We start from the raw sequence: 56596 nt of genomic DNA on the forward strand, positions 1-56596 counted from the left end.
TTCCCTGCCCGGCCGCCGCCGGTCAATGCCAGCCGGATCGAGTCCGGCAACTTCGTCAGCTTCATATCTCCTCCTGTTGCTTTTCTGCAGTGCCGTTCTTTAAGGGAAGAATAGCACCGACTCACTAATATGTGAGTGATTTAATCACTACGATATTAGTAAGTCAACAGGAAAACATTCCCTCCCGGATGAAAAAAATCCGGCCGCACGCAGCGGCCGGAAAACTCCACAGAGCAGAGAGATGAACGCAGGGAAAACTTGGTATCCAGGACTTAGGACTTCATGATCTTCAGCGTCTGGATCGACGTGTATTCCGCCAGGCCATGCTGGCCGAACTCGACGCCGATGCCCGACTGCTTGACGCCGCCGAACGGTGCGTCGGGCTGGATGGCGCCGTGCTCGTTGACCCAGGCCGTACCGCATTCGAGGCGCAGGGCCAGCGCGGCGGCCTTGGCCGGATCGCTCGACCATACCGAACCGCCCAGACCGTTCGGGCTGTTGTTGGCGCGGGCGATGACCTCGTCGATGTCCGAATACTTGATGACCGGCAGAATGGGCCCGAAGGGTTCCTCGTCAACCAGACGCACGCCGTCAGCGATATCGGCGACGATGGTCGGCTCGTAGAAATAACCGGGGCCGGCCTTGCGCTGGCCGCCGCACAGGAAGCGGGCGCCGTGGGCGCGGGCGTCCGCGGCCAGCTCCTCGACCTTGGCCAGCTGCATGACATTCTGGATCGGGCCGAGCTGGGTTTCCGGGTTCATGCCGTCGCCGACCACCGCGTTACGGGCCAGATTGGCCAGTTCGCCGCAAAGCTCGTCATAGATGCTTTCATGCACGTAGAGGCGCTTCAAGCAGGCGCAGGTCTGGCCGTTGTTGTGGAAGCTGACGCCGAACAGCTTGGGCGCGATGGCCTTCACATCGACATCGGGCAGCACGATGCCGGCGTCGTTGCCGCCGAGTTCCAGGGTCAGGCGCTTCAGGTTGCACGAGGCGTTGGCCATGATGCGCTTGCCGGTCGCCGTCGAGCCGGTAAACACGATCTTGGCGATGCCCGGATGGCCGGTCATGACCGGGCCGACGTTGGAACCGGCGGCGCCGGTGATGAAATTGAGCACGCCCGGCGGCAGGATGGCATTGGCCAGTTCGGCGAAGCGGGCAGTCGCCACCGGCGTCATTTCGGACGGCTTGAGCACCACGGTATTGCCGGCGCGCAGGGCGGGAATGACGTGCCAGATGGCGATCATCAGCGGCCAATTCCACGGCGTGATCGAACCGACCACGCCGAGCGGCTTGCGATGCACCTCGACACGCGCCTCAGCGTTGTCCTGAATGACTTCGACCGGCAGTTCCAGATCGGCCGTGACATGCGTCCAGGCAATCGAACCGCCGACTTCCATGCCCGCCCCGACGCCGTTCAGGCCACCCTGCGGCTTGCCGGTTTCCAGCGTGACCAGGCGCATCAATTCCGGCATGTGGGCTTCAAGTGCCGCCCCCAACGCGTGCATCAACGCCTTGCGCTCGGCATCCGGCTTGGCGCTCCAGGCCGGGAAAGCAGCCTGGGCGGCCTTGACCGCCGCATCGACGTGGCTGGCATCGCCGGCCGGGGCGCGAGCGAAAATCTCGCCGCTCGCCGGGTTGATGACCGGGAAGGTAGTGGCTGCGTGGACGGCTTGGCCGCCGATCAGCATGGAAATGGTTTGCATGTCGTCTCCTGTTTGATTGTTCGTTGCGTCGGCCTACAGGCCCTGCCCGTCGGCGATCACGCCGTGCCGCGAGAAGCGGACCAGCCCGTTGCCGGCCCACAGCGCGGCGGTCAGTGAAAGGCGGTCGTCGCGCTGCTTCCAGGTGAAGCTGGCGCCGCCGTCGGTGCTGTCGAGCAGCACGCCATCCAGGCTGGTGCCGAAAACGTGGCCGCCGCCCTCGACCAGATCGGTGACCGAGCTCTTGCTGCCGCTGACCACCGGCTGCCAACTGCGGCCGTCGTCCTGACTGCGGTAGATCGTGCCGCGCAGGCCGCCGACCAGCAGCGTGCCGTCCTTGAGCGCGACGCCGGTCCACAGCGAGCCCTTGTAGCCGGTATTCAGGTATTGCCAGCTCTGGCCGTGATCGGCGCTGCGCAAGACCATGCCGCGCTCGGCGGCGACGAACAGTTCGCCCTTGGCGGAGGCGAAAATGCGGAACAGGTTGCGGTCGGCCTTGCCGCCATCCGGCGGCGCCGGCAGATCGATCGGCGTCCAACTCTTGCCGCCATCCTGCGTACGCAGAACCAGCGACCACAGGCCGACGGCCAGGCCCTCGCGGGCATTGGTGAAATGGACCGAAAACAGCGGCCGGTCCTCCTGGGTTTCCAGGCGCTGGATGCTCCAGTTCTCGCCGCCATCGGCGGTGTGGATGATGGCGCCCCACTGGCCGACAGCCCAGCCGTTCTTGTCATCGGCGAAATGCACGGCGGTCAGCGTCGAGGACACCGGCACGGAGGCGGCCTGGCGGAAGGTCTTGCCCTCGTCGTCGGAGAGCAGGATGGTGCCGTAGTCGCCGACCGTAACCAGGCGCTTGCCGGCGTAGGCGGCGCCCTGGATGGGGGCCAGCGTGGCGGCGGCGCTCTTCTTGGCCGGCTGGGCCTGGAGCGGCGCTGGAGCAGCCGGTGCCTGGGCCATGGCCGGGACAGCAATCAGGCCACCGAGCAGCGCGGCGATCAGGGTGGTGGCGCGGAGCGTCATGGGTTGCTTGTTCATGGTCGGCTCCCGATCAGTGGTTGAGGATGCCCGGCGCGCGGACAGGCGTCTTGCGCGGGAACAGTTTTTCCAGCCACACGGCGAAGGCCGGCAGCGCTGTCATGGCCATCACCATATTGACCATGAACATGAAGGCGAGCAGCTTGCCCATGTCGGCCTGGAACTTGAGGTCCGAGAACGCCCAGGTGGCGACGCCGATGGCCAGCGTGATGGCGGTGAAGATGGTCGCCGTACCGACTTCGAGGATGGAATGCTCGAGCGCCTTGACGATGTTCTCGCCCTGCGACAGGTGCAGTTGCAGGCGGTTGTAGATGTAGAAGGCGTAATCGACGCCGATGCCGACGGCGAGCACCATGACCGGCAGCGTGGCGACGGTGAGGCCGATCTCCAGCTCCTTCATGAACCAGTAGCCGATGAAGGTGCCGACGGTGAGCGGCAGGCAGCAGGCGAGCACGGCACGGAAATCGCGATAGACCATGGCGACCAGGAAGACGATGGCGGCATAGACGTACATCATCATCGGCATTTCGCTCTTCTCGACCTCGTCGTTCACCGCGGCCAGCACGCCGGCATTGCCGGAAGCGAGTCGGATGGTGACGCCGTCGAGCTTGTGCTCGGCGCGGAAGGCCTTGACCTTGTCGATGACACGATTGATGGTCGTCGCCTTGTGGTCGTTGAGGAACAGGTGCACCGCCGTCATGCTGCAATCCTTGCGCATGTAGCCGCGCATCCGGCCGATTTCGGTGGCCAGCGCCGCGTAATTGCCCGGATCGATGGGGATGGCGTTCATCTTCGGGTTGCCTTCGTTGTAGCCCTCGTTATAGGTCCGCAACTGGCCGGAGAAGGAAATGGCCGATAGCACGCCCTCGGTGTTCTGCATGTGCCAGACGAACTGGTCCTGGTAGAGGCCGAGCGCGACGTTCTCGCAGGACTCCGGCGCCGTCTCGAAGACCACGGTCAGCCAGTCGAGGCCAGTGTCGTAGGCTTCCGAAATGGCCACCGCATCGCGGTTGAAGCGGGCTTCCGGGCGCAGTTCCGGGGCGCCGGGCTGCAGCGTGCCGATGACACGGTCGCTGCTCTGCCACACGGAAACCGCGAACACGCCGAGCGTCAGCGCGATGACGATGGCCGCATTGCGCGGTTCGGCGACGCGGGCCAAGGCACGCAACCAGCGGGCCCGCTTGTCGCGCTTCATCATCGCCTTGTCGGCGTATTCCTTGGTGAAGGTGAAGAAGGACGCGGCGATGGGCAGCATCGCCAGGTTGGTGGTGATCTTGAAGAAGACGCCGAGCGAGGCGGTGATCGCCAGTTCGCGCACCATCGGGATGGGAATCAGGATCAGCGTGATGAAGGAAACGAAGGCGGTGACCAGGGCCAGCACACCGGGAATCAGCAGGCCGGAGAAGCTGGCGCGGGCCGCCTGTTCGGTGGTCTTGCCGTGCGCCAGTTCGCGCACGATGAAGTTGATCTGCTGCACGCCGTGCGACACGCCGATGGCGAAGACCAGGAAGGGCACCAGCACGGCCAGCGGATCGAGGCCGAAGCCGAGCAGGCGCAGGGCGCCGAACTGCCAGACCAGCGAGGTGAAGGAGCAGACGATGGGCAGGATGGTGAAACGCAGCGAATGGCAGTACCAATACACCGCCCCCGCCGTCAGCAGCAGGGCCACGGCACAGAATTCGAGCACTGACGAGGCGCCGTCGGCGATGTCGCCGATCTGTTTGGCGAAGCCGATGATCTGGATTTCGAAATCGGCGTCCTCGAACTGCTTGCGCAGGCCTTCCAGCTTGTCGTTGTAGGCGACGTAGTCGATCTTGTTGCCGTCCTTGTCCACCTCGGCCAGTTCGGCGACGATCATCGCGCTGGTCTGGTCGCGCGACACCAGCGTGCCGACGAAGCCGCCCTGGCTGGCCGAGCGCTGGATGCCGGCGATGATTTCGGAATTGAGCTGGTCCGGCGTCACGGTGCCGGAAATCAGCGGATCGGCGCGGAAGCCCTCTTCGGTGATTTCATTGACGAAGCTGTTCGGCGTCCATAGCGACTGCACGCCGAGGCGGTCGACGCCCGGCAGGTAGATCACCGCCTGGGTCACGTCGTACAGGCGCTTCAGGCCGGCCTGCGTCCAGATGGTGTCCTTCTTGGCCTTGACCACGACGTTCAGGCGGTTGGCGCCGAGCACGTCGTTGCGGTACTTGTGGAAAGTCTCGATGTATTCGTGGCCGGTCGGCATCTGCTTCTCGAAACCGGCTTCCATGCGCAGCTGCAGCGCGAAATAGCCCATCACGGCGGTAAAGATGGCCAGCCAGATCAGGAAGGGCGTCCGGAACTTGAAGCAGAAATTCTCCAACCCGCCGAGGGCATGAGTCAGGTACTTGTCGACATCGTCGACGCTGAAAAGGTTGAGCATGATGAGCTGTCCTGCGGGAGATGATTTGTTCTTATGGTTTGGGCCAGGCGGCGGGCGAGCGCCCCCTGGCCTTGAGTCGCTTTAGAAGTTGCGCGACACGTAGACACCGAAGAAATCGCGGTCCTTGTACGGCTGGTCATAGACGCGCGAGCCGCCCCAGAACTTGGCGTAGTTCACGCCGGCCTGCCACTTGGCCGGGTTCTGCGTGAAGCTGACGATGAAGTTGGTCGACTTCGCCCCTTCCATGAACAGCGCCGAGGCGTTCGGCGTGCGGCCGCTCACCGCCTGGAAGTAGTAGATCTCCGGCGTGACCTGCCAACCCGGTATCAGGTTGCCGTCGTAGGTCCAGCTGAAGTCCAGGTTGTAGCCCCAGGACAGCTTGTCGCCCACGGCTTCCGCGCTGTTGCCCAGGTTGAATTCCTGGCCCCAGGCCCAGACGCCGGCGCCGATCGGCTCGGCACCGTAGTACTTCTTCAGCTTCGGATAGTAGGTAGCCACGGCTTCGATCATGAAAGTCGCCGTCGAGGCATTGCCCAGCGCCTTCAGGATGCCGCCGTAGTCGCCCGGCGTCATGCTCAGCAGGCCGGTCAGGTGCCACTGGAACTTCTTCTCGTCCACCCAGCACTTGCCGCCATTCGAGGCGCACAGGTCGAAACCCGGGTTAAGCGAAACGGCATCCTTCGGCCGGTAGGACAATTCCGTGCCGATAGCCCAGTCGCCGACCGGCAGGTTGGCCGAAACCCCGTACATGCGGCGGTCTTCGGCGTACTGCCATTCGAAGGCCATGGAATTGGGATCGATGGCCAGGTTCGGCGCCTTGTCGTGGTAGGCCATGGCGTAGAAACCGAGGTTCAACTGGGTGCCCGACGGCTGCCAGCGCACGGCGGCGCCGTACTGGCCGGAGTCCTTGGCCTTGACGCGATTGATGCCGTAGGTGCTGTCGCCGACGCCCAGGCCGTTCACCTGCGACCAGTAGCTGCCGGTCGGCGGGAAGTAGTTGGCGTTCCACGCCGCCTGGTAGTAGGCCTCGACGTTCACGCCGTGACCCAGGCCGGTGGCGAAGCTGACGATTGGCGCCGGCAGGAACACCTCTTTCAGCTGCGTGCCAGGCTGCGACAAGCGCATGATGTCCATGGCGTTCACCTGGTTGATGCCGCCGGGCAGGAACAGGCTCTCGCCCCAGCTGATCACCTGGTTGCCGGCACGGACCCGGGCGCGTTGCTCGCCGACCGAGAATTCCTTGCTCACCCACAAATCGAGCAGGCGGGTCTTGAACTCCAGATCGTCGCGCGCGTCGTCGGACAGCGAAGCGGTGTAGCCGTTGGGGCCGGTCGCCGCGCTGACGAAGCCGGTCGTCTTGGTCGCCGTGAAGTCGCGCAGCCAGCTGAAGCGGCCCATGAACTTCCAGTCGTCCGGCATCTTGAGCAGCAGTTCGTGCGTACCCTTCAGGTAGGTGGTGAAGGCATCGCCCTTCTTGTAGTTGATGTTGCCCTGATCGCCGACGCCCTGGAAGGTCGTGTTGCCGGTCGGCGCGCCGTTGCCCGAGGCGCCGGCGACGACCAGGTCACTCGACGGCCCCTGGGCCCGGATGCCGGTGCCCAGCGACACGGTCGAATCGAAGCTGCCGGAAATGCTTTCGGTTTCGAAGGTGAAGGCGGAGGCCGCCCCCACGTAGCCAATCAGCGCTGCCAGAACGGTTTTCTTGAATATGGTGTGCATGGTTTTACCCTCTTTTTCCGTTCAGTCGGCTCAGCGTTCGCTGATGGCGCGCAGGTTGTCCGAGGTGTAGAAGCCTTCCTTCAGCTTCGGATCGTTGGCTTCGACAAACCACTTCATGTCCTTGCCGCCGCCGAGCGAGCTCTGGTCGACCAGGTAACGGTTGTCGATCAGGTTGTACTGGACGAAAGCCGGGTTGTCGCAGCTGCCCGTTTCATAGACCGGGATGACGAAGCCTTCGCGCAGCTTCCACAGCTTGCCCTGGGCGTCGTAGTCCTCGGCGACGACGATGGACCAGCTGTCCTCGTCGATGTAGAAGGTGCGCTTCGGCGCGACGTGGCGGACGCCCGACTTGACAGTGGCTTCGACCACCCACACGCGGTGCGTCTCGTAACGGCGATGGGCGCTATCGACGGCGTTTTCCTTGGTGACGTCGCTGAACTTGACGTTCGGGTCGTACATGCCGAAGGCGTTGTAGCCGACGATCATTTCCTTCTTGCCGACCAGCTTCCAGTCGAAGCGCTCGATGGTGCCGTTGAACATGCGCGGCTCGTCCATCGTGTACTGGTTCTCGAAGCCGATCTGCGGCGCGTCATAGGCGTAGGTCGGCATGCGGCGGACGCGGCGCTGGCCCGGGAAGTAGTAGAACACCTCGTTGGTCTTGTCGGCGAACACGGTGATCGCCAGCGACTGGCCGGCCAGTGCGGTCGGCGACTTGTAGGCGAAGTAGGTGTAGTACTCGACCGGCGGCATGGCGGAGAACTGGGCCGAGCCCTTCTTGCCCCACGGGAAGAAATAGGTCTGCGTCGAGGTGGCGGCGATCCACTCGCTGGAACCCGGGCGCGGCGACAGGGCGGTGTACAGGGTCGGATATTCGAAACCGACACCGGCGTACTTCATCTTGACGTTCCACATCGCCTCCGTGCCGGAGTGCGGCACCGGGAAGGGGATGCCCGGCACGGTAGCTTCCTTCAGGCTCCAGCCGTCGGCACCGATCTTGGCGGTGGTGACGTTCTTCTTGGTGTTGTCGGCGACGAAGTCGGGATTGCCGCAGGTACGGCGGGACGGATAGACATCCATCTTGTAGCCCTTGTTCTGCTTGATCAGCTGAACCTGGCCCGGCGACAGTTGCGCCGCGTACTTGTCGACGTTGCTGGCATCGATCGAATACAGCGGCTTGTCGCCCTTGTGCTTCCAGGCGTCGGCGCGGCTCTTGCCATAGCTCCAGCCGGAAGCCTGCGGCTCGTTGCCGGCCCAGGCGGGAATGGAGCCATCCTTGTTGGCACCCTTCTCGGCACCGACCGGGGTCAGTTCCTTGCCGAGCTTGGCGGCATCGGCGTCCGTCCCGGCCTGGACGGAGAACGACGCGGAGAATACGGTAGCCAGGATCGCTGCGGCCCCGGCCTTCTTGAACATGATCATTTCAACCTCCTGTGTGGTGAACAGAGCCAACCCCTCCGGCCGGCCGCAACCAATTTCACTGGTTAGGGGCAGTGTAGGAATTGCCCCTCAGTGTCCGTTATCAAAAATCGGCAACTTTTCTTGATCCACATCAGATCGGGGTTGGTGCCCCGGTTGCCGGTGCTTCGCCTTACATCGCCCCCATCGAATACATGTCGGCCCGGATGCGCCAGCCCTCCTTGCCCTTGCTCCATACGAACAGCGAGCGCACCTCGAACGGCTTGTCCTCGGCCTTGGGCGTGACATGCCAGGTCACCCAGGACAGCGCGGCATCCGGCCCGAGGCGGCGGATCGTATGCACACCGAGCTTGACCTTGCGGGTGTCGGCCAGCAGGTGCTCGATGGTGCCGTGGATGCCTTCCGGCGTATTGACCACCGCCTTCTGGCCTTCGCCGTGGATGACGGCATCGCTGCCCCAGACCTGGGTGGCGATGGTCTTGGCATCGCCCTTCTCCCAGGCTTTTTCGAGAACGGCCAAACGCTCGCCGATGACCTTGTCGAGCCCGGCATCGCCAGCCTGCGCAGCCACAGCAGCCAGCCCGAGCAGCACCGCGACAACCATTTTTTGCAGGAATGCGACCATCGAATTACTCCTTAATCAGGGTTTGCAGGTAACAGATCAGGTTTTGCCGCTCGGCCGCCGACTTCAGACCCTGGAAGGGCATGGCAGTACCGGGCACGACGGTATTCGGCGAGGTCAGGAAGGCATCGAGCCGGGTTTCGTCCCAGGCTCCCTGCTTGGCGGCCATCGCCTCGGAATAGCTGAAGCCCTCTGCCTTGGCCGGCTCACGGCCATAGATGCCGTACAGATTCGGACCGACCGTATGGGCGGCACCGGCCGCCGCGACGTGGCAAATGCCGCACTTGTTGGCGAAAGTCTTCTGGCCCTTGTCGAGGTTGCACTCGGCGGCACCGGCGGCGCCCGCCAGCAGGGCGAGGAACGGGAAAATCAGCTTCTTCATGCCCGCCCCTTCAGGTAAGCCCGCACGTCGCGCGCCGCCGTGATGCCCGATTCCAGCGCACCATCGACGAAGCCGCGCCAGCCTTCGGCTTGGTCGGAACCGGCCATGAATACCCCTTGCTCGGCGCGGCGCAATTCCTGCAACCCGCCGGTCAACTGGCCCGGCCGATACCAGCACCAGGTGCCGCGCGAATACGGATCGACATCCCACTGGTAGCCGGTCACACCCAGCACCTCGGCCTTCGGCAGCAGGGTGCGCAAGGCCGTCTGCACCGCCTCTTCGTCGGTGATGTCGAGCAACCCCGGCGGCCCGAAGCAGACGAGCAAGGTGCCGTCATCGCGCTGCTGCTCGGTCCACGTCAGCGTGATCGGGCTGGGGTGCGGCGCCATGCCCATCCAGTTGCCGACCTTCTGCTTGATATGGATGTAGCACTTGGTGCCGCGCCCGGTGTGGCCGTCGGCGGCCATCTTCTGCTTGCCTGCGCTCGGCTCCGGCGTCATCCGGATGTTTTTCAGCACGTTCAGCGGCACCGCCATGACCACGGCACGCGCCCGATAGGTCGCGCCCTTGGCGGTGGTCACCACGCTTCCGTCTTCGTGGCGGGTCACCGCGGCCACCGGCTCAGACAAGGCGACATCGCAGCCGCAATCGGCCAGCATGCGTGCCGCCAGTTCGCCCATGCCTTCGCGTATCTTGTAGCGGCCCAGCTTGTCGAACATGCGATTCATGTCGAAATCGCCGAGCGACCACCAGCGCAGCATGTCGGCAAAGCCGGCCTGCGCCAGTTCGTTATGGCAGTTGATGCTGAGCTGGGGGCTGAGCAGGTCGCGCGTTTCGCGGTTCAGATGCAGGGCGTCGAGCCGGTCCTGCAGCGACAGCGCATCCCAGCGCGCCAGGGCTTCCTTGCGGAACAGCGGGTCGTGCGCCAGCGGCAGTACCTCGCGGCCCCCCTGGCCATCCACATTGCAGAAGCGCTCCATAGCCTTGGCGATCTTCTCCCACACCGGGCCGGCCTTGCCGTTATGCAGCTTGCCGCCGCTGATCCACGACACCGTCTCGGCCGCCGCCCCCGGGCTTTCCTCGATACCGAGGCCGTAGCGGGTGATTTCGTTCCACACGTAGGGCTGGCTCCAATGAATCCAGGTGCCGCCCAGCTCGATCTTCTTGCCCTGGTAGGCCGACGTGAAAGTCCGCCCGCCGATGCGGTTGCGCGCTTCCAGCAACAAAAGCGACAGACCGCTTTTCGCCAGATCGCGGCTCGCCGCCAGACCGGCAAACCCGGCGCCGATGACGATCACGTCGTAGGCATCGCGCCCCGGCTTGCGGATAACCGGCTCGCTCGCCGCAGCCGCCAGGCCCGGCACGCCGGCCAGCCCGACGCTGCCGGCAAGGCCGCCGAGAAAGCGCCGCCGGCCTTGCGCCTTGGCTTCCATTTCCTCCATACCGCTCTCCTTTGCCAAACCGGATTTCACTATTGCGGAATCAATTGCATGACTAACTTGTTAATGAATATTAGGTCGCGCGACCTATTTCGTCAACGGGGTTTAATGAGAAAATTTGTCTATCGACCTATTTTTTAAATCGCCATGAAAAACGCAGCACTGCAACCCGCCGGCCGAGCCGAAGCCAAAACCGCCAAGGGGCGGGCCAAGGTGCAGGAAATCCTCGATGTCGCGCGGCGCCTGTTCATCGAAGGCGGCTACGGCGAAATGACCATGCGCCAGGTCGCCGAGCGGACGGGCATTTCGCTGTCCAACGTCCAGCACTACTTCCCAAGCCGCGAAAGCCTGTTGCAGGCGATGCTCGAGTCGGTCATGGAAGGCTACGACCCGGCCTACCGGGACATCGAGACGCTGGACATCGCGCCGCGCGACAAACTGGAAGCAGCCATCCGCTACCTGCTGGCCGATACGAAGAAAGGGGAATCGGAAAAACTGTTCGTCGAAATCTGGTCACTCGCCACCCGCGACCCGATCGGCCGCGAGATTTTCGACAGAATGTACAGCCACCACCGCGCCAACCTCGCCCGCCTGATCGCCGCCGCCAATCCGGCGTTGGCCGAAAAGGAAGTTCAACACCGCGCCGCCCTCATCGCCATGCAGATCGAGGGCCTGATGCTGCTCATCTCGGAAAACAAGCCGCGTCATGCGGAGCTGGAAGGAATTGAGGAAGCCTGTGTCGCTGCGACTATGGGTATTGCGCTTGGGGAGGGCGGCGCCTAAGCAATTGAATTTAGTCTCTTCAATAAGAACAACTGCATCTTTATGACAAAGTAACACCGGCCAACACCGAATAGAGAATCCGCAATCTGCTGCTGAATTTATTTCGTCTGCACGATATCGCGTGAGCGGCTCTAGTTTTATCTAGCGCACAATGACATTTACAATATTTGCCAGACGCATAACGATTGGGAGCAGCCATGAGATTCGAGCAAGTCCAAATAAGAAACTTTCGTGGCATTACCACGCTGCAAATGTCCGATCTCCAGGACATGGTTGTAATAGCGGGACCAAACGGCTGCGGGAAATCCTGCGTTCTCGACGCACTTCGTTTCCTAAAGTCTGCATATGGCGGATATCAGCCAAACGAATGGCATCATTGGATGGGGGAATTCCAGATCGCCATTGGGGATGCAAGGCAGATGACCTCGCTGTTTCAAGATAAGACAAAAGAACTCGTTATCCGCGCGCAAATAGGTCTTTCGCAAGCAGAAAGAGATTATCTAAAGCTCAATGCTCTTTCACTTCTGACTCAAGGTGCATGGCGCACCATTGCAGAACAGACCTACGGATGGCGGTACTCAGGGATGGCTGTGCTCGGGCCTCAACTCCGTGTGCATCAAGATGAAGTGAACAAAAATGCGCTTGCCAACTTGGCTCAGTTGATGACTGAACTAGAGCAGCCATCCTTCTTGGGGCAAATCGCGATCCAGCCGTCTGGCGACATACTGGTAACCGAGTCCAAAGTCTTGGAAGTCATGTTTGGAACGTACCTCCCAGATAAGCTTGGTGTATTGGATTATCACGGGCCGCAGCGAATGTTTAACAGAGAGCAGATCGGTGGGGTCAATCTTAATCTGGACGCCTCTGAACAAAATCTGCGAAACCACGCCCTATATAACTACATCAACAAATATCAGAACGTCAAAAGCGAATTGGCAGCAGGATATGTTTCCGAGGTGCTCGCGGAAAAGGCAGGCGTAGCGCAAGGAAAGCGGGAAACGCTCATAGAAACACTGAAAGAGCTGTTTCAAACGTTCTTTCCCGATAAAGAGTTCCTTGGACCACAACCGACCGCTTCAGGCACACTCGAGTTCCCTGTCCGCACATCATCTGGCGGCACCCATGATTTGAACGATTTGAGTTCTGGTGAGAAGGAAATCCTATATGGATATCTTCGGTTACGTAATGCGGCTCCAATGAACTCTGTGGTTTTGATAGACGAACCAGAGTTACATTTGAATCCCCGCCTCACTAGAGGACTTCCAACCTTCTACCACCGACACCTTGGGAAAGCACTAGGTAATCAGATTTGGCTGATAACGCATTCTGATGCAATTTTGAGACAGGCAGTTGGGCAACCGGAGTTCTCGGTTTTCCACATGTTTCCACCTCTCTCTGCGGAAAGCAGCGACAACCAAATCCGGTCAATCTCCGCTGATGATTTGGAACGTGCCATCATCGACCTCGTTGGGGATCTCGCCAGTTACCGTCCTGGATCCAAGCTGGTTATCTTCGAGGGCAGAGGGACTCCCGGGCTTGATGAATGGCTTGTTGGTCAGCTCTTCCCGACATTCTCGGCTACGATCAATTGCATATCAGGCGAACACAAATCCCGGGTACGAAATCTTCACGGCGTGCTTGAGACATCGATTGCCAAAGGTGGTCTCCCCATCAAAATATTCTCAGTCGTCGACAGGGATTCAGATGAAGACGAAGCCGCCAAGCATTCCCACGCACTGGCTTGGGATGTCTACCATATCGAAAACTATTTACTCTCACCTGAGCACATACTGGGCGTCTTAGGTAGCATCAAGGGCGAGATACCACACGAGGTTAACACTGCTGAAAAAATCAAGGCTGTACTGCGCAGCATCGCTGAAGAGACTCTTCCTCAACTCGTTCGCCATCGAATATCACGTCAAGTTAACTCCCTCGTACTTTCGACGCTTCAACTTGCTGGAGACCCGGCCGATAATCGCCCCGCAGAAACGCTTCGCATCGCAATTGAAAGATCGAGCAATCGACTGCAACAAATCATGGATAAGGAGCTCAACTTAGAGCGCCTAAAAGAGCTTGAGGCGACCTTAACGCTTGAGTATCAGGGAGCGCTAAAGTCAGACGAATGGATGAAACAATTTCAAGGCCGCGAAATACTAAAGCGATTCACTGGTCGTTTTTGGAAGCACTCTAACTATGAATTGTTTCGCGATCTCGTCGTAGCGAAAATGAGAGACGCTCAATATCAACCGGCAGGAATGATTAACGTGTTGAACAACATATTGGCAGCCTAGGCGGCAAAATATGGGCACTCGCTACAATACATAAGTAGATTGATCGCTGCTTTCGCAATGATGCGGACCACAGTGGCCCGCATCATTGAAGGGCTACTGGTCGAACATAGACTTTTGGCGCCGAAATCGAGTTACAAACCTCCGTTTCCTAGTGCGATATCCCCCAAGAACCGTATCAATCACGAGCAACAGATACCGGCTTGAAATAGCTCCCAACCACCACCATCAGCGGAAAGGTCACGGCGAGCATGGCGGAGGCGAGCCACAGTTCCAGCGGATAGGTCGGGCCGCCGGAAGGCAGCGCGAAATGGCTCAAGGCCAGCGATTCGTACAGGCTCAGCATGGTGACCGCCAGCCCGACAGCGGCGCCGTTGAGAACCAGGCCGCGCCAAGGTTGCGGTAGTTTCAGCGCCGGCACACCGTCGAACATGACGAGCAAGATGAAGTAGCCGAAATTGACGGTGACGCAGATGCGCACCATGAACAGCACCTGGTCCATGCCCTGCCCGACGAAAACCGTCCACAGGCCGCCGGCCACGGCGACGATGAGGGCCAGGGCGAGCAGGCCGAATACCGGCTGTTTGCCCAGTAGCGAAACCTTGCCGGCGAGCGCACTCACCGGCCAGAAATCGAACAGCACCAGCCCGAGTACCGGCACCAGCATGGCGATGCTAAAGACCAGCGGAATCCAGGCCATGAAGAGGCCGTGCGGGTCGAGTTCGGGGCGGTAGAACGGTGCTTCGGCCAGGAAGCCGAAGTCGAACAAGCCACGGAACAGAGCGTAGGCCAGCGCATAGGCAGCCAGCAGCAGCGCCCCGCCCATCAGGCCGGGATGGCAGATCGTCTGGGCGAAGGGCCAGCATTGCAGCGGCACAACGAGAACCAGCATCACCGCCACGGAAAAGATCAGGTACATGATCAGGAAAGGGGTCGGCAGATCCATGCCGCCCCCGAGCGTCTGCCAGGCGAGATAGGCGACGGCGGCGCCAACCAGCGCATTGAGCCCGGTAAAGGCGAGTCCGCGCAGCGGTTGCGGCAGATCGGCCAGCCGCTTGGGATAGCCGGACTGCCACACCAGGCTGATGACGATCTGCGCCGGCACCATGGCGACGAGGATGACGGTGCCCCAACCGGTCAGCCATTCCGGGCTGACCAGCAGGCAGAAGAAAAGCGAGGCGAAGACCGCCCCCGCCGTGGCGATCACGCCACGGCGCAAGGATTGCAAAGCGTTCATGGAAACTCCGGTTAGCGGGCCGCGCCGAGCTGGATGCTGTCGAGCTGCTTGACCAGCCGCACCCGCATGCCGGGAATGTCCTGCGGCACGCTGGCGCGATAGGCCCGAACTTCGTCGGCGGTGTAGGGCTTGAAATCGGCCGGGATGCTGCTGCGTCCGATATTGCTCATCACCCAGTTGAGCAGGTCGGCTGTTTCGCCGTCGCCGAGCGGCGTATTGAGCGTGCCCGGCACCTGCGACAGGTAGGCCCGGCCCTCCGGCACGCGCAGGAAATGACCGACCTCGTCGCGCATGCTGGGGATGCCGTTTTCCGGCGAGCCGCTGCCGTCGGCCTGATGGCAGCCCATGCAGTACAAACGGTAGTTCTTCTTGGCGGCATCGGCCATGGCCTCGCCGGACAGCAAGCCGGTCAGGCCGGCGAGCAGGAGGACGCTGCGGGTGATGGAAGCGAAGCGCATGGCGTTTTCCTTACTGGGAGGCGGCGCGCCAGGCGCGCAGTTCCTTGGCGGTCGGCTTCTTGGCGCGGGTAGCGGCCAGTTCGTCGGCCTCGATGGGGGTGAAGTCGGCCGGCAGTTCGGCGGTGTTGAAGGTGGTCAGCACGTGGTTGAGCACGGCGGCCAGTTCGGCATCCGAGAACTGTTGCCAGTTCGGCATGATGCCTTCGTAGAGCACGCCCTTCGATTCCATCTTGCTGGCTAGGCCGGCGATGACGATGCCCGGCAGGTACTTGCGCCCTTCGGGCACCGCCAGCCGCTTGCCCAGCGTGCCGGCCAGCGGCGGCGCCAGGCCGAGCGCGCCGGCACCATCCGGCTGGTGGCAGGCGGCGCAGTTGGCATCATAGACCGCCTTGCCATCCTGGGCCACGGCGACACCGGCGAGCAGTCCGCAGGCCACGGCAACCATCAGGCGCTTCATGACTGCCCCTCTTCCAGGCCGACTATGACCGACACCGTGCAGTGGTAGTGGCTGCTCTGGTTGGCCATGCACCAGTTGATGTCGTTGTGCACGCCCATCCGGTAGCCTGGCCGTTCGCGGGTGTTGGTGTTGCAGAAGCAGCGCCCGCAGGACGTCTTGCCGCAGCAGTCGTTGTAGCTGACCAGGTAGTCGCGGCCGTCGGCCGGGTTACGGCAGGTGCCGACCCACGACACGGCCGACGGCGTGCTGCCCGGCGGGCAGGTCGTCATCGTGCCGCCGCAGCAGGAGCACAGGAAGCCATCGACGCTGCAATAACGCCAGTAGTCGCAATCGGTCTCGGTCGGTTCGCGCTTTTTCGGGGCGCTGCCGTGACCGCCGGCGGCGTGGGCATTGTTGGTGCGGTCGAAGGGCAGCACCGGCAGCGCGAAGGCGCCGGCCACCAGGAGCTTGCTGACACCGACCAGGAAACCGCGCCGGCCGGTGTTGCTGGCTACCGAGCGCGTACGGCGCTCGGTGAAGCGATCGAGTAATTTGAGGAAGTCCATGACTCAGGCCTTTTCCGGATGAGCTTCGGCGGCGAGCAACTGACGGTCGATGTGCTCCTGCACCGAGGCGATGCCGCTTTCGTAGGCCGTCATCAGGCTTTCGACCTGCTCGCGGGAATTGACCAGGCCCTTGGCACGGACGAAGCCGTTGGCGTCGAGCAGCACGCAGTAGGGCAGCTTGGAAATCTTGTAGGCCATGCCCAGCGGCTGCGACAGCACGTAGGGGAAGTCGCCGAGTTGGTGCTTGTCGCGGAAGGTGGCGTGCTCGGGGCGGTCACCGTCCGAGGCGAGGATGACGTTCAGCCAGCGGTTTTCGCGGGACTGCACGGAGCGGATGATGGGCAGCAGCTTCTTGCACACCGGGCAGGTCGGCGATACGAAGAAGAGCAGCGTGCTCTTGGCGGTGGCCGTGCCGATGGTCAGGCCCTGGCCTTCCCAGGTGGTGACTTCGACCGGCGGGGCCAGTTCGCCGACCTTGGGGCCGTGGTCCATCATCAGCGCCCCCATCGGCGCGACGCGCTCGTAGAGGATGCCGATCTGGCGAGAGAGGGCAAGAACGCAGATGCCGAGGGCGACGACGACGACCCACAGGGCGATTACGGAGAGGGCGAGCGGATCCATCATGATTGCAACTCCTTCAAAAGCGGTTGATTGGCAAGCAACTGGTTGGCGCTGGCGTAGAGCACCAGCAAGGCCAGGATCGCGCCTGCCACACTGAAATAATCGATAGCGCCGAGGCTGCGCGGCAGCTCGTCGGCAGCGGCCAGGACGAGGGCCGCACAGAGGAACAGGTTGCGCACGACCAGGCCCCACGAAATGCGCTGGCCGCCGGTGCCGCAGCCGCATTCGATGCGCCCCATGCCGCGCAGCAGGTTGATCGCCACGCCGCCGGTGGCCACGACCATGACGGCCAGACCGAGCAGCACGCCGAGCGGCCGCGTGGCGTCGAGGATCAACGCCAGGCCGGCGAGCAGTTCAGCAGCCGGGAAGAGGCGGGCAAACAGCACGGCGGAACCACCGCTGAGCAGACCGTAGTTCTCCACGGCATAGCGGAACAGATCCAGGTCGCGCAGCTTGCCCAGCGCGCCGGTGATCAGGATGATCCCCATGGCAGCCGCGGCGGCATGAACAACGACCGGGTCGAACAGGAAAGTGGTCGCTCCCATGTCAGCGCACCTCCATGAACAGCGAGGTTTCGCCGACGCCGCTCATCGTCTTGGCGACCGGGTAGCCCTTCTGGATCTTGCGGGCGACGATCTCGCCCTTCTCGACATTGAGCGAGTAGAGCAGCGGCGCATTGCCCTGGCTGGCGACCAGCGAGATGGCCTCGTTGGAAGGAATGCGCGCCACCCGCTTGTGGCTGGCGACATCGAAGGCCCAGATTTCCTTGGACGGATTCTTGTGCGTTCCTTCCGCGCCCTTGTCGTGCATATTGACGTAGAAGGTGCCGCTGGCCCGGTGCATGGTCGTCACCTGCATGCCGCCCGGCCGCCAGTTGGCCTTGCGGTCGCGGGCATCGAGCAGGGACCACGGCGTGGCGAAGCTCGGCTTGTCGCCGGCCAGGGTCACCTTGTACACGTCGCCGAGGTAGGAAACGAAGTAGCGGTCGTCGCCGAGCATTTCCGGATGGACGTAGATCGGGTCCTTGTCCGGATCGAAGAAGCGCTGGCTGCGCTCGCGGGTGGCCGGCTGGCCGGCGTCGTCGAGCGTAACGGTCAACATCGTGCCGTCGCCGCACAGGGTCGAGAAACGATTGCCCTTGTCGCTCTTGTCCCAGGCCTGGATGGACCAGCAGCCGGGAGTCGGGATTTCGGCGACGAACTTCTTGGCCTGCAGGTCGACCACGCTCACCGACGTTGCCGGAGTGGCGTTCTGCACGTACAGGAAGCGGCCATCAGCGCTCGGCACCAGCATGCTGCGGTACGAGGCGGCCTGGGCGCGCTTGGGCGGAATGTCGATCTCGGCCTTCAGCTCCAGCGTTTCGGCGTCGTGGATTTCGACCACGTCGCTGCGCTGGCCGCGATAGAGGCGCGGGTAGTAGGTGGTCGCCACGTAGATGGACTTGCCGTCGGCCGACACCGTGGTCAGCGCGCCGTAGCCGGCCATCACCACGCCGAGGTAGCTCGCCGCAGTGCCATCCACCACATGCACACGACCGTCGGCCATGTGGTTGAAGACGAAATCGGTGACGTACAGCCGGTTGCCGTCCGGCGGGGCGGCGCGTTCGACGCGGATTTCCTCCTCCGGCAAGGGAGGCGGCCGATCCTTGCCGGCCTGCGCCGTGGCCGCCGCCAGGCAGAGCGGCAGGGCCAACAGCGCCAGCCGCGATGAGAGTTTTTGCATTTTGTGACCTCGTTCGACTCGTTAGGGAGCGTGAGATCAGTATCCGGCGAGGCCCTTTTCAGGCTGTATCAAGAATCGGAAAAAAAGGGCTCCGGTGCGAACAGCCCCCGCTTCATCACGAAACGCGTCCACAGCGCCGAGGCCACCCCGACGACGCCCAGGACATAACCGGTGAGGGCCGTTACCTCGTCCGGGCTGCAGGCGATGACATAGACCATGCCGCCAATGCCGATCAGCTGGGGCAGCGGGAAGAAGGGCGAACGGAACGGCCGCTTCGCCTGCGGATAGCGGCGACGCAGGACGATCAGGTTGATGTGGGCGACGATGTAGGCGATCAGCCACGAGGTCGAGGCGGCGATGACCAGGGTCATGATCGTTTCCGGCCGGTCGCCCATGAGCAGGATCGGCGCCCCGAAAGCGACCGTGATCGCGACGATGGCCGCCCACGGCGAGTCGTAGCGGGGATGGCGCCAGGCGAGGAAGCCGAAGGCCTGGCCATTCTGGGCCATCCCCTGCAGTTGGCGGGAGATGCCGGCGAGAACCGCATTGACCAGCCCGACGGTGGCCGCGACGGCGGTCAGCAGCAGCACCGCCGCCCCGATGCGCCCGAACGCCATGCGCGCATAGTCGAGATGCGGGAAGGCGCTGCCGGTCAGCAATTCGGGGGGCAGCAAGCGCCGGGCGCCCAGCGAGTAGAGGGCGAACAGGAAAGCCAGGGCGGTGATGCCGAGGATCATCGCCCGGGGAATGGCCCGGCCGGGATTTTTCACCTCGCCGATCATCGGGCAGACGAATTCGGCGCCGACCAGGCACCAAAAGAACAGGCCCACCACCATGCCGAAGCCGCCGCCGGCCGTGCCCTGCCCCGCCCCTGGCCCAAGCGGTGCGGCCGGAGCCGCCTCGGGGACCAGCCAGAGCATCGCCAGGCCGCTGACCAGGACCAGGCCGACCTTGACGACCGCCGTGCTGTTTTGCAGCGCCGCGAACACATCTGTCCCCCGGATGTTGAGGATGGCCAGGACGACTAGCAGCGACAGGGCCATGACCTTGGGCGGCAGGTCGATGCCACCGATCTCGCGCACGACGCTGTCGAACAGCATCAGTTCGGCCGGGACACCGAAGACATTGACCACCACGTAGCCGGAAAAGGTGGCGAGCAAGGCCGGGAAGTTGCCGATGGCGACTTCGGTATAGGTGCTCAGGCCGCCGCTGGACGGCATCATCAGCGACAGCTCGGAGAAGGTCAGCGCGTAGCTGATGGCCAGCAGGTAGGCGCAGGCGAAGGCGATGCCGATCAGCCACAGGGGTAGTTGATCTGCCACGCCAACGCCTTGCAGCACGCCGACCAGCGCCACTTGCGAAATGGCGATCCCGACGATGACGGCGGCCAGGGTCCCCGCCCCCAGCGTTCGCCGCTGCGGCTGGGAACAGCCAGCCTTGTCTTCACTAAACTCCATCGACCAAGCTCTCCATGGATATCCGGCAGCAGCGTCAGGCTTCGGGCAGCAGGGCGCCGCCGTCTACGATAATGGTTTGTCCGGTGACGTAGGAAGCGCCGGGCGAAGCCAGGAACAACATCGCCGCGGCGATATCCGCCGGCTCCCCCAGGCGTCCGAGCGGAATGCCCTGGCACAAGGCGGCCGTGACCTCGCTGCCGCCGAGGTTGTCCTGAGCCGGTGTGCGGATCATTCCCGGCTCGACGCCATTGACCGTCACCCCCTGGGCGGCGACCTCCAGCGCGGCGGCGCGAATGAAGCCATTGACGCCGGATTTCGACGCCGCGTAGTGCGCCAGCCCGGGATAGGCGACGCGCGGCCCGGTCACCGACGACGTGACCAGCATGCGCCCGCCCCCGCCGGCCGGGAAGTGGGGCAGCGCCGCCTGCAACAGGCCGAAAGCGGCGCCGACGTTGATGGCGAAGGTTTTGGCGAGCAGGGCCGGTGTGATCTCGGCGAACGGGGTCAGGGGAAAATACGCCGCGTTGTGCACCACCACATCGATACGGCCATAGGCATCGGCCGCCGCCCGGATGATTTCCCCGGGCGCGGCGGGATCGGCGAGATCGCAGCACAGCGCCGTGGCGCTGCCGCCGGCCGCGCGAATCTCCGCCCCGACCGCCTCGGCGCCGTCGCCATTGAGATCGGCAATGAAGACCTGCGCACCGTGGGCGGCGAAAGCCAGCGCGATGCTGCGGCCGATGCCGCTGGCACCGCCGGTGACGATGACCGTGCGCCCCGTGAAATCGAGATCGTTGCGATATTGCGTGAGGGATGCGTTCATGGCTTGCCTCTCAACGGGTAAAGGCCAGGGTCGGCACATCGACGATGGTGGAGCCGCCATCGGCGGTCAGCACGGCACCGGTCACGATGGATGCCGCCGGCGAAGCCAGGAAGACGCAGACTTCGGCGATTTCCGCCGGATCGGCCGGGCGCTTCAAAGGCACATCGCCGGTGACCATGGCGTAGGCCTCGTCGAGCGACAGGCCATGCTGCGCCATCAACGGCTGCATTTCCTCATCGGCCATCGGCGTTCGTACCCAGCCCGGACAGACAACGTTGGAGCGCACGCCGAGCGGGCCGTAATCCCGGGCCAGCGAGCGGGAGAGGCCGATCAGCGCATGCTTGAAGGTGGTGTAGCCGCAGACCTGCGGCCCGGCCGCCAGGGCGGCGATGGAGGCGACGAAAACGATGGTACCGCGCTGCGGGATGAGCAGCGGCAGCGCTTCGCGGGCGCTGATGAAGGCGGTATTGAGGTTGGCGTCGAAGGCCTTGCGCCAGTCCTCGACGCTGGTCTCCATGCAGGCGCTCTGACCGAATCCGCCTGCGCTGGCGATCAGCATGTCGAGACGGCCGTGGCGCTCGGTCACCGTCGCCATCGCCCGCTGCATGTCGGCTTCGTTGCCGGCGTCGGCGACCAGGGCGAAACCGCCGCATTGGGCGGCGACGCGCTCCACCAGTTCGCGGCGGCGTCCGAGGACGCCGACCGTGGCGCCCTGCTCCGCCAGCCGGCGGACACAGGCCTCGCCAATACCGGTGCCGCCGCCGGTGACCACAGCGACCTTGCCAGCCAGGGGTTGTGCAGAACGATCCATGCGCTTACTCCGCCGGAATGACCGAAATCACGCGAGCGCGGGCGCCGACCGTGAAATTGCGCAGCTTGCCGAAGTCGTTGTTTTCGTAGCCGACGATCTTGCCGGTGGTTTTCATCGCGTTGAGGTCGACCATGACGATGCCCAGGGTCGGCACGATCTTTTCGCGCCAGACGAACAGGTAGAGGTTGTCGGCGATCTTGTAGTAGTGGCAGGCGTCGGTATCGGCCAGCCCCTTTTCCGACCCGGCCAGACAACGCCAGGCGTAGTAGTGATCGTTCAGGTAGATGTGCTCGTACTTCTCGAACGGGCTGTAGATGTATTCGACGCGCTTGCCGAGCAGATCGCGCGTCACTTCCGGCACGGGCTGGTCCGGCGTCAGCGGCACATCGATGCTGCCGCGCAGGAAGGTGGCATCCACCGCCGTCAGTTCCTTGCCCTGGGCAATGCGGGTGATGAACGAAGTCATGGATTCTTCGGCGGTCGGCAACTGGCCGATCACTGCGATGAAGCTGCGGCGCTTCAGGTCGAGGACCAGCGACACGCTGGTGGCGCGCTCGCCGCTCTTGATGAAATCGACGAAATAGATATCTTCACGGGGACGGGTGGCGACGTAGCGTTCTTCGCCCTGGCTGGCCTCACCCTCCCCGGCGGTAATGCGCCACGTCAGGCGCTCGCCATCGGTAAAGGCGTGTTCGATGACCCAGCCGTTTTCGAAGTGGAGATTCAGAGTACGTCCAGCCAGGTCGGAAACCGGCGGCAGGCAGTTGTTCTCAGGCAGGAAGGCGTCGCCGAGGGCGCCGACGGGGATCCATTCAGGAGCAGTCATGATGTTCGTTTCCAGAAGAAGTGAAGGAGACCTCACTATTCCCCAGACCCGCGCCGACGAAAATCAACCGGAAGTATGAGAGGCTTGCTCCTCGTCGGCAGCGTAAAGTGAGCCCCTTACCGTGAGTCACGCCATGAACAACGAAAAAACGACCAACGATCCGGCCGTCAGCGAAAAACTGCTCTCCCGCTTCGCCCATGCCTTCGGGAGCAGCGCCGGGACACTGCTCGCGAGCACCGGCTGGGTGACCTACGTCGTCGGGCCTGAGCTGCGCATCAAGCACTTCCTGGCCCGCGACACGGAAGGCGCCGAACAGGACGATTACGAACAGCATTTCGCCGACCTCGACCCGCTGGCGCCCCTGCACTGCCTCGCGCAGGGGCGCTGGGTGGTCGGCCTGCGCCAGATGCTCTCCCGCCGCTCGGCCGAGCATGCCGAATACCAGTCGGGTTTCCTGGACCGGCACGGCATCGTCGATGCCCTGGAGATATTCCTGAAGTCCGATGCCGACCTCATCCTCGGCTGCTCGCTGTTGCGCCATGGCGATGCGTCCAGGTTTTCCCGACGCGACCTGGCGAAAGCCGAAGCCCTGAAGACGCTCGGCGATTTTGCGCTGTCGCAGACCTTTCCCCAGCGCCAGGCCAGCGTGAAGATCATCGGCGAACGCTTCCCCGCGCTGACGGCACGCGAGGCGATGCTGGTCCAACTGGTCGTCGCCGGCCTGAGCAACAAGCAGCTGTGCCGGGAATTGGATATTTCCCTGCCGACCGTCAAAACCCATCTGCTCAGCGTATTCCGCAAGATGAACGTGGCCAGCCGGACGGAATTGGCTGCGAAGGTGCTCGGTTACCAGGGTAGCGAAAGCGACTGACCCGCAAGCCGGGCGAATTGCCTGCCCTGCGCACCATCGGCTTCGGCACAGCCTGCCGACGGTGAGGGTTTTATTGGCGCAATGCCATACGCAACTGGCTCGGGAGGCTAGGCCAAATTTGCGCAGGAGCCGGGCTGATTCCCAGCTGCAGCGTCCCTACGAAACGTGGATACAGGGCGTCTGTGACGGCAGTTCGCCGAACAGCTTGCGGTAGTCCTGGGCCAGTTGCGACAGGTGCCAGAAGCCCCAGCGTGCCGCCACGTCGCCGATCGACTCGCGCTGCGGCTCGCGTACCTTCAAGGCGCGGCGGAAGGCGTTGAGGCGGATGGCCTTCAGGTAGTGCTGCGGCGAAATGCCGAACACTTCCTGCGTCGCATTCTGCAGCGTGCGCCGGGTGACGCCGATCTCGTCGCAGATATCGACGATGCTCAGCGCCGACTCGGGCGAAGCATCGAGCAAGGCGCGGAAGCGGCGGACGATGCGTTCGCGGTTGGGGCACAGGGCATGCACTTCGGGGCCACGTGCCAGGCGCAGCGTTTCGATGAGCAGGCTGTAGAACTCCTCCTCCAGCTGGTGCAGGTTGGAAGGGAGCATCAGGTAGTCCGGCGTATCCTGCGCGCAGGCGTGGACGCGCTGCAGGAAATCGGCCATGGGACCGGCGTTGGCCGGGCCGATGGTCTTCGACGAGCGGCGTAGGTCGGCCTCCAGTTCCTCGTAATCCAGCACCGGGCCATCGAGATTGGTGGTCAGGTCGCGCGGCGAGAAGACGGCGGCGACCAGATCGAAGCGCTCCGGCGTGCGGATCTCGAATTCGGTGCCCGGTTCGAGCAGGGCGGCGGTACGCGTCGCCATCAATTCACCGCAGTGATAACCGCTCTCGCCCAGCGTCAGCAGCGTGCCGATGGCGAACACGCCCTGCGGCGTGCAGCCCTTTTGCAACAGCACGCGGTTGCTGGTCTCGCGGATCAGGGTGAAGGACGGGAAGCGGATTTCCTGCATCGAGCCGTCGAAACGCCCACCCGACAACTGGTCGTAGCGCTGATCCCAGTTCTCGTAGATGAGCGCCCGCGCCTGGATATCGACGTCGCCGTTGTGCAGGGCGCGCCGCGAGACAAGGCCAAGGCCGTTTGCCGATTCGCAAAGATGATTCATCTCGTTTCTCCGTCGGGGCGCCTTCTTTTGAGACGCCTATTTCACGAATATATTAGCCATTAATACGCAATAGTCAACTAATTGCTTTTAGCGTAACGCCGGCCATGCCCTATCAGTTCAGCAAGGGGCATGCCCGCCCCCGTCGGTCAGCGCAATATGCGCCAAGCCACTGATTTCATGGAGATGCAGACGCGGCAAGGGCTGCGGCGACAAGACGGCCAGCATCGTCTTTGCCACATCCTGGTGCGTCGACGCACAAACGGCGGGCGTCGCTCCGCCCGGCTGCACTCAGCCGGTCAACGCGGCGTCCCAGGGAGCGATGGCGCCGCCGAAACGTGCGGCGAGAAAATCGACCAGCAGGCGCAAGGCCAGTGGCTGATGCTGGCGCGACAGATAGATGGCGTGGATGCCCAGCGTTTCCGGCTCGCAGTCGGGCAGCAGGCGGACCAGCCGCCCCTCGCGCAAGGCATCACCGACGTAATAGGTGGGCAGCATGCTGATCCCCGCCCCGGCCAGAACCGCCCGGCGCAAGACAGCCGTTTCGTTGGTATGGAAACTCCAGCGCACCGGCGCCTCGATCATCTGACCGGCCTGCAGGAAACGGTAGTGGCGGCCCACCCCGAAAGCATGGGCGATGCAACGGTGGGCCGCCAAATCGGCCAGCGTGCGCGGCGTGCCATGCTGCGCCAGGTATTCCGGCGCCGCACAGAGCAGCGAGCGGCAAACGGCCAGTGGCCGGGCGATCATCGCCGGATCGAGCGAATTGGTAATGCGTACCGCCAGATCGACGCGCTCGGCCACCAGGTCGGTCGCCTTGTCGGAGACCGAGAGGACGATTTCGACCTGCTCATGCTGCCGCTGGAAATCGACCAAGGCATCGGTGAGCTGGGCGTCGGCGAAGGAACTGGCCGTCGTCACCCGCAGCACCCCGGCCGGCACGCGGCTGCGCGTGGCGGCCAGGTGCTGCACGTCCTCGGCGATTTCCAGCAGTTGCCGGCAGGCCGGCAAGGCGGCGACGCCGGCCTCGGTCAGGCTGACCTTACGCGTCGTGCGGTGCAGCAGCCGGGCGTCGAACCACGCCTCGACCGCCGCCAGGTAGCGGCTGACCATCGCCGCCGACATCTCCAGCCCGTCGGCCGCCTGCGTCAGGCTGCCGCGATCCACCACTTCGACAAAGACCCGTACCGCCGTCAGCCTGTCCATTTCATCGATTCATGCAATAAATAATCAACCAATACTAACTTTATCAACCATATCGAAAAAACTAAAGTTCGCTCCGTACCGACAACACACCCACGGAGATCACCATGAACCCAGCCGGCAAATTCGCCCGCATCCTCTTCCCCGCCCTCGCCCTGGGCATCGTCGCCGCTTCCGCCGCCGCGCAGACCGCACCGCTCGAGGTCAAGGTCTACAACGCCGATGCGCGGAGCTTCCACGTCAATGCCGTGGTGGTCAGCGGCAAAAGCGAAGCCCTGGTCATCGACAGCGGCTTCACCCGCGCCGACGCCCTGCGCGTGGCCGCCAATGTGCTCGACAGCGGCAAGACGCTGAAGACCATCCTGATCAGCAACGCCGACCCCGATTTCTATTTCGGCGCCGAAGCGCTCAAGGAACTGTTCCCGCAGGCCCAGGTGGTGGCCACGCCGGCCGTGCGCGACACAATCCAGGCCAAGCTGGCCGGTAAAGTCGCTTTCTGGGGTCCGAAGATGGGTGCCAACGCCCCGCATCAGCCCATCGTGCCGGACGCCCTGCCCGGCACCACGCTGACGGTCGACGGCGAGACGGTCGAAGTGCGCGGCACGCGCGGCGAACTGGCCCACCGTCCCTATGTCTGGATTCCGGCCATCCGCACCATCGCCGGCAACATCGCCATTTTCGGCAATCTCCATGTATGGACCGCCGACACGCAGAAGCCGTCCGAACGCCAAGCCTGGCTGGCCCAGCTCGACGAAATCGAAGCCCTCAAGCCGGTCACCGTCGTCCCCGGCCACATGGCACCGGGTACTGCGCTGGATATCGGCACCGTCCGCTACACCCGCGACTACCTGCGCCGCTTCGACGCCGAAGCCGCCAAGGCCGGCAACGCCGCCGAACTGATCGCCGCCATGCAGCAGGCCTATCCGCAAGCCGGCCTCGGCATCGCGCTGGACATCGGCGCCAAGGTCAACAAAGGCGAGATGAAGTGGTGAGCACGCCCGTCCTGCACTACATCTACGACCCGCTGTGCGGCTGGTGCTACGGCGCCGCGCCGCTGGTCGCAGCCGCCCGCGCCATCGTCACCGTCCGCCCGCACGGCGGCGGCATGATGGCCGGCGCCGGCCGCCAGGCCGTCACGCCGCAGCTGCGCGATTACGTCACACCCCACGACCACCGTATCGCCGCCCTCACCGGGCAAGTGTTCGGTGATGCCTACCGCGACGGCCTGCTGCGCGACACTACGGCGGTATTCGATTCCGAACCGCCCATCACCGCGATGCTGGCCGCCGAACAGGTGGCCGGCCGCGGCGTGGATATGATCGAACGGCTGCAGGTCGCCCATTACGTCGAAGGCCAACGCATAGCCGAGACGCCCGTCCTGCTTGCCGTTGCCGCGGCGATGGGCCTCGACCCCACCGCCTTTGCCGATACCCTGGCCGCGCAGACCGGCGACGCCGTGCAACGCCATATCCGGGATACGCGCCAGTTCATGCGCCGGGTCGGCGCCGGCGGCTTTCCGTCCTTCGTGCTGGAAACTGGCGATTCCCGTCAGCTACTCGATCTTTCCGCTTTCCTCGGACGCCCCGACGCGCTGACGGACTGGCTGCGCACCACCCTCGCCGCGTAGTAGACAAAAAAAGGCCGCGACGAACGCGGCCTTAAAGAGGGGTGGTGCAGAGGAAAACTTACACGCGCTTGAACAGCGGGCTGCGCACCTGCTGGGCATCGGCGGCCGAGAAGAATTTCTCGGTGTAGATGTCGCGTTCGAACAGGCGGCCCTGCATCAGCGTCGTGATGCAGGCTTCGATCATCACCGGCGGGCCGCACAGGTAGGCCTTGTTGCCGCGAAAATCGTTGTCGAAATGGGCCTTGGCGGCTTCATGCACGAAACCGCGGAATCCCGTCCAGCCGCTGTCGGCCGGCTCGTCGTTGAGCGCCGGGACGTAGGTGAAATTGGCATGCTTGGCGGCCAGCTCGACGAATTCCTGGTGGTAATACAGCTCGCCCAGGTTGCGTGCGCCATAGACCAGTGTGATCGGCAGTTCGCTGTTCTGTTCGAGCAGGTCGAGGATCATCGAACGCGGGCTGGACAGGCCGGAACCGCCGGCCATGAACAGCGACGGCACGTTGGCCGACTTGTGCACGAAGAAGCGGCCGTAGGGTCCGGACACGGTGATCTGGTCGCCGACCTTCAGTTCGTTGTGGATCCAGGTCGTGCCGACACCGGCCGGGACGATGCGGATATTGAGCTCGATCTCGTTGCCGGTCGAAGGCGAATTGGCCAGCGAGAAGGCACGATGGCCCATGTCGTTGGGCAGGTTGAAGTTGACGTACTGGCCAGCCTGGAAATCGAGCACTTCGTCGTTCGGAAGCTTGAGCCAGATGCCCTTGATGGTCGGCGTCAGGTTTTCGATGCGGCTGACCACCCCATGGAAGTCTTTCACCGGGATGTCGCGGGCGTCCTCGTCGATCTCCATCTCGACTTCGATTACCGTGTCGGCTTCCAGCGTGGCACAGCAGGCCAGCGCCTTGCCCTCTTCGCGCTCGTAGTCCATCAGCGCAAAACTCGACGAATTCTGGTGATCGACCTCGCCGTCGGTGATGCACACCTTGCAGGTGGCGCAATAGCCCTGGCAGCAGGCGTGCGGCAGGTAGATGCCGGCGCGCAGCGCGGCGTCGAGGATGGTCTGGCCGTCTTCGACTTCAATGCTGCGGCCGAGCGGCTCGATGGTCAGTTCGTAGCTCATGTTCTGGTCTCTCTGCAGGTCTTGGCGGGGTACCGCGACCGGCGCGGCGCCCCGTTGGTTCTTCTAGTAGCCGGTGCCGGCGATGCCATCCAGGCCCGGCGTCCGGAAACGGATCAGGTCTTTGTGGCCGATGCCGTTCTCGGCCAGGGTCTTGGCACGGTCCGGCGTGAAGGGCGTGTTGCCGTTCTGCCAGATGGCCTTGTCCCAGTCGATGTGCTGCCAGTCCGGGTGGTAGCTGAAGCAGGCGGCCATTTCGTCCACCACGGCGGAGAACGGCGTTTCCGGCTTCATGGCCAGCACGAAGGGGCGCGAGAACATGCGGTGGCGTTCCCAGTTTACGTACAGCAACTGGCGGCCCTTGTAGTTCTCGACCGCGTCGCGCGACTTGAACTCGTACGGAGCGAGGGTTTTCAACATGGTCATGACTGTCTCCTTAGTTCTTGGTCGCTTGTTCGCGCCAGGCGGCAAAGTTCTTCTGGTCCTCGGAGCCGTTGAAGTCGCCGAGGGCGCGCTTGTCGAGCTTCCAGTAGCCGAGCATGTCCTGGCCCGGCTTGAAGTCCGGCGCATTGACATCGACGCCATCCGGCTCGCAGTTGCCCTGCAGCACCTGGTGCGAGGAGATGAAGGTCTGGACGTATTTCTCCGGCTCGTTGTCGAAGATTTCCTTGCAGTGGTCGGAACAGGTGTGGAACTTCTCGCCCTGGTAGATCGACTCGCGGAAGCACATTTCCATCGGGTCGCCCGGCTCGTTGAACTTCATGGTGCTGACGCAGACCTGGCAGTTCATCGGCGCCGTCTTGTTGTCAAAACGGTTGCCGGCCTTATCCTGGGCGTCGAGGTACTCCAGGACCGGACGGTAGTACTGGTCGAAGGTGTTGGGGTACTTCTCGGACAGCCAGTCCATTTCGTCCGGCGTCGGAATCCAGGTATGGAACGGGGTGGCCTGCGGCTTCATGTAGAAACCGATCCACGACTGGTGGGAAACGTGTTCCTTTTCCTCGATGGTCTGGCTGAAGCACTTCGGGATGGTGATGCCGTAGCGGGCCAGGTCCTTGAACAGGGCGCCGCCGTTTTCCTCGACGTACATTTCCCAGGCTTCCTTGAAGCTCATGATGCGCTTGGGCAGCATGTAGTCCATCATCATGCCGACCGAGGCCAGCTTGCGGGTACCGCGCCAGGTCCACTTGTCGATCCAGCGCTGGACGATAGGCAGGTTGTCCGGGTCCTGCTCGAGCATGAACTTGATGCACTCGAGGCCCAGCGTCATGTGGCGGGCTTCGTCGGACTGGGCCGAGAAGCCGACGGTCATCGCCGCCATGTCGCCGTTGTAGGCGGCGCCGGAGATGAAGGGCACGAACAGGATGTTGGTCAGCACGTACTCGAAGGCGAAGCCGATGGCGACCATGAACTCGAACGGGCCGGCGGTGATGGCGTCGTCGAAGAAGGACTTGCCGTCGGACAGGTACCACATGCGGGATTGCTGGTGGGCGAACTCGTCCATCCCGTTGTAGTACTTGTTGTAGTTCGAGATCGAGTGGATCTGCGTCTGGAAGTGGCGGTATTCATCGACGGCCTGCATCTGGCAGGCGACGCGCGGGCCGGCGCCGTTCATCTGGCGGCCCATCATCGAGAAGCCACGGGCGGCCATCAGTTCCAGCGGCGGGGTCGAGCCGAGGAAAAGCTTGAGGACGTTGATGTAGCGGGCATCGGTGACCGACAGGTGGCCGTTGTTCTGGTTAAAGCCGTCGAGGATGGCGTACAGCTTGCGCTCCTTCTCCGACTGGTACTTCCAGTAGGCGTCCATGGTCAGGCGGAAGGGGTCTTCCCACTTGTCCCAGTCGTGAATCTTGATGCCTTCGTAGGTGGTCTGCGGGAAGACGTCCGCCGGCTTCTGGTAGGTCGTGTCCCAGGCCAGATCGCGGGTCATCAGGGCGTAGCGCTCCTTGAGGCCGAGCTTCTTGGTTGCTTTCATATCCATGGTGTTCGCTCCTTCGTAGCCGGAATCAGGAATTCCAGCTCAGGGTAAATTCGTCGTCGGTCTCGTCCAGATTGCCGGAGATGGTGATCAGGTGCAGTTGCAGTTCCTGCAGGTCGAAGCTGCGACCGATCTTCTCTTCGACCGTTTCGCGCTTGATGACCAGGCGGTTCGGCACGTCGATCTTCACCATCGACGGCTGGTCGTCGACCATGGCGTTCGGGTTGTCCTCGAGGATGGCCTCGACGATGCAGCGGGAGTCGTCGTTCTTCTGGAAGGCGATGAATGCGTTGGACATGCGATTTCCTTTACAGGGCGATGCCGGCCTTGGCGGCGCGGGCATTCAGGTTCTGGACCAGTTCGGCCATGATGGTTTCGGCTTCGCCGCCGAAGGCCAGGGCGGCCACCGGCTTGAGGGCGACGACGGCACGGTCGCGCCACTTGCGGATCCACGCGGCGAGCTGTTCCTTGTTGCCGGGGTTGTCGGCACCGGTCGACTTCAGGACGGAGTCCAGCCACTTGCTCGTTTCGCCGAACCATTCGCGCTGGAAGCGGGTCAGCATCGAGAACACCGGGCTGTAGGCCGCATTCAGTTTCTCGTTGTAGCGCTCGTAGATGAGCGGGTAGAGCAGGCCTTCGAGGGCGAAGTCCTGGGCGACCAGCACTTCGAACCAATCCTTCTCGACCATCAGGTCTTCGACGTAGCGGCGCAGTTCCTGCCACTCGGCGCCTTCCAGCCAGGCAGTCTTGGCGTCAGCCAGGGCGCCGAGATCGTCGAAGGCCATGCCCAGGCGGGTCACATACTGGGCGACGCCGAGCTGGTCCATCGAGGCGTAGCAGGCAGCCTGCGAAATGGCGATGCCGTAGCCGTAAGACGACACGTAGGCCTTGTTCAGATTGGAAGCCCAGGCGACATGGCGCAGCGGCAGGAAGACTTTCAGCGCTTCCTCTTTGCCGGCGGCCGGGTAGGCGGCGGCGAGGCCCAGTTCGTCGACCAGGTCGAAGTCGCCTTCGGCCACTTCCTGCATCCGGCCGCGGGCCAGGGTCCAGGCGCCGTAGTAGTACTGGCGCGGATCCTTCAGCGCGTACCAGTCCTTCATGGTGATCGCGGTGCGCGTCTGGTCGAAGATGTCGTACTGCGGCTCCCAGGTCGGGCGATAGTGGTAGTTCTCGACCGGCTGCAGGTCCATCGTCGCTTCGATGTAGCGCGAGGCCGGCTTGTCGGCCCCCATGCGGCGGGCCAGGTGGCCGAAGGTCTGGCGCAGCGGCGTGATGCTCACTGTCCTCAAATCGATTGCCATGCTTGTCTCCTTGAAATTCCCAATCGGTGCGCTTGGCCGCACCGGAAAGCCAAATAGTTAGCGAAAACGCTGGTGCGTCGCCTGGTGCAGGTTCCAGTGGAAATCGGCGTCGGAGGCATCGGCATCGGCCGGCTCGGACTTGGCGTCGGTCAACAATTCGACCTGATTGGCCTTGCAGAATTCGTCGAAGGCCGCCTTGGGCATGACCAGTTCGGCCGCCACGTCGGGGTCGCCGACGGCGAACTCGAACTCGATCAACCCATTGGGCCGGGTGCGCATGACGCGCACGAACTTGCGGGTAATGTCGAACTTGCCTTCCGCCATGTCTCACTCCTCATTCCACGACTGCCTTGCAGCAGTTCTCTGATGAGGCTCATTAGACGCTTCACTAAGATATTAATGAATGGACGTTTGCGGAAATGACTTGTACTTTTCGTAACCCGAGAGATTCGGAAGGCGTCATGCCCGCGAAAGCGGGAATCGAGAAGCGAAACGGGAGCCGAGGCCCGCATCGCGGACCGCTGGTACGGGAATGGCGCAGTCAGCCTTGGTCGTCGCGCCGGAACTGGCTGGGCGGCACCCCGGTGCGCTTGGTGAAGAAGCGGGAGAAATAGGCCGGATCGGCAAAGCCGAGCTGGTAGCAGATCTCGGTGATCGGCACCGCCGAATAGCGCAGCAGGCGGCGCGCCTCCTGCAACAAGCGTTCGTGCACGACTTCCTTGGACGGCCGCTCAGCCATGCGTCGGCAGATATCGTTGAGGCGCGCCTCGGTCACCGACAGGCGCTGGGCGTATTCGCTGAGCGTCAGGTGATCGCGGAAATGGGCTTCGACCAGATCGCAGAAACTGAGGAAGATGCGCAGGTCTTCGCTACGCTCGGGGCGCTGCGCCGAGACCGGCTCGTGCGCCACCAGCAGGCGGCTGAGATGGATGAAGCTGCTTTGCCCGAGCGCCTGCATCAGCGCCAGGTGCCCCTTGGCATCCCGGGTGAACTCCTGCTGCAACAGCGCCACCGAAGCCAGCAGGCCGTCGAAGTCGGCGGCGAACTCGGCCGGCAGGCGGGACATTTCGACGAAGGCCGGCTGACGCAGCAGGGACTCCGGCCATTGCCCGGGCATCGCCTTGTACCAGGCGCGGACGACTTCCTGGCGGATGGTCAGCACATGGCCGTCGGTATCCTCCTCGGAATAGAAGGAATGCGGAATGGTCGGCGGCGTGAAGATGAACAGCGGCGCCTCGCCGAAATAGACCTCGCCGTCCAGATTGAGACGGATGCTGCCGCGCACCAGCAGATGGACCTGGAAGAAGCTGTAATGCCGGTGCGGCGGCGTGTTGCGGCCGAAGAAATCGGCCAGACGGCCGAAGGTCTCGTAATGGATCTCGCATTCCGGGTCGCGCTGGTCGTAAACCCGCCCGATATGGATATCCGGAATTGCCTGCACCGCCGTCACCGTCATGCCCTGCCCCCGTCGCCACCACCAGATGAATGCCAGCTTACCCCAAGGCCGGCCGATTTTCGCGCCGTCCCACTGGCCGGCGACCCGCGCAGCGCGGCACGCCAATTCTCTAACATGTTAGCCATATAGCTGTTATCATCGGGCCTGTCAATGTGCCCACGCACCGCCCCGGAACAACCGCTATGACCCGCAAGCTCGCCTACCGCAACCTGCCGCAACTCTTCCTTCGCGCCCGCGAAGAACTGCTCTGCCACTTCCGCCCGATCATCACCCATTTCGGCCTGACCGAGCAGCAATGGCGCATCCTGCGCGCCATCGGCGAGTACGACCAGCTGGAGCCGCGCGAGATCTGCGAGATCTGCCAGATCCTCAGCCCCAGCCTGACCGGCGTGCTGTCGCGCATGGAAGACATGGGCCTGGTCACCCGCACGCGCATGGAAGAAGACCAGCGCCGCGTCATCGTCCGCATGACGCCGAAGGCCGAAAAGCTGGTGGCCGAACTCGGCCCGCTGATCGTCGAGCAATACAAGGTGATCGAACAGGCCTTCGGCCCGGAATTGATCCACGAACTCTACGTCGTGCTGGACAAGGTCATCGCCGCCGAACGCGGCCCGATTCCGCAAGTCAAGCTGCCCCCGCGTAAGAACTGGATCGCCGACGAATCCTGAACGGGATTTTCTGCTCGCCGAGGCTGCTAGGCGCAGCGGCGCCCCTCAAAGCAGCGAAGAGTGCTCACCGCACAATAGCGAAACAGCTTGCCACCGTGGACGCGCAGATCGAGGCAAGCCCCCGAACCGAAGCGAGCGATTAACGACTGCCGGTATTGCCCTGTGAACCAATCAAGGCAGCAGTAATGTTCGAATTGGCCCCGGTGTTGCTGATGGCAATCGTCTGCGTCTCATTGACTACCTGACCGATGTAGTTGTTGGTCTGAACGAAGTTGTTGACTACCGGCAGCAGGCTGGACGACTGCGGTGCATATGGCACCATCCAGCCGAAAACCCAGTTACCCTCCCCCAACCCGCCTCGCAACGAGGACATCGCCTGGCGGTCCAGGGCACGGTTGATGGGGAGGTCGTTGATCCTGATTGCACCCATTTTTGAATCTCCAAGTATTGGCATGAACGGCGAACCCGGCGAGGCCGCACGGCAAGGGAGATTCCCTCACCGCGCGGTGCCGCCCCGGCTTTAGAGCGGCTTGCCCGCCCAGGCGTTGGCATTCCCGAAGACGGAGTTGGCGTTAGCCGTCTGCACCATGCTGTCGAGATGCTGGCTGGCATCGAGTTGGGTGACCGGGGCGATGACCACCGAGGTGGCTGCACCGCCGATGCCGGAACCGCCCTGTGCGGCCGAGAGGTTCATGCCGGAGTTGTTGAAGGTGCTGCCGCCGCGGACGGCCGTCCGTTGTGCGCGGTCGAGTTCCTTGGCGATGGACAGGTCTTTGATCATGAGGGATTGCATGGTCGTTCTCCTTACAGTTTGTAGCCGCTGGCGCTGGCGTTGGCATTGCCGAAGACGGAGTTGGCACTGGCCGTCTGCACGACGCTCTCGAGATGCTGGCTGGCATCGACCTGGATCACCGGGGCGACGACCACCGAGGTAGCGGCGCCGCCGATGCCGGAACCGCCCAGTGCAGCCGAGAGGTTCATGCCGGAGTTGTTGAAGGTGCTGCCGCCGCGGACGGCCGCCAGTTCTGCGTGGTCGAGTTCCTTGGCGCAGGACAGGTCTTTGATCATGATGGATTGCATGGTCGTTCTCCTTACAGCTTGTAGGCGCTGGCGTTGGCATTGCCGAAGACGGAATTGGCGCTAACCGTCTGCACGGTGCTGCGGAGATGCTCGCTGGCATCGACCTGGGTCACCGGGGCGACGACCACCGAGGTGGCGGCGCCGCCGATGCCGGAACCGCCCAGCGCAGCCGAGAGGTTCATACCGGAGTTGTTGAAGGTGCTGCCGCCGCGTACGGCCGCCAGCTCTGCGCGGTCGAGTTCCTTGGCGATGGACAGGTCTTTGATGGTGATGGATTGCATGGTAATTCTCCTAGTGGTTTGGGTTGGTGAGCCATTCAGTTGCGCTCGAAGGGAATACAGCATAGGGTGTGCCACCCTCCGGGCCAGGCCTGAAGAAATACTGCAACGCGTTGTATTTAAAACATTTAATCACCAACCCCCAGGGAGCCACTGAGGCCCCGCCGAACCGGCTTCCGGGAAATGTGTTGTGCCCGGAAAAACACATTCCATGGCAACTGTTGGGAGCGGAAAAACACATCCCCTGGCCAATCCCGTTCCGGCGCCGGGAGCTCTGGGCCGGTTGAACTGGACACCGTCCCCATGGTCAACTTTGCTGGAGTCGTCAGCGGCCGAAGTCAGTACCAAGAGGAGCGAGCAATGAGCACTATCTCAATCATGGATTTGCCGGAAAGCGTCGATCTCGATCGCGAGGCGATGCGGGCAATCAGCGGCGGGGCACGCTTCGGTGGGCGTCCAAGTCTTCCCGTGGCCGCAAAGGCGGGTGCCACCCGCATCGTCGACTACCCTCCGGGAATCGCCGCCTATACCCCGGCGGATTCCGGTCTGGCGGCGGGAAACAAACTCCGCCAGCGGTAGCGTCCGAAAGCGCCGGGCGTGCTGCCGGATTGAAGGCGGGTGTAGCGCAGGCGGCACCGCTTCCCAAAGACGAACACCCAGATAAGCACGGAGGACGGAGTGGCTGGCTTGGCGCAGTTCCGATGGACATCGGCGGCCCGTTCCCATGTCGGACTGATCCGCGAAGTTAATGAAGATGCCTGTCTCGACCGGCCGCAGAGCGGGCTGTGGGCGGTGGCCGACGGCATGGGCGGGCATAGCCAAGGTGATTTCGCGAGCCGGGCGGTGGTCGATAGCCTGAATCGGATCGCCCCTACCGAGCACGTCGACAGCACGATCAGCCGCGTGCGCCTGCGGCTGGAAGCAGTGAATCGGCAGTTGCGCGAGGAAGCAGCGCTACGCGACGTGTCACTGATCGGCAGCACAGTCGTGGTGCTGGTCGCTTGCCAAGACAGTTGCAGCTGTCTGTGGGTGGGCGACAGCCGACTGTACCTCTTTCGAAACGGACGCCTCAAGCAGCTAACCAGGGACCACAGTCTGATCGAGGAACTTCGGGCCCGGGGCGAACTCCCCCCCGAAGACAGCGTCGATTACCCGTCCCGCAACCATATCACCCGTGCCGTCGGGACAGCTGAGACGCTGGACCTGGACGAACAAAGCATGCAGGTGAACGACGATGACATGTTCCTGCTCTGTAGCGACGGCCTCAGCAACGAGGTCAGCGAGCAGGAGATGGCCAGCGCCTTGGTCATGGGCAATTGCCGGCAAGCAGCGGAGAGCCTGGTCGACATCGCCCTCAAGCATGGCGGCCGCGACAATGTTTCGGTGGTGGTGGCCCGGGCCGAAGATCCGTACAGCCAGGACCGGACAGTCCTCAATCCTGCCGCTTGACGGAGCCATCTCCCCCGCCATCTCCTCCGCTCTCCTGACTGCCCGCAGAGGAAGCATGCCGGCGGAAATCCTTGGAATGGAGACCGTGCTTCTTGAGCAGCATCTGCAGGTGGGAACGGTTCATGTCGCAGCGCCGGGCCAGTTCCGCCACCGTCCCGCCGACCTCGGTCAGGCCACGTTCGAGGAAAACCTTCTCGGCCGCATCGCTGGCAACCCGTTTGGCTTCCCCCAGGGAGTTGGCAACGACAGCGGCGCCGCCCCCGTCGGCAGTCCGTTCGGCCGGGCCGGGGCGGATGTCTTCCGGTAGGTGTTCGAAGTCGGCGGTGTCCCCGGAGAGGCAGGAGATGCGGTAGATCAGGTTGCGCAATTCCCGGATATTCCCGGGATAGGCGTAGTCGAGGAGAAACCGTTGCAGCCGGGGAGTCATTTTCATCGGCCGCCGCTTCAGCATCTCCGCCGCCTCATCGCCGAAGAAGGCGATGAGGAGCGGTATTTCGTCCTTGCGCTCGCGCAACGGCGGCAGGGTGAGGTGGATGACGCCCAGGCGGTAGAAGAGATCCTCCCGGAACTTGCCTTCCTCGCTCAGGCGCCGCAGATTGCGGTTAGTGGCGGCGACGATGCGGGCATCAACGACCATGGTTTCGTCCGAGCCGACCCGCTGGATTTCGTGGGATTCCAGTACCCGCAGCAGCTTCACTTGGCCGGCCAGCGGCAGCTCGCCGATCTCGTCGAGGAAGATGGTGCCGCCATGGGCGCTTTCGAACTTGCCGCGGCGATCGCTGGCGGCGCCGGTGAAGGCCCCTTTCTTGTGGCCGAACAGTTCGGATTCCAGCAGGTTGTCGGGAATCGCCCCGCAATTGACGGAAACGTAGGGCTTGTCTGCGCGGGAGCCGTTGGCATGGATGACTTTGGCCATCAGTTCCTTGCCAGTGCCGCTTTCGCCGTCGATGAGCACCGGCAGCTCTGTCGGGGCGGCCTTTTCAGCGATTTCCAAGGCTTCCAGAAGCTTCGGATTATCGCCAAAGGCGCCTTCGAAAACGAAACTGCGGGCGATCAAGGCCTGGCGACGGGCGGCAGCTGATACCGCCACGTGCGCCGGCCCGGCCGCTGCTGCCTTGACGAAGCGCGCCTGGTAGGAAAGCTTCAGCGCTTCTTCCCGCAGGGTATTGCTTTGCCGCAACAGCTTGTCGATATCCGGCCGCTCCAGCCGCGTCGCCCAGCGCAACGTCGAGCGCAGAATCTCGATCTTCTCGATCAGTCCGCCGAAGGAGACCGGGGCAACCGCGTCCGCATCCTGGTCGAGTATTTTCACGCCGAACCTAACTGTTTCTGGACCAGTTGGTAGTACATCCCCTTGCGGTCCACCAGTTCGTCGTGCCTTCCCTGCTCGACGATGGCGCCTTCGTAGAGGACGAGGATCTTGTCGGCGCGCATGATGGTGGACAGGCGGTGTGCGATGATGATCGCCGTGCGCCCCTCCAGGATATCGTGCATGTTGCCCATGATGTTGCTCTCCGACTGGGTATCCAGGGCCGAGGTCGCTTCGTCGAACACCAGCAGGCGCGGGTCGTGGTACAGGGCGCGGGCGATACACAGCCGCTGGATCTGTCCGCCCGAGAGGCCCATGCCCCGCTCGCCGACCACCTGTTCGTAGCGCATGGGCAGCTTGCTGATGAAGGGGTGGGCGTCAGCCAGCTTGGCCACCTCCTCGATACGCCGGCGGTCGGGGGTCTCGTCGCCGCTGGCGATGTTCTCGGCAATGCTGCCGGAGAACAGCAGGTTGCTCTGCATCACGTAGCCGACCTGGGCCCGGTAGTAGTCCTTGTCGATCTGGGCGAGATCGTAGCCATCCACCGTGATGCGGCCTTCGCTAGGCGGGTAGAAGCCGACCAGGAGTTTGGCCAGGGTGGTCTTGCCGGAGCCGCTCCGGCCGACGATGGCGATCAGCTCCCCGGCCTTGACGTCGAGGCTGATGTTTTCCAGCACGTAGGGGGTGCCGCTGTCCCCGTAGCGGAAATAAACGCCGTCGAGATGGATATCCCCGTGCAGATCGGGGATCACCACCCGGGAGGCGATGTCCTCCGGTCGCTGTTCGGGCTCCAGGTCGAGGACATCCCCCAGGCGCTCCATGGCGACGCCGGCGTCGTTGAGGAGGTTCCACAGGCCGACCAGTCCCATCAGCGGCGCCAGCACGCTGCCCATCAGGGCGTTGAAAGCCACCAGCTGGCCAATGGACAGCTCGTGGGCCAGCACCAGACTGGCCCCCATCCACAGAATGGCGATGGTGGTGGCGGCATGGAGCAGCTGGCTGCCGAGGCCGACCAGGATATGGAACTGCTGGGCCTGGTACTGGACTTCTAGCGCCTTGGCGTATTTCTTCTCCCATTTCAGCCGCACCGGACGTTCGCTGCCCATCCCCTTGATCGTCTCCACGCCGCCCAGGGTCTCCATCAGAAAGGCCTTGGCATCGGTGGCGGTGGTAAATACCTCCCGGGCGTAGCCCTTGATCTTCGGCGTCGCCAGCACGGTCAGCGCCAGGATGGGAATGATGAAGGCGATGAGGAGCAGGGTCATCTTCACGTTGTAGAGGAACATGATGGTGAAGTAGATGAACACCATCAGGACGTTAAGCACCGTGGTCACCGTCGATTCGGTCAGGAAGGCGCGGATGGTCTGGTTCTCCTGGAAGCGGGCGAAGATATCCCCGGTTTTCCGCTTGGCGAAGAAGGAAAAGGGCAGCGAAAGGGTGTGCTTGAAAAATCGGGACATCATCGCGAAATCCATGTTGCGGACCATGAAATTGGCGAGAAAGGACCGGATGGTGGTCATCAGCAGAGTGAAGACATTGGAAATCACCAGCCCGACGATCAGCAGATGGAGAAGGCTGACGTCCTGGTGGACGATGACGCCATCGAGGATGTTTTGAATGATCATCGGCGGCACCAAGCCCAGCACCTGGATGACGAAGGTCGCCAGGAACAGATGCCAAAGAATAGTCTTGTAGGGAATCAGGTAGCCGACGAAGCGCAGCCACGGCGAGCGCACCGCCGCCATTTGCAGGCTCTCGCCGGCAGCAAAGAGCAGGCAGGTGCCGCTCCAGCCGCGCTCGAAATCCTCGACACTCAGGGTCTTGAAGCCCACCGCCGGGTCCGCCACCCATACCTTGCGCTTGGAAACGCCATAGACCACCACATAATGGTAGCCCTCCCAATGGACGATGAAGGGCAGATCGAAGCCGAGCAAGGATTCGAAGGTGCACTGCACGCCGCGGGTACTGAAGCCGAGCGCGTCGCCGGCCCGGGCCAGGCTGTCCAGGGTGGCGCCCTGGGTGGTGACGTTGGCCAGTTCCCGCAGCTTGCCCAGGGTGGTGGGAACGCCGTAGTGCCGGCACACCATGGCCAGCGAGGCGGCGCCGCAGTCCATTTCCTCGGCTTGCTCGACCAGGGCAAAGTGCTTGAGCACCCGCTCGCCCATCTCGGGAGTCGAGGCTAGATCGAGGGTCACCGGCAGCTTGCGCCTTTCCGCCAGTTTTTTCTGCCGCTGCAATTCCCGCTCGGCGAAGCGCATGCGCTCCTCCATCGCCTCCCGCAGCTTGGGGTTGCGGTCGAGAATCAGGTGCACGCTCTTTTCCGGAAACACCAGCAGGGTGGCATCGCCGACGGCAATCACCGAAGCCATCTGTTCCTGGCGCAACAGGCAGGCCTTCTCGCCGAAGGTTTCCCCCTGCCCCAGGGTCGCCAGGGGGTACTCGGTCCCGTCCTCGCTGCGCACGACCCGGACTTCACCTTGGCGCACCACGTACAGCCGGCGGTCTTCCCGGGAATCCTGACTGAGGATCACCTTGCCGGCGGCGACCCGCTTGACCCCGACGCTCTTGACGAAGCCATCGAGCTCCTCCTTGCTCACCTTGCCCCGCAGGTCGAAGAGGTGGGCGACGAAGCCGCCCGCCGAACTGATGGCCACGTAGCTGTTGACGAAGTCCTGGGCGGCTGGATTGCCGGCGATCACCGAGGCGAAAGCCTCGCGCGGGATGAACAGCAGTTCGGTCTTCAACGCCGCCCGCACCGACGATTCGTGCCGGGAGTCCCGCAGCATGGCGATTTCCGCGAACACCTCCCGCCCCTTCTTGACCCCCATGCTGATTTCCTTGCCCTGCTCCTCGGTGAAGATACGCACCGACCCGGACTTGATGACGAACAATCCAGTAGCGGGGTCGCCGCTGTTGCACACCGTCTCACCGAAGGCGAAGGCACGGGATTCGGCGTGCTCGGCCAGGACTTCGATCTCGGCCGGGGTGAACGGCGAGAGAATATCCACCGAGGCCAGGAAGTCGGCCACCGACTGGGCTGCGGTCGTTGCCATCGCCGGTCAGCGCACTTCGATGACGTGTTCCTGCGCCCTGGCCATCAGCCATTCTTCCCGGAGCAGGCGACGAATTTCGGCAGCGACGTCGTCATCCAGCCGGGCCGGGCTCTTGCCATTGACGGCGAATATTTCGTACAGCGAGTCGTCCGCCGACGGGAAAGGCCCCAGCAGATCGCCGACCTTGGCATTGAATACCTTGGCCTCGACGTCGCTCTTCAAGGAGCCGCGCAGCACCTTGCCAATCACGCCGCCTTCCTCCCGGGTTTCGGCCAGCGAGTGCTCCCGGGCCATTTCGGCGAAGCTGTCCGGATCCTCCCGCAGGTAGGAAATCAACTCCTTCGCCTTGCCCGCCGTGTCGACCAGGACGTGGCTCACCTCGACGCTATCGAAGCGGGGGGAGTTCAAGTGAAAATACTCTTCCACCGACTGCTCGCTGCACACCCGGTCCATCATTTTCTCTTCGTAGAGGCTGGCGGTGATAAAGGCTTCGAACTCGTCCAGGCTCACCCCCAAGGCATCGAGATAGTGATTCATGTCGGCGGCCCGGTGCAGGCCGCGAATGCGGCGGAACTGATCGGCCCGCTCCTGGATTTCCTCGACCGGCACCGTGATGCCCATCTGCTTTGCCGCCCGCACCGTCAACCTTTCCCGCACCAACTGCTCGACCAGGCTTTCGAACTGCCCCGACAGTTTCAGGGCCCGGATGAAGCCATCGGTATCGATGACCTCGTCGTCAATCTTCACTATCGTTGTCATCTCGTATGCTCCTCAGAACTGTCGGTTGCCCTGGATGTCGCCGCACCCCAGGCCGCCGGAAGACAATTAGATATTTGCGGGCTACGCCGGCTCTCCCGCCCGCTTTCCCTTGGCTGGCCCCAACTCATCCGCCGATCTGCCGGAAGGGGTCGAGGGCCAGATCGATAATCCGCCGTTCGCGCACGACGATTTCCGCCGTGGCCGTCATGCCGTAGCGCAGGGGGTACTGGCTGTCCCCCACTTGGTAGTGGTCCCGCTCCAGCCGCACCCGCCCCTCGTACACCGGCTGTTTGCTCTGGGGCGACGGCTTGGTCGCCGGCGAGATATATTCCAGCACCCCCGCCAGGAGGCCGTAGCGCTGGTAGGGAAAGGCGCTGAACTTCAGGTTGGCGGCCAGCCCCTCGCGCAGGAAGGCCCGGTCCTGCTCGGGGATTTCCACCTTGAGGACGGGCTTGGCGTCCCTGGGGGCGATGCCGCCCAGCGGCGTATTGGCCTGGATCTTGTCCCCCGGCTGGGTCGACGTGACGTCGGTGATAACCCCGGACACCGGCGCCACGATCAGGAGGAAATTGTCCTTGTCGATATTCTCGAAGCGGATGCGGGTGGCGGCTTCCGCCACCAGACGGGCGCTCTGGAGCTGCAGCCGCAATTTCTCCTCGGCGTTGGCGATATCCTTGGCCGCCCCTTCGTACTGCAGGCGCAGCCGGGTCAACTCCTGGCCGCTGGTTTCCAGCTGGGCGGTGGCCTGCGAACTCTCCAGGGCCTGGCGGGCACCCAATTCGTTCAAGCGGGCCTGGGCGACCCGGTATGCATTCTCCGCCGCCAGGAAGGCGTTCTTCTTGCTTTCGACCTGCAACTGGGCCACCCCGCCGCCGCCGGGCATGGCGAACAGGCGCTCGTACTTGTCGGCTTCCAGCTTGGCCGCATCCCGTGCCCGACGTGCGTCGTCCAGATTGGTGCGGACCTCCTGCGCCTGGGCCCGCCGGCTTTCCGCCAGCTTGGCACTGCCTTCGGAAACCCGTTTTTCGTGGTGCTGCTCCTCGAGCTCCACCGCCTGCTTCAAGGCTGCCGCCCGGCGCTCCATGAGGGCCTTCTTCTCGGGAAATTCCCGCCATTCCCGTTCCGCCGCCTCGAGCTTGAGCTGGGCGTCGAGGGCGTTGGTCGCCGCTTCGATCGCTCCGCGGGCATTGAGGCGAGCCAGCACATCACCCTTAGACACCGGCTGGCCCTCGGCGACATAGATATTGGCCAGTTCGCCATCCACCGGAGCGTAAACCCGCCGCACCTCGGATTCGGGCCACAGCGTACCCGGGGCGGTGACAATCACGTTGGCGTGGCCGATGAAGGACCACAGCAAGGCCGCCAACACCAGGGCGGCCATGGTGACGATGGTCGCCCGGGTGAAGCGCCAGGGTTCCGCCGTCAGGATGGCGATGCCTTCCGCGCTGTGCTCGGCGAGCGCCTCGTGCAAAGGCTTGAGGCGATTCTCATGGGCCATGGCGCCCCCCTCCTCCCATCAATTCCAGCTTGGCCTTCAGCAGCCGGGGTTCGAGAACCTGGCGTAGCTCCAGCAGGGCATTGCGCTGCTGTTCCGCCTCGGCCTGGATCGCCTCCCGGACCTCGCGCAAGGGGCCGGGCAGGTCCACCTTCAATTGGCTGTAGATACGCGCGCCCTGGCGCGCCTCGTCGTCGGCGTCGGCCAGCAGGCGGGCCTGGCTCCGGAACTGGCCGGAAATTTCCGATTCCAGGCGCTGCGGCGTGTCGATCGGCCCGTTGTCCCGGTACTGGCGCCAGCGCGCCTGGGCCCGGGACAGTTGCTCCTGGGCCTGCTTCAGCGCCTGCTCCTTGATCGCGGCCAGGTCGGCTGCGGTGGCGTCGACGAAATGCATGTCCTCGGCCAAGTCGAGCAGGCCGTAAAAGGCCAGCAAGCGTTCGTCGTAACCCTTGCCGCCGCGCGCCTTCTGCAATTCGGCAAAACGTTCGAGAATTTCTCGCTTGTGCTTGATCTCGCGGGCGGCGGCATCGCTCCAGGCTCCTCCCTTGCCCGCTTCCTCCAGCTTCTGCAGATCGGCCAGCGCCCCCTGGCTGTCGCCGGCCCGCCAGGCGCTGGCCACGCCCTCGTACTGAGCGACTACCGCGGCGGGCGGCAGGCGCCCGGCGGCCGCCAGAGCGCGCAGCTTGTCCTGGAAAGGCGGGGTCGAGAAATTCGCCTGTCCCAACTTGGCGATGAGCGGGCCGAGGCTGCCCGCCTGCATTTCATTTTGCAGCGCGATGTACTGCTGCAGATCTTTTTGCAGATCATCCAGGCCGCCCAGGCGGGGATATTTCCCGGCATACTCGCTGAATACGGCCTTGAGGGCTTCCGGCTGGTCCCGCTTGAGTTCGGTGGCAATGCTGGCCTTGAGGCGGTCGATGGCCGCCAGATAGACCGAATTGTCGCTCTGCAGCTTGCGCAGATGGCTCAGGGCATCGGCGTACCAGTCCCGGAACTCTGGAACCTGGGCGGAAATGGCGGTGAAGGCCCGCTGGTGGCCCTGGACATTGTCGTCCCACCCCTTGAGCAGCGCTGCTATCCTTTCCTCGTCGGCGTAGATCCGGATCGGCACATCGTCCTGGCCTTGGGCCTGCCCCTGGCCGGAAACGAATTGCTCCAGGTTGCCCAGCCAGGCAAGCTCCTTCACCAGCGGCTGCACCTCGTCATTGCCTGCCGCCAGGTCCTGCATGGCGGCCACCACCGCCGCCGCCCCGGCGAAGTCGCGACCCTTGATCCGGGCCAGCCAGTTGGGAAGATTGGCCTTGAGGAGCGCCTCGCTTCCCCGGGCCTTGAGTTTCGCATTGTCCGGATGGCGTTCGAGCGACGCCTTGGCGACGCTGGCCGCCTCGGCATAGGCGCCGCTGGCCAGGAGATCCTCCAGTTCCCGCTCCGGCGCTCGCGCGACGTAGAAACCGAGGGCGAGGACCGCCACCCCGGCGGCCAGCGCCATCGCCCCGATGAGCACCCGCCGGGAGCCGGCGCCACCGGCCGCCGCCAGCAGGCCGCGCAACTCGCCCACCACCAGGGCGAATCGCGTCCGCGGCAGACGCGCTCCCGGGTCGCCGTCCGGCGCCGTGGGTGCTTCCGCTGCCTCATCGTTCATTTCGTCGTCGGCCTGGGGTGCGGGGTCGATGCAGAAGATGTCGAGGAAGGAATCCGCCGCCGCGACGAAGGTGGTCTTGTCCGCATCGGCGGGCGCCGGGACGGTCGGGGTACGCAGTCGGGTCATGGTTGTGTCGCACAGGGATTCGGTCTGCAGGCTGACCCGATACATCAGGTGGCGCCCGCCGAAAGCCAGCACATCCCCTTCTTTGAGCGCTACGGCGTGCTCGTCGAGCCGCCGGTCGTCAACGAAGGTGCCGTTGGTGCTACCCAGATCCTCGACGAAGGGCATGCCGTTCTTGAGGAAAATATGGGCGTGGCGCCGGGACACATAATTCGCCTGCTGGGGATACTGCTGCCGGTAGGCGGCGAAAATGGCATCGGTCTTGCTCACCAGGAAGGGAAAGTGGGCAATGACGATGGGTTGAAGCCCGAAGTCGACATTTTCCGGCACCAACGTCAGGCTGAGCAGTCTGGCGGCGCGTTCCCGAGCCACCGCCCGGGTACCCAGTTGCAGCCGGAAGGCCAGTTCCCCTCCGAAGCGGATCTCGTCGCCGTCCTGCAACTGGCAGGGCTTTTGCCGCACCGCAACGCCGTTGACGGTGGTGCCATTTTTGCTGCCCAGGTCGGCGATGTAGACCGCCCCGAATTCGCTGAAAATCCTCGCCTGCCGGCGCGACAACTTGGCCACGACGGTGGGTTCGCAAGACACGAAAGGAGGCTCATTCCGCCCGATGGCGAAGAGGCTGTCCTCGATCCGGATATCTTCCATCTGGGGATGGGATAAGCACTTGAGGAGCAGGGTGAATTCCGGATTGGCTGCCGGAGCCAGCTGAGCGAGCGGCACGGGATCAGAGTCGACTATTGGGCATGGGGCATTCATTCGCTCGGGTTGGCCACGCGGACGTCGGACCAGCCACCGCCCAGCACCTTGTAGAGCGTCACGGTGTCGGCGAGGATCTGCTGGTGGCTGGCCAGCAGGCCGAGTTGCGCAGCCAGCAGCGAGCGTTCGGACTCGAAAACCTGCAACTGGGAAACCACCCCTTCCTTCAACTGGGCCTGGACCTGGGCGGCAACCACTTGCAGGTGGTCGGTCTGCTGCTGCAGTTCGCTGCGCTGTTTCTGGTGGGCTTCAAGATTCACCAGGGCGTTCTCCACCTCCTCGAAGGCGCCAATCACCGTCCGCCCGTAGGTCTGCTCGGCCACTTTGATCTGCGCTTCGGTGGTCTTGACGTGGGCCTTGATGCCCGGATTGAACAGGGGGAAATTAATGCTGGGCAGCAGGCCCAAGGTGAAGGATTTGAGCAGTGAGGAAAGGGCGAAGCTGGCGGTGCCGCCGTGGCCGGTCAAGCTGATCGACGGCAACTGCTCCAGCTTGGCCTGACCCACCAGGTTGTAGGCTTGGAGGACGCGGAATTCGGCGGCGACGATGTCGGGACGCCGCGCCAGCAGTTGGGAAGGCAGGCCGGCCGGCACCACGGGAAGCCTGACTTTGTCCCGGAGATGGCCAGAGGGAACCATCCATTCGCCGGCCGGCACCCCGAGCAGGGTAGCCAGGGCATTTCCCGCCAGGTCACGGGAGCGGCGCAATTCCAGCAGATCCTTGGTCAGGCGGTTGATCTCGGCCCGCTGCTGCAGGACCTGGGTTTCCGGCGCCAGGCCATGGCTAAGCATGGCCTCGTAGGTGGCCAGGATCTGCTTGTTCTTGCCCAGGGTCTGCCGTTGTTGGTCGCTCTGCTCGTCGAGCTGAAGGATCTGGAAATAGGTGGTCGCCACGTCGGCGACCATGGTCAGGTAAGCGGCCCGCCAGTCCGCTTCCGTGGCATTGAATTCGGCCGTCTGGGCGTGGACGCCCTTCTTGACCTTGCCCCAGATGTCGATTTCCCAATTGACTTGAGTGCCGACATTGAACTGCTGGGTGGATTTGCGGCCGGTGCTCTTTTCGAAGCTGGCCCCGGCGCCGATATCGACGGTCGGCAACGCCCCGGCCCGGACCTCGTCGATCTGGGCGGAGGCCACCTCGCTGCGGGCGGCCAGAATCTTGATGTCGTAATTGCCGGCGATGGCCCGCTCGATCAGGTTGTCGAGATAGGGATCGCCGAAAGCCTTCCACCAGTCGGCGACGATGGTCTCGGAGGCCGATACACCGGACTGTCCCGACCGCGACCACGCCGTCTTGGCGGGGGAATCCGGACGCTGGTAGTCGGGCATGCTGACGTCGGCACAGCCCCACAGCAGGGTGGTACAGAAGCCGGCCAGGGCCAGGTAGACGGTGCGCAGGCCGGAGGGGGCATGGGTCGAACTATTCATGCAGCCCCCCAACGCCGGCTTCGACGAAAACGCGGAACAGCGCCGGGTCGAGCTGCCCCACACGGCATTCCGCTTCCATCAGGTCAAGGGCCGCGGCCCGGGGCAGCGCTTTCTTGTAGGGGCGGTCAGCGGCGGTGAGGGCGTCGTAGATGTCGCAAATGGTGAGGATGCGGGTCTGGACGCAAATCTGGTCGCCCTTGAGGCCCATCGGATAGCCGGAGCCGTCCAGCTTCTCGTGGTGGCCGTGGGCGATGGCCGGAACGCCGCTCAGGTCGCGGGTCCACGGAATCAGGATGAGGAAGGAATAGGAATCCGCCACGTGGGACTCGATCTGCCGCCGCTCCTCGGCGGTCAGGCAGCCCTTGGTCACGCAGAGGGTGGAGAATTCGAAATTGTCGATCAGGGGTACCGCTTCGCCGTTGCTCCCGCGGTAGGTGTAGTGCAGGACTTCCCGGAGTTCAGGCGGAACCTCGGTATCGGAGATGGCCGGTTCATTGGCCCGCCGGATGGCGGCGAGGAAGCGATCAAGGCGTGCGTATTCATCCCCCAGTTGCGCCTCGATGAGGCCCAACTGGTGGCGGAAGGCGGCGATGCTCAACTCCTCCCGGGCGTGGGTCTCGCTGAGGCGGCGATAGGCTTCCCGCTCCAGGCAGGCCCGGGCATGGTGAAAGCGCTGCTCCAGGAGGCGCATATCCGCATGGTGGAGCTTCTTTTCCTTGCGCAGCACATGTTCGCGCACCCCCACCTTGCCGAAATCATGGAGCAGTGCGGCGTAGCGGATTTCCCGCAGCTGCTCGCGGGAGAACTCAATATGCCGCAGATGGGAGCTGTCCGCCCGGTCCACCGCCTGAGCAAGATTCTCGGCATAGCCCGCCACCCGGAAGGAATGGCCGGCGGTCACCGGATCCCGCTCCTCGATGGCCTGGACCGAGGCCCGAACGAACCCGTCGAGCAAGCGCTCGATATCCGAATAGAGCAGGAAGTTCTTCAGCGCCACCGCCGCCTCGGCGCAAACTCCGGTGAGCATCTCGAGATCCTGCTCGTTGAAGGCATGGGGGTCCGACGAGGTATCGACCTGGATCAGCCCGAGAATCTCTCCTTCCAGCAGCAGCGGCACACACATGACGCTGCGGATGGCTTGGGAAATGATCGATTCCTGGGAGCCGAAGTGGCGGTCGGACAGAGTGTCCACCGAGAGGATCGATTGTTTCCGCTGCAGCACCTGGTCGATGATGGTGCGCGATATCCTGATCTGCTCCGGCTTATCGATGCTCCCGTCCCGCCGGCGGGCGGCGGCTGGCATCGGCTCACGCTCGCCGTTCTCGTTGAGGAAAATAAAGGCGCGCTCAGCCAAAGGAAACAGGTCGAAGATGAAATTCATGATCTTCTCGACCAGCGTGGCACGGTCGGTCACCGCCCCCAAGGCCATCCCCACCTGGGCCATGGCATGGAGTTTTCGCAAGGTCGCCGGGAGATCCCCGGCGGAAATGACCGGCATGCTGTCCAGCGAGGTGTACCGGGTCGCGTCCAGGGTCTTGGCGATGACACTCGGCGCGCTCTGGTGCGCCGGTACCACCAGCGAATGAAACACCATCTGGACCGACGACACCGCTACCTCATCGCCGTCGCACAGCGGGTGCCAGCAGCCCGGGCTGAGGCGTTCTCCGGCAACGAAGGTGCCATTAAAGGAATGCAGATCCTCGACGAAATAGGCCTCGTCACGACGCCGGATGCGGGCATGGCGACGGCTGACGGTGGGCTCGGGAATGCAGATGTAACGGTCGGCGGCCAAGGAACCCTGGAGATCCCGGCCGATCACCGCTTCGTCGTGGACCGGGAAGACCGTTGGCTTGATCTTGCCGGCGGCGGCGACTTCCAGATACGCCGTCACCGCGCCGACCAACCGGGAATCAACTCGGTTACTTTCCATCTTGCTGCCTTCTACTTGATCGCCCTGACCAGGAGAGTCGATTCCAACCGAATATCGTGGTATCTGAATCTGCACTTCCCGGCCAGCCGTCGGCTGCCCGGTTCGAGGCAATGTTGGCGATGGTGGGGTCTGACATGGTGGCTCTCCTTAACTAACCGTAGCCGACGCCTGGCGACGGCCGTCGATCCCAGAGCAGGGAATGCGCCACCCCCCGGAAGGCACTGCAAAATCGTTCGCAACACATTGAAAAGGCATGGTAATTTTCCATCACACCAAGATGACCGCTAGGCTGCCATGGGCTTGCCGAAACCAAGCCCGGTGGGCTTGGCCCAACAGATTGCCGGTCTACTGTGCGCCGGCACCAGACATCTGCAGCGGTCAGTCGTCACTTGACGGTGACGGTGATTTTTTTCGAATACACCGGGGGATTGTGGGGAATGTGCTTATCGTCCCCCATGAGCAATTGCAGGGTATGTTTCCCCGGCGGCAACTCGAGCATGGTTTCCGTCTGTCCTGCACCAAAATGCAAATGGTTGCGGTCCGAGGGGATTTCCTGGCCGGCTGGCGTCAGGTCCGTATCGATCAACAGATGATGGTGACCGGTATTGGGAAATTTCACGTCTTTCGGCGCAACACCCATGTTGCGCAACCCGAACCAGACGCGGAACGCCTTGCCGGCCGGCATGACCTGACCATCGTTGGGCCAGCCGATGTAGAGATAAGCATTGGCCGGGGCTGGCGTGGACTCCGCCATGGCGCCGAAGGAGGCAAGGAGTGCCGCCAAGGCAGCGGCGACGAAAATCCGTTGGTGCATAAGTCTGAACTCCCGGTTTCTCAAAGACGTTAATAAAACAAGGCGTACGCCACGTCCCCCGCAACCGGTCACTGCACGGTAATGGTGATTCTCTTCGAATAGACTGGCGGGTCGTGGGGAGTATGGTTATGGTCCCCAAGCAGCAACTGTAAGGTGTGCTTCCCCGGCGGCAACTCGATCCGCGCCTCGGTATCACCCGCCCCGAAATGGAGATGATTGCGGTCGGATGGAATAGGGGCGTCGAAGGGCGGCAGTTCGCTATCGATCAGCAGGTGATGGTGGCCGACATTGGGCAAGTCCACTCCTTTCGGAGCAATGCCCATGTTCCGGAGCCCCATGCGCACCCACAGCTTGCCGCCCTGGATAACGGCACCGTCGGGCGGCCAGATGATGAAGACTTCCGCATTGGCAGGGGATGGTGCCCGACCAGCGAGTGCCGGACTGCCGGCCAGGACCCCTAGCGCAGAAACGGCACATACGACTTGTCTCAGCATGGCAACCTCCCTTTCGCAGTCGAGGCATCGAGCTTCAGCGAAGAAATTTGTCAAATGACTAATTCAAATTCGATTGACCGCATAGGCAAAAGTTCGAGCCTCGAGGCCCCAACCTAGATAGGCCAACTGGGCTACATGCCCGGTATCGAGCCTGCAGTGACCGTCAGGGAAACTTGCCAGATCAAGGTAGATATGTGCGGCAGCAACAAATGCTGTGGAACACAACTTCCCGATGGCGAGGGCTTGGCTATGTGGCGAATACTCCTGATTGCTTGCTTGGGCGGGGCGCTGTCCGGGCCATGGGCGGAAGCGGCGGTTCCCGTTGCGGACGGGCCAGAAACCCGGCGCCTGGCCCTGGTGATCGGCAACAGCGACTATGCCGGCGCTCCCCTAGCCAGCCCGGTAAACGATGCCAAGGCCATGGCCCGTACCTTGAGAGCGGCCGGCTTCGAAGTCATCGATCGGCAAAACGCAACGCGCCAGGAAATGCTCGAAGCGATCCAGGAATTCGACCGGCATCTCGATGCCGGCGGCGTCGGTCTATTCTATTTTGCCGGCCATGGCGTGCGCGTCGCCGACCATACCCTGCTGCTGCCGGTGGAGGCCGACAACCGCTTCCCAGCCCGCTTTCTGGCAGTAGGCATCGATGTGGCAAGCGTTCTGGCCGGGATGTCCGGCCCGCGCCCAGGCCAGGTAAATCTGGTCATTCTCGACACCTGCCTCGACAATCCCTTGCCTAGCCCCCCCGGCGCCGCCCCGGTGCTGCCGGCGCAGACGCTGCTCGCCTACGCTACGAGACCCGGTGCCGCTGCGGGCGAAGGAGAAAACCACGGCTTCTATACGGCGGCATTACTGCAGGCCATGGCCGAGCCCGGCCGGACCGTGGAAGAAGTGTTCGCGCTGGCTGGCGCGGAGGTCAGGCGGGCAAGCCGGCAGAAGCAAGCGCCGCAGCTATTCTCTTCCCTGCCAGCGGGATTCCGTTTGCTGGCAGCCGGATCCGCTGCGCCGCCACAGCCGATGGCGCTGGCCGGCGACACCTGGGACGATGCCCGGACGCGGGGAATTCTCCCCAAGGACAGCGCCGAACAGTATGAGCTGACCTTTTGGGAATCGATCAAGGACAGTACCTTTCCGAGTGATTACGAAGCCTATTTGCAGGCCTACCCGAAAGGTCGCTTCGCCACCCTTGCCCAGGCCCGCCTGGAGCGACTGCGGGCCGCGGCGCCCAAAACCGAAACTCCGTCGCCACCGGCGGCAGCCAAGACTGCTCCGGAGCGGCCAGCAGCCCCTCGGGCGGCGCCGGAGCACCGGCATCCGACTCCGGCCGCCAAAGCGGCAACCGAACCGGCCGGCCCCACTGCTTCCGTGCCTGCGGCGGCAACGACGCCGGCCAAGGCGGCTGCCGACACCCGCGGCGTCAGCGAGGTTACGGACTGCCCGACCTGCCCGCAACTCGTCATCCTGCCCCGCGGTGCCTTCACTATGGGCAGCAACACCGATGACCCGTCGGAGAGACCGGCCCACCGGGTCTCCATCGCCGAGTCCTTCGCCATCGGCAAATACGAAGTCACAGCCGAGCAGTGGAACGCCTGTACCGCCGCCGGTGCCTGCCCACGCATCGAGACCATCGCCAACGTGCCCGGCAATTCCCCGGCTTCCGACATCAGCTGGGACAATGCCCAGGTCTATGTAAAGTGGCTGAGCAAGCTGACCGGCAAGGCTTACCGTCTGCCTTCCGAAGCGGAGTGGGAATACGCCGCCCGCGGCGGTACCGCGACCCGTTACTGGTGGGGCGAGCAGATGCGCCAGGGCAACGCCAACTGCAAGGGGTGTGGCGACCCCTGGCGACAGGAGGCGCCGGCCAAGAGCGGGTCGTTTGCGGCCAATCCCTATGGCCTGCACGACGTCAATGGCAGCGTCTGGGAATGGGTGGCCGACTGCTGGCACAGCTCCTACCGTAGCGCCCCTACCGACGGTCGTGCCTGGACCGAGCAGCATTGCCAGGTTCGCGTCATTCGGGGTGGCTCTTGGCGGGATGGCCCCGGCTACATGATGTCGTCGACGCGCTTCAAGTACGACGCCAGCGTTCGTGAATTCCAGAATGGCTTTCGGGTCGCCCGGGATAACAAATAGCAACGCGAAAAAGAGCGCGGGCGAATTCAGGGCCGGGGCCGGGTGGTCACCTGAACGAAGTCGGCGGCGATCCGGTCGGATCCGTACTTGCCGGCGATCCGCTTCAACTGCTCGCCCACCGCCTGCAGATAGTCGGCGCGGGACTCGTGCTCCTCACGCAGGCTGTCGAACAGGGGCACGGGGGAAACGAGCAGGACCACCAATTCGTTGCCGAAGGGCTTGGCAATCACCCAATTGCCCAGGCTGCCGACGGTCGCTGAATAATTGGCCGGCGCCTGATTGTCCTTGGCCCGCGGGCTGGGTACCAGATGGACGACGCCGCCGCCCAGGACGTAGTAGTCGATATTGACGTAGGACTCATAGGCCGGGGTCGTGATGTCGACGACCAGCGGGTCGCCTTCCCGCAACTCTCCGTTGCTGGCCTCGGTACGAATGGAAGCGGACGCGCCGGCTTCGCGATTGCTCCGCCAATAGGGAGCAAAGACATCGATGACGCCGCAGTCGTCGTCGCTAATCTGGTGGACATCGAAGGTCAGGTTGCTTCCGCCGGCCGCCCCGCCGAGCATTTCCTTCAGCCGGTCAAGGCTGAAATGGACGGGAAGGTATCCCTGCACCAGCATCCCGCCTTCCCTGCTAGTCGCCGCCAGAGCCGAACAGGGAACACCGGCCAGAACGGAAGCCACCGACACCGGCGATGGAGCCACTGCCGGCAGCTGCGCCCGGAGAGTATCGTTTGCCACGGGATGGTCGCTGCCGGATGGCGACCGGTTGTTCACCAGGACGGTTACCGAGGCCAAGGCGACGATAACTGCCGACACCCCGGCCATGGCAGCGTACTTGACGGTCCGGGATTGCCCGGTAATGCCTTGGATAAATTGCGGAACCGTTGGCGTTCGCCTTTCGCGGTCGAAAGCCAAGGCCTTGCGCAGCGCCAACCACTGCCGGAGGCCAAGGTTCTTTGGCCGTTGCAGCTTGACTTCCGCGCTCCGGGCCTGGGTGGCCGGTAATCGGCCGAAGGGATGGCTCCCGGTCAATATCTCGTAGGTGATGCAGCCCAGCGCGTAGATGTCGTCCCGGGGGTCGGGATCACGGTGCTCGAGCATCTCGGCGCTGGCATAGGTAGGTGTCATACCGCCCAGGGTGCCGGCATCGAAAATTGTCGCCTCCACATCCTCCTCCGGCTTGCGGAAAACACGGGCGATGCCGAAGTCAATGACCTTCACCTCGCCACTGTCGGTCAGAAAGACATTGGCGGGCTTCAGGTCGCAATGAACAAAACCACGCTCGTGGGCATAGGCCAGAGCCTTACCAATGCCTGTAATGATGGGGAGCGCCTCGGTATAGGGAAGGCCCTTGAAGTCCGGCTCGCGCAAAATCTGCCGCAAGGGCCTGCCTGACAGGAGTTCCATAGTCAGGTATACCGTCGGGCCGTCGCGGTCGAAATCGTAGATGGTAACAATGTTGGGGTGGGCCAGCTTCTGCGCCTTCTTGGCCTCTCGCTGCAGGGCGATCAGCGATTTGGGGTGGCCCCGGAACTGGACGTTCAGCACCTTGATGGCAATATAGGGATTGCGGTCTGACGCTTCCTGCTTGCGTCGATCCAGCGCTTTGAACACCATGCCCATGCCGCCGAATCCCAGGCATTCTTCCAGTACGAAACGACCGTTCAGGATGTCGCCGACCCCCTTGATCCGCTCCAGTTCGGCCTCGGCAGTGGAATCTGCCCTTCCGGCCTTGGCCGGCGCATCCATCGGCGGGCCGCTGAGACTGGTCAGCACCCGAGTCCGGTCGCTGTCCGCTTTGCCCTTGGCCTGCTCCAGGTCCTCGATCTTCTGGTGCACTACGACGTAGACGTCAGGGGGCAACGGGAAGTTGGTGTGTTCTTCGTCGAGAATCGCCAGCAACTGCCCGGAATCTCCGGATCCCACCGCCAACACCTGATCTACCTGGGCAAAAAAATCCCCAACAGACAATGAACCCTGGTGAAAGGCACGAATCGCATGGGCAAGTGTAGCCATCGCTTACCAAGCCGAATGATACCGAGCCAACCTGAGGTTTCCCGCTTTACCCCGCACAGGCCTTCCTCCTTCACCGCCGGCCCAACGCCCCGTCACCAGAACCGCGCAGAAATTAGCGAGATAGAGCAAATATGCTCATTCCCTATTTACGACCCGCCTGGCCGCATGGCAGTTCCGTTGGCGAACGCAAAAAGAATGGCCTGAATGGGCTATCCGGGTGAGTAAGTGTTGAGCAATTTCTGATCCTGCCCCGTAGCGGCAAGCTGGTTGATGAAAGCAGGCACCCTGCTGTCACTCGGAGCAGCAGAAATGGCAACAATTCGCCAAAGGATGGCCACTGGCAGGCAATCGCCAAACGTAAAGGCTAAGCCCCGACAAGCTAATTGCTTGACCTATACAAGACGGGAAACGGAAACCTCCCCCGAAAAGCCAAAAGCCCCTGTAAATCGATGATTTACAGGGGCTTAAATTGGTCGGAGTGACAGGATTCGAACATGCGACCCCTGCGTCCCGAACGCAGTGCTCTACCAGGCTGAGCTACACTCCGAGGTTCGTTGCAACTGGCTAATGATTCCGCTCAACTGCAAAGAGCGGCAATTGTAGCAGAGCTTTTTTGAACTGTGAATCCCCCAGGCACTGAATTGATGCTCTGGCCAGTTCCGCCTCCTGCATCGCACGCGCCCGGGCGTGCTCCAGAGCGCCGCTTTGGCGGATGGCGTCGAGCACCAGCGGGAAGTCGTCGCGACCGCCCTCCTCGATGGCCTTGCGCACGCAGGCCGCCTGTTCCGGGGTGCCGTGCTGCATCACATAGATCAACGGCAGGGTCGGTTTGCCTTCGGCCAGGTCGTCGCCCAGGTGCTTGCCGGTATCGGCTTCCTGACCCGAATAATCGAGCACGTCGTCGACCAGCTGGAAAGCGGTGCCCAAGTGCATGCCGTAGGCCGCCAGCGCCTTTTCGACCTCCGGCGAGGCTTGGCCGAGGATGGCGCCGAGCTGGGCGGCCGCCTCGAACAGCTTCGCCGTCTTGTAGTGGATCACCCGCATATAGCGCGCCTCATCGACATCGGCGTCGTGGCAGTTCATCAACTGCAGCACCTCGCCTTCGGCAATGATGTTGGTGGCGTCGGACAACACCTGCATGACCCGCATGTTGTCGACCGCCACCATCATCTGGAAGGCCCGCGAGTACAGGAAATCGCCGACCAGCACGCTAGCTGCGTTGCCGAACATCGCGTTGGCCGTGTCGCGACCGCGCCGCAGCGACGACTCGTCGACCACATCGTCATGCAGCAGCGTGGCGGTATGGATGAATTCGACGACCGCGGCCATCTGGTGATGCCGCTCGCCCTGGTAAGCCAGGGCGCCGGCAGCCAGCAGCACCAGGGCCGGGCGCATGCGCTTGCCGCCGCTGCCGATGATGTATTCGGCGACCTGCCTGACCAGCACCACGTCGGAGTAGAGTCGATCGCGAATGACCGCATCGACGGCCTTCATGTCAGGCCCGATCAGGGCGTAGATCTGTTCCAGAGTCACGGCAGGTAATTCCTTGAAGAAGCGCGGAATCTTAGGGTTCCGGGACAGCCCAGTCAAGGTCGGCAGATCACGGATGCGCTCAGTTTGGCGGCTCTTTGCTAAACTCTGCCGATTAAACCAAAACAGGCGACAGGGCATGAACATTCATTCGATCGATGCACCAGTAATCCTGGATCGAGAAC

General features: G+C 63.3%; 52 protein-coding genes, 1 tRNA gene and 2 pseudogenes (1 of these 55 cut by a window edge). 11 read left to right on the top strand and 44 right to left on the bottom strand.

The window, feature by feature from the left end; genetic code table 11:
• Nucleotides 1-272 precede the first annotated feature (272 nt).
• From LZ012_RS19145 to LZ012_RS19180, 8 genes are all read right to left on the bottom strand, one after another.
• Nucleotides 273-1703, bottom strand: coding sequence for an aldehyde dehydrogenase family protein (locus LZ012_RS19145; protein ID WP_275712585.1), 1431 nt, complete (start codon nt 1701-1703; stop codon nt 273-275).
• Nucleotides 1704-1736: 33 nt separating this feature from the next.
• Nucleotides 1737-2735 carry a WD40/YVTN/BNR-like repeat-containing protein gene (locus tag LZ012_RS19150; protein WP_275712586.1) on the bottom strand — a complete coding sequence of 333 codons (999 nt, stop codon included), beginning with the start codon at nt 2733-2735 and terminating at the stop codon, nt 1737-1739.
• A 13-nt stretch (nt 2736-2748) separates the two neighbouring features.
• Entirely contained in the window at nt 2749-5142 is a 2394-nt protein-coding gene (locus LZ012_RS19155; RefSeq protein WP_275712587.1) for an efflux RND transporter permease subunit, read from the bottom strand.
• Nucleotides 5143-5223: 81 nt separating this feature from the next.
• Entirely contained in the window at nt 5224-6861 is a 1638-nt protein-coding gene (locus LZ012_RS19160; protein WP_275712588.1) for a DUF1302 domain-containing protein, read from the bottom strand.
• A gap of 30 nt (nt 6862-6891) precedes the next feature.
• Nucleotides 6892-8280: a DUF1329 domain-containing protein gene (locus LZ012_RS19165; protein WP_275712589.1), complete on the bottom strand. Its 1389-nt coding sequence runs from the start codon at nt 8278-8280 to the stop codon at nt 6892-6894.
• Between the two features lie 169 nt (nt 8281-8449).
• Nucleotides 8450-8902, bottom strand: coding sequence for a YybH family protein (locus tag LZ012_RS19170; RefSeq protein WP_275712590.1), 453 nt, complete (start codon nt 8900-8902; stop codon nt 8450-8452).
• Between the two features lie 4 nt (nt 8903-8906).
• A complete protein-coding gene (locus LZ012_RS19175) occupies nt 8907-9281 on the bottom strand; it encodes a c-type cytochrome (RefSeq protein WP_275712591.1) in 375 nt (124 codons plus the stop codon).
• A complete protein-coding gene (locus LZ012_RS19180; RefSeq protein WP_275712592.1) occupies nt 9278-10723 on the bottom strand; it encodes a flavin monoamine oxidase family protein in 1446 nt (481 codons plus the stop codon). Before LZ012_RS19180 ends, LZ012_RS19175 begins: the two co-directional genes overlap by 4 nt.
• Before the next feature lie 144 nt (nt 10724-10867).
• On the opposite strand from LZ012_RS19180, the gene LZ012_RS19185 reads away from it, so the two are divergent.
• Together LZ012_RS19185 and LZ012_RS19190 are read left to right on the top strand one after the other, a co-directional pair.
• Entirely contained in the window at nt 10868-11503 is a 636-nt protein-coding gene (locus LZ012_RS19185) for a TetR/AcrR family transcriptional regulator (protein ID WP_275712593.1), read from the top strand.
• A 197-nt stretch (nt 11504-11700) separates the two neighbouring features.
• The gene (locus tag LZ012_RS19190; RefSeq protein WP_275712594.1) at nt 11701-13794 is read left to right on the top strand and encodes an AAA family ATPase; all 2094 of its coding nucleotides are present in this window, start codon (nt 11701-11703) and stop codon (nt 13792-13794) included.
• Nucleotides 13795-13969: 175 nt separating this feature from the next.
• Here LZ012_RS19190 and LZ012_RS19195 read toward each other — a convergent pair whose 3' ends face one another.
• The 11 genes from LZ012_RS19195 to LZ012_RS19245 all read right to left on the bottom strand — a co-directional run bounded on the left by LZ012_RS19195 (nt 13970) and on the right by LZ012_RS19245 (nt 22748).
• Nucleotides 13970-15028: a hypothetical protein gene (locus LZ012_RS19195; protein ID WP_275712595.1), complete on the bottom strand. Its 1059-nt coding sequence runs from the start codon at nt 15026-15028 to the stop codon at nt 13970-13972.
• Between the two features lie 11 nt (nt 15029-15039).
• Nucleotides 15040-15486 (bottom strand): cytochrome c family protein, encoded by a 447-nt coding sequence (locus LZ012_RS19200; RefSeq protein ID WP_275712596.1) that lies wholly within the window; start codon nt 15484-15486, stop codon nt 15040-15042.
• Nucleotides 15487-15496: 10 nt separating this feature from the next.
• The gene (locus tag LZ012_RS19205; RefSeq protein WP_275712597.1) at nt 15497-15943 is read right to left on the bottom strand and encodes a c-type cytochrome; all 447 of its coding nucleotides are present in this window, start codon (nt 15941-15943) and stop codon (nt 15497-15499) included.
• A complete protein-coding gene (locus LZ012_RS19210; protein WP_275712598.1) occupies nt 15940-16488 on the bottom strand; it encodes a methylamine dehydrogenase light chain in 549 nt (182 codons plus the stop codon). Before LZ012_RS19210 ends, LZ012_RS19205 begins: the two co-directional genes overlap by 4 nt.
• 3 nt (nt 16489-16491) lie before the next feature.
• A complete protein-coding gene (gene mauD / locus LZ012_RS19215) occupies nt 16492-17112 on the bottom strand; it encodes a methylamine dehydrogenase accessory protein MauD (RefSeq protein ID WP_275712599.1) in 621 nt (206 codons plus the stop codon).
• A complete protein-coding gene (locus LZ012_RS19220; protein ID WP_275712600.1) occupies nt 17109-17654 on the bottom strand; it encodes a MauE/DoxX family redox-associated membrane protein in 546 nt (181 codons plus the stop codon). The genes mauD and LZ012_RS19220 overlap by 4 nt, the downstream gene beginning before the upstream one ends.
• A 1-nt stretch (nt 17655) precedes the next feature.
• A complete protein-coding gene (locus LZ012_RS19225; protein WP_275712601.1) occupies nt 17656-18831 on the bottom strand; it encodes an amine dehydrogenase large subunit in 1176 nt (391 codons plus the stop codon).
• Nucleotides 18832-18899: 68 nt separating this feature from the next.
• Entirely contained in the window at nt 18900-20288 is a 1389-nt protein-coding gene (locus LZ012_RS19230) for an APC family permease (RefSeq protein WP_275712602.1), read from the bottom strand.
• Between the two features lie 34 nt (nt 20289-20322).
• Nucleotides 20323-21111 carry an SDR family oxidoreductase gene (locus tag LZ012_RS19235; protein WP_275712603.1) on the bottom strand — a complete coding sequence of 263 codons (789 nt, stop codon included), beginning with the start codon at nt 21109-21111 and terminating at the stop codon, nt 20323-20325.
• Nucleotides 21112-21121: 10 nt separating this feature from the next.
• The gene (locus LZ012_RS19240; protein ID WP_275712604.1) at nt 21122-21922 is read right to left on the bottom strand and encodes an SDR family NAD(P)-dependent oxidoreductase; all 801 of its coding nucleotides are present in this window, start codon (nt 21920-21922) and stop codon (nt 21122-21124) included.
• 4 nt (nt 21923-21926) lie between these two features.
• Complete coding sequence (locus LZ012_RS19245) at nt 21927-22748, bottom strand: molybdenum cofactor biosynthesis F family protein (protein WP_275712605.1); 822 nt, start codon at nt 22746-22748, stop codon at nt 21927-21929.
• 133 nt (nt 22749-22881) lie between these two features.
• On the opposite strand from LZ012_RS19245, the gene LZ012_RS19250 reads away from it, so the two are divergent.
• Complete coding sequence (locus LZ012_RS19250; protein WP_275712606.1) at nt 22882-23619, top strand: helix-turn-helix transcriptional regulator; 738 nt, start codon at nt 22882-22884, stop codon at nt 23617-23619.
• A gap of 156 nt (nt 23620-23775) precedes the next feature.
• On the opposite strand, the gene LZ012_RS19255 is transcribed toward LZ012_RS19250, so the two are convergent.
• Together LZ012_RS19255 and LZ012_RS19260 are read right to left on the bottom strand one after the other, a co-directional pair.
• Nucleotides 23776-24771: a helix-turn-helix domain-containing protein gene (locus tag LZ012_RS19255; RefSeq protein ID WP_275712607.1), complete on the bottom strand. Its 996-nt coding sequence runs from the start codon at nt 24769-24771 to the stop codon at nt 23776-23778.
• A gap of 288 nt (nt 24772-25059) precedes the next feature.
• A complete protein-coding gene (locus LZ012_RS19260) occupies nt 25060-25974 on the bottom strand; it encodes a LysR family transcriptional regulator (RefSeq protein WP_275712608.1) in 915 nt (304 codons plus the stop codon).
• 104 nt (nt 25975-26078) lie between these two features.
• Between LZ012_RS19260 and LZ012_RS19265 the strand changes: the two genes are divergently transcribed.
• Both LZ012_RS19265 and LZ012_RS19270 read left to right on the top strand, forming a co-directional pair.
• Entirely contained in the window at nt 26079-26963 is an 885-nt protein-coding gene (locus tag LZ012_RS19265; protein ID WP_275712609.1) for an MBL fold metallo-hydrolase, read from the top strand.
• Nucleotides 26960-27598: a DsbA family protein gene (locus LZ012_RS19270; RefSeq protein WP_275712610.1), complete on the top strand. Its 639-nt coding sequence runs from the start codon at nt 26960-26962 to the stop codon at nt 27596-27598. The genes LZ012_RS19265 and LZ012_RS19270 overlap by 4 nt, the downstream gene beginning before the upstream one ends.
• A 58-nt stretch (nt 27599-27656) precedes the next feature.
• Here the strand turns inward: LZ012_RS19270 and LZ012_RS19275 are convergent, their stop codons facing one another.
• The 7 genes from LZ012_RS19275 to hpaA form a co-directional block, all read right to left on the bottom strand.
• Nucleotides 27657-28718: an NADH:ubiquinone reductase (Na(+)-transporting) subunit F gene (locus tag LZ012_RS19275; RefSeq protein ID WP_275712611.1), complete on the bottom strand. Its 1062-nt coding sequence runs from the start codon at nt 28716-28718 to the stop codon at nt 27657-27659.
• A gap of 63 nt (nt 28719-28781) precedes the next feature.
• A complete protein-coding gene (locus tag LZ012_RS19280) occupies nt 28782-29141 on the bottom strand; it encodes a phenol hydroxylase subunit P4 (RefSeq protein ID WP_275712612.1) in 360 nt (119 codons plus the stop codon).
• Nucleotides 29142-29151: 10 nt separating this feature from the next.
• A complete protein-coding gene (locus tag LZ012_RS19285; protein WP_275712613.1) occupies nt 29152-30696 on the bottom strand; it encodes a YHS domain-containing protein in 1545 nt (514 codons plus the stop codon).
• Between the two features lie 25 nt (nt 30697-30721).
• Nucleotides 30722-30991, bottom strand: a complete 270-nt coding sequence (locus tag LZ012_RS19290; protein WP_275712614.1) for an MmoB/DmpM family protein — start codon at nt 30989-30991, stop codon at nt 30722-30724.
• 10 nt (nt 30992-31001) lie between these two features.
• The gene (locus LZ012_RS19295) at nt 31002-31994 is read right to left on the bottom strand and encodes a ferritin family protein (protein WP_275712615.1); all 993 of its coding nucleotides are present in this window, start codon (nt 31992-31994) and stop codon (nt 31002-31004) included.
• Between the two features lie 57 nt (nt 31995-32051).
• Nucleotides 32052-32318, bottom strand: coding sequence for a phenol hydroxylase subunit (locus tag LZ012_RS19300; protein ID WP_275712616.1), 267 nt, complete (start codon nt 32316-32318; stop codon nt 32052-32054).
• 217 nt (nt 32319-32535) lie between these two features.
• Nucleotides 32536-33555: a 4-hydroxyphenylacetate catabolism regulatory protein HpaA gene (gene hpaA / locus LZ012_RS19305; RefSeq protein WP_275712617.1), complete on the bottom strand. Its 1020-nt coding sequence runs from the start codon at nt 33553-33555 to the stop codon at nt 32536-32538.
• A gap of 77 nt (nt 33556-33632) precedes the next feature.
• On the opposite strand from hpaA, the gene hpaR reads away from it, so the two are divergent.
• Entirely contained in the window at nt 33633-34118 is a 486-nt protein-coding gene (hpaR, locus tag LZ012_RS19310; RefSeq protein WP_275712618.1) for a homoprotocatechuate degradation operon regulator HpaR, read from the top strand.
• Between the two features lie 139 nt (nt 34119-34257).
• Here hpaR and LZ012_RS19315 read toward each other — a convergent pair whose 3' ends face one another.
• The 4 genes from LZ012_RS19315 to LZ012_RS19330 all read right to left on the bottom strand — a co-directional run bounded on the left by LZ012_RS19315 (nt 34258) and on the right by LZ012_RS19330 (nt 35479).
• Nucleotides 34258-34548 (bottom strand): hypothetical protein, encoded by a 291-nt coding sequence (locus LZ012_RS19315; protein ID WP_275712619.1) that lies wholly within the window; start codon nt 34546-34548, stop codon nt 34258-34260.
• 90 nt (nt 34549-34638) lie between these two features.
• Nucleotides 34639-34911 carry a hypothetical protein gene (locus LZ012_RS19320; protein WP_275712620.1) on the bottom strand — a complete coding sequence of 91 codons (273 nt, stop codon included), beginning with the start codon at nt 34909-34911 and terminating at the stop codon, nt 34639-34641.
• Nucleotides 34912-34922: 11 nt separating this feature from the next.
• Nucleotides 34923-35198: a hypothetical protein gene (locus tag LZ012_RS19325; protein WP_275712621.1), complete on the bottom strand. Its 276-nt coding sequence runs from the start codon at nt 35196-35198 to the stop codon at nt 34923-34925.
• Nucleotides 35199-35209: 11 nt separating this feature from the next.
• A complete protein-coding gene (locus tag LZ012_RS19330; RefSeq protein WP_275712622.1) occupies nt 35210-35479 on the bottom strand; it encodes a hypothetical protein in 270 nt (89 codons plus the stop codon).
• Nucleotides 35480-35836: 357 nt separating this feature from the next.
• Here LZ012_RS19330 and LZ012_RS19335 point away from each other — a divergent pair, with 357 nt between their 5' ends.
• Together LZ012_RS19335 and LZ012_RS19340 are read left to right on the top strand one after the other, a co-directional pair.
• Nucleotides 35837-36055, top strand: coding sequence for a hypothetical protein (locus LZ012_RS19335; RefSeq protein ID WP_275712623.1), 219 nt, complete (start codon nt 35837-35839; stop codon nt 36053-36055).
• A 99-nt stretch (nt 36056-36154) separates the two neighbouring features.
• The gene (locus LZ012_RS19340; protein WP_420839557.1) at nt 36155-36925 is read left to right on the top strand and encodes a PP2C family protein-serine/threonine phosphatase; all 771 of its coding nucleotides are present in this window, start codon (nt 36155-36157) and stop codon (nt 36923-36925) included.
• Here the strand turns inward: LZ012_RS19340 and LZ012_RS19345 are convergent.
• The 9 genes from LZ012_RS19345 to LZ012_RS19385 all read right to left on the bottom strand — a co-directional run bounded on the left by LZ012_RS19345 (nt 36909) and on the right by LZ012_RS19385 (nt 50730).
• Nucleotides 36909-38237 (bottom strand): sigma-54 interaction domain-containing protein, encoded by a 1329-nt coding sequence (locus LZ012_RS19345; protein WP_275712625.1) that lies wholly within the window; start codon nt 38235-38237, stop codon nt 36909-36911. The two genes, LZ012_RS19340 and LZ012_RS19345, sit on opposite strands and share 17 nt — an antisense overlap.
• Nucleotides 38234-41287 carry a peptidase domain-containing ABC transporter gene (locus LZ012_RS19350; RefSeq protein WP_275712626.1) on the bottom strand — a complete coding sequence of 1018 codons (3054 nt, stop codon included), beginning with the start codon at nt 41285-41287 and terminating at the stop codon, nt 38234-38236. The genes LZ012_RS19345 and LZ012_RS19350 overlap by 4 nt, the downstream gene beginning before the upstream one ends.
• Nucleotides 41288-41293: 6 nt before the next feature.
• The gene (locus LZ012_RS19355; protein WP_275712627.1) at nt 41294-42046 is read right to left on the bottom strand and encodes a peptidylprolyl isomerase; all 753 of its coding nucleotides are present in this window, start codon (nt 42044-42046) and stop codon (nt 41294-41296) included.
• A gap of 124 nt (nt 42047-42170) precedes the next feature.
• Nucleotides 42171-43544, bottom strand: a complete 1374-nt coding sequence (locus LZ012_RS19360) for a beta-barrel domain-containing protein (protein WP_275712628.1) — start codon at nt 43542-43544, stop codon at nt 42171-42173.
• Nucleotides 43534-46029 (bottom strand): FHA domain-containing protein, encoded by a 2496-nt coding sequence (locus LZ012_RS19365; protein WP_275712629.1) that lies wholly within the window; start codon nt 46027-46029, stop codon nt 43534-43536. The genes LZ012_RS19360 and LZ012_RS19365 overlap by 11 nt, the downstream gene beginning before the upstream one ends.
• Nucleotides 46030-46061: 32 nt before the next feature.
• Nucleotides 46062-47492, bottom strand: a complete 1431-nt coding sequence (locus tag LZ012_RS19370; RefSeq protein ID WP_275712630.1) for an efflux transporter outer membrane subunit — start codon at nt 47490-47492, stop codon at nt 46062-46064.
• Complete coding sequence (locus LZ012_RS19375; RefSeq protein ID WP_275712631.1) at nt 47485-49422, bottom strand: HD domain-containing phosphohydrolase; 1938 nt, start codon at nt 49420-49422, stop codon at nt 47485-47487. The genes LZ012_RS19370 and LZ012_RS19375 overlap by 8 nt, the downstream gene beginning before the upstream one ends.
• Before the next feature lie 385 nt (nt 49423-49807).
• The gene (locus tag LZ012_RS19380) at nt 49808-50236 is read right to left on the bottom strand and encodes a DUF4399 domain-containing protein (RefSeq protein WP_275712632.1); all 429 of its coding nucleotides are present in this window, start codon (nt 50234-50236) and stop codon (nt 49808-49810) included.
• Nucleotides 50237-50304: 68 nt separating this feature from the next.
• Nucleotides 50305-50730, bottom strand: coding sequence for a DUF4399 domain-containing protein (locus LZ012_RS19385; RefSeq protein ID WP_275712633.1), 426 nt, complete (start codon nt 50728-50730; stop codon nt 50305-50307).
• A 249-nt stretch (nt 50731-50979) separates the two neighbouring features.
• On the opposite strand from LZ012_RS19385, the pseudogene LZ012_RS19830 reads away from it, so the two are divergent.
• Together LZ012_RS19830 and LZ012_RS19835 are read left to right on the top strand one after the other, a co-directional pair.
• Nucleotides 50980-51687, top strand: a pseudogene (locus LZ012_RS19830) (caspase family protein); the annotation flags it as partial.
• 498 nt (nt 51688-52185) lie between these two features.
• Nucleotides 52186-52863, top strand: a pseudogene (locus LZ012_RS19835) (formylglycine-generating enzyme family protein); the annotation flags it as partial.
• Nucleotides 52864-52889: 26 nt separating this feature from the next.
• Here LZ012_RS19835 and LZ012_RS19395 read toward each other — a convergent pair.
• The 3 genes from LZ012_RS19395 to ispB form a co-directional block, all read right to left on the bottom strand.
• Nucleotides 52890-54881: a serine/threonine protein kinase gene (locus LZ012_RS19395; protein ID WP_275712635.1), complete on the bottom strand. Its 1992-nt coding sequence runs from the start codon at nt 54879-54881 to the stop codon at nt 52890-52892.
• Nucleotides 54882-55351: 470 nt separating this feature from the next.
• A tRNA-Pro gene (locus LZ012_RS19400) sits at nt 55352-55428 on the bottom strand.
• A gap of 17 nt (nt 55429-55445) precedes the next feature.
• Nucleotides 55446-56414, bottom strand: coding sequence for an octaprenyl diphosphate synthase (ispB, locus tag LZ012_RS19405; RefSeq protein ID WP_275712636.1), 969 nt, complete (start codon nt 56412-56414; stop codon nt 55446-55448).
• Between the two features lie 136 nt (nt 56415-56550).
• Between ispB and LZ012_RS19410 the strand changes: the two genes are divergently transcribed.
• Nucleotides 56551-56596: the start of an HD-GYP domain-containing protein gene (locus LZ012_RS19410; RefSeq protein ID WP_275712637.1), read on the top strand. The gene runs 1058 nt beyond the window's last position; the window shows 46 of its 1104 coding nt (coding positions 1-46); it begins with the start codon at nt 56551-56553; its stop codon lies beyond the right edge, outside the window.

The sequence above is a fragment of the Dechloromonas hankyongensis genome, from assembly GCF_022012295.1.
In the GTDB taxonomy this organism is placed as follows: Bacteria; Pseudomonadota; Gammaproteobacteria; order Burkholderiales; family Rhodocyclaceae; genus Azonexus; species Azonexus hankyongensis.

Excerpts from the sequence above, each read along its gene's own strand:
- LZ012_RS19175 (WP_275712591.1), bottom strand. The coding sequence starts at position 9,281 with ATGAAGAAGCTGATTTTCCCGTTCCTCGCCCTGCTGGCGGGCGCCGCC.
- LZ012_RS19330 (WP_275712622.1), bottom strand. The coding sequence starts at position 35,479 with ATGCAATCCATCACCATCAAAGACCTGTCCATCGCCAAGGAACTCGAC.
- LZ012_RS19265 (WP_275712609.1), top strand. The coding sequence starts at position 26,079 with ATGAACCCAGCCGGCAAATTCGCCCGCATCCTCTTCCCCGCCCTCGCC.
- LZ012_RS19380 (WP_275712632.1), bottom strand. The coding sequence starts at position 50,236 with ATGCACCAACGGATTTTCGTCGCCGCTGCCTTGGCGGCACTCCTTGCC.
- LZ012_RS19170 (WP_275712590.1), bottom strand. The coding sequence starts at position 8,902 with ATGGTCGCATTCCTGCAAAAAATGGTTGTCGCGGTGCTGCTCGGGCTG.
- LZ012_RS19280 (WP_275712612.1), bottom strand. The coding sequence starts at position 29,141 with ATGACCATGTTGAAAACCCTCGCTCCGTACGAGTTCAAGTCGCGCGAC.
- LZ012_RS19200 (WP_275712596.1), bottom strand. The coding sequence starts at position 15,486 with ATGCGCTTCGCTTCCATCACCCGCAGCGTCCTCCTGCTCGCCGGCCTG.
- LZ012_RS19300 (WP_275712616.1), bottom strand. The coding sequence starts at position 32,318 with ATGGCGGAAGGCAAGTTCGACATTACCCGCAAGTTCGTGCGCGTCATG.
- LZ012_RS19195 (WP_275712595.1), bottom strand. The coding sequence starts at position 15,028 with ATGAACGCTTTGCAATCCTTGCGCCGTGGCGTGATCGCCACGGCGGGG.
- LZ012_RS19155 (WP_275712587.1), bottom strand. The coding sequence starts at position 5,142 with ATGCTCAACCTTTTCAGCGTCGACGATGTCGACAAGTACCTGACTCAT.
- LZ012_RS19290 (WP_275712614.1), bottom strand. The coding sequence starts at position 30,991 with ATGTCCAACGCATTCATCGCCTTCCAGAAGAACGACGACTCCCGCTGC.
- LZ012_RS19235 (WP_275712603.1), bottom strand. The coding sequence starts at position 21,111 with ATGAACGCATCCCTCACGCAATATCGCAACGATCTCGATTTCACGGGG.
- LZ012_RS19320 (WP_275712620.1), bottom strand. The coding sequence starts at position 34,911 with ATGCAATCCCTCATGATCAAAGACCTGTCCATCGCCAAGGAACTCGAC.
- LZ012_RS19250 (WP_275712606.1), top strand. The coding sequence starts at position 22,882 with ATGAACAACGAAAAAACGACCAACGATCCGGCCGTCAGCGAAAAACTG.
- LZ012_RS19335 (WP_275712623.1), top strand. The coding sequence starts at position 35,837 with ATGAGCACTATCTCAATCATGGATTTGCCGGAAAGCGTCGATCTCGAT.
- LZ012_RS19160 (WP_275712588.1), bottom strand. The coding sequence starts at position 6,861 with ATGCACACCATATTCAAGAAAACCGTTCTGGCAGCGCTGATTGGCTAC.
- LZ012_RS19370 (WP_275712630.1), bottom strand. The coding sequence starts at position 47,492 with ATGAATAGTTCGACCCATGCCCCCTCCGGCCTGCGCACCGTCTACCTG.
- LZ012_RS19285 (WP_275712613.1), bottom strand. The coding sequence starts at position 30,696 with ATGGATATGAAAGCAACCAAGAAGCTCGGCCTCAAGGAGCGCTACGCC.
- LZ012_RS19245 (WP_275712605.1), bottom strand. The coding sequence starts at position 22,748 with ATGACTGCTCCTGAATGGATCCCCGTCGGCGCCCTCGGCGACGCCTTC.
- LZ012_RS19360 (WP_275712628.1), bottom strand. The coding sequence starts at position 43,544 with ATGGCCCATGAGAATCGCCTCAAGCCTTTGCACGAGGCGCTCGCCGAG.
- LZ012_RS19145 (WP_275712585.1), bottom strand. The coding sequence starts at position 1,703 with ATGCAAACCATTTCCATGCTGATCGGCGGCCAAGCCGTCCACGCAGCC.
- LZ012_RS19350 (WP_275712626.1), bottom strand. The coding sequence starts at position 41,287 with ATGGCAACGACCGCAGCCCAGTCGGTGGCCGACTTCCTGGCCTCGGTG.
- LZ012_RS19395 (WP_275712635.1), bottom strand. The coding sequence starts at position 54,881 with ATGGCTACACTTGCCCATGCGATTCGTGCCTTTCACCAGGGTTCATTG.
- LZ012_RS19260 (WP_275712608.1), bottom strand. The coding sequence starts at position 25,974 with ATGGACAGGCTGACGGCGGTACGGGTCTTTGTCGAAGTGGTGGATCGC.
- LZ012_RS19225 (WP_275712601.1), bottom strand. The coding sequence starts at position 18,831 with ATGCAAAAACTCTCATCGCGGCTGGCGCTGTTGGCCCTGCCGCTCTGC.
- LZ012_RS19230 (WP_275712602.1), bottom strand. The coding sequence starts at position 20,288 with ATGGAGTTTAGTGAAGACAAGGCTGGCTGTTCCCAGCCGCAGCGGCGA.
- LZ012_RS19325 (WP_275712621.1), bottom strand. The coding sequence starts at position 35,198 with ATGCAATCCATCATGATCAAAGACCTGTCCTGCGCCAAGGAACTCGAC.
- LZ012_RS19315 (WP_275712619.1), bottom strand. The coding sequence starts at position 34,548 with ATGGGTGCAATCAGGATCAACGACCTCCCCATCAACCGTGCCCTGGAC.
- hpaR (WP_275712618.1), top strand. The coding sequence starts at position 33,633 with ATGACCCGCAAGCTCGCCTACCGCAACCTGCCGCAACTCTTCCTTCGC.
- LZ012_RS19375 (WP_275712631.1), bottom strand. The coding sequence starts at position 49,422 with ATGGAAAGTAACCGAGTTGATTCCCGGTTGGTCGGCGCGGTGACGGCG.
- LZ012_RS19240 (WP_275712604.1), bottom strand. The coding sequence starts at position 21,922 with ATGGATCGTTCTGCACAACCCCTGGCTGGCAAGGTCGCTGTGGTCACC.
- LZ012_RS19180 (WP_275712592.1), bottom strand. The coding sequence starts at position 10,723 with ATGGAGGAAATGGAAGCCAAGGCGCAAGGCCGGCGGCGCTTTCTCGGC.
- LZ012_RS19275 (WP_275712611.1), bottom strand. The coding sequence starts at position 28,718 with ATGAGCTACGAACTGACCATCGAGCCGCTCGGCCGCAGCATTGAAGTC.
- LZ012_RS19220 (WP_275712600.1), bottom strand. The coding sequence starts at position 17,654 with ATGGGAGCGACCACTTTCCTGTTCGACCCGGTCGTTGTTCATGCCGCC.
- LZ012_RS19385 (WP_275712633.1), bottom strand. The coding sequence starts at position 50,730 with ATGCTGAGACAAGTCGTATGTGCCGTTTCTGCGCTAGGGGTCCTGGCC.
- LZ012_RS19165 (WP_275712589.1), bottom strand. The coding sequence starts at position 8,280 with ATGATCATGTTCAAGAAGGCCGGGGCCGCAGCGATCCTGGCTACCGTA.
- LZ012_RS19150 (WP_275712586.1), bottom strand. The coding sequence starts at position 2,735 with ATGAACAAGCAACCCATGACGCTCCGCGCCACCACCCTGATCGCCGCG.
- LZ012_RS19190 (WP_275712594.1), top strand. The coding sequence starts at position 11,701 with ATGAGATTCGAGCAAGTCCAAATAAGAAACTTTCGTGGCATTACCACG.
- LZ012_RS19210 (WP_275712598.1), bottom strand. The coding sequence starts at position 16,488 with ATGGACTTCCTCAAATTACTCGATCGCTTCACCGAGCGCCGTACGCGC.
- LZ012_RS19295 (WP_275712615.1), bottom strand. The coding sequence starts at position 31,994 with ATGGCAATCGATTTGAGGACAGTGAGCATCACGCCGCTGCGCCAGACC.
- LZ012_RS19185 (WP_275712593.1), top strand. The coding sequence starts at position 10,868 with ATGAAAAACGCAGCACTGCAACCCGCCGGCCGAGCCGAAGCCAAAACC.
- mauD (WP_275712599.1), bottom strand. The coding sequence starts at position 17,112 with ATGATGGATCCGCTCGCCCTCTCCGTAATCGCCCTGTGGGTCGTCGTC.
- LZ012_RS19255 (WP_275712607.1), bottom strand. The coding sequence starts at position 24,771 with ATGAATCATCTTTGCGAATCGGCAAACGGCCTTGGCCTTGTCTCGCGG.
- LZ012_RS19355 (WP_275712627.1), bottom strand. The coding sequence starts at position 42,046 with ATGACAACGATAGTGAAGATTGACGACGAGGTCATCGATACCGATGGC.
- LZ012_RS19205 (WP_275712597.1), bottom strand. The coding sequence starts at position 15,943 with ATGAAGCGCCTGATGGTTGCCGTGGCCTGCGGACTGCTCGCCGGTGTC.